General features: G+C 64.7%; 54 protein-coding genes and 1 pseudogene (1 of these 55 only partly in view). 29 read left to right on the forward strand and 26 right to left on the reverse strand.

The features are described 5' to 3' along the window. The first annotated feature begins 53 nt into the window (after nt 1–53). The gene (locus VSR68_RS28000; RefSeq protein ID WP_342942958.1) at nt 54–617 is read left to right on the forward strand and encodes an N-acetyltransferase family protein; all 564 of its coding nucleotides are present in this window, start codon (nt 54–56) and stop codon (nt 615–617) included. Nucleotides 618–669: 52 nt separating this feature from the next. Here VSR68_RS28000 and VSR68_RS28005 read toward each other — a convergent pair whose 3' ends face one another. Beyond that, nucleotides 670–1224, reverse strand: a complete 555-nt coding sequence (locus tag VSR68_RS28005) for a putative glycolipid-binding domain-containing protein (RefSeq protein ID WP_342942959.1) — start codon at nt 1222–1224, stop codon at nt 670–672. Between the two features lie 272 nt (nt 1225–1496). Between VSR68_RS28005 and VSR68_RS28010 the strand changes: the two genes are divergently transcribed. From VSR68_RS28010 to VSR68_RS28040, 7 genes are all read left to right on the forward strand, one after another. Beyond that, entirely contained in the window at nt 1497–2492 is a 996-nt protein-coding gene (locus tag VSR68_RS28010) for an urea transporter (RefSeq protein WP_342942960.1), read from the forward strand. An 82-nt stretch (nt 2493–2574) separates the two neighbouring features. Continuing rightward, nucleotides 2575–3351, forward strand: a complete 777-nt coding sequence (locus VSR68_RS28015) for a class II aldolase/adducin family protein (protein WP_342942961.1) — start codon at nt 2575–2577, stop codon at nt 3349–3351. After that, nucleotides 3332–3583, forward strand: a complete 252-nt coding sequence (locus tag VSR68_RS28020) for a 4-oxalocrotonate tautomerase (protein WP_342943009.1) — start codon at nt 3332–3334, stop codon at nt 3581–3583. Before VSR68_RS28015 ends, VSR68_RS28020 begins: the two co-directional genes overlap by 20 nt. Nucleotides 3584–3969: 386 nt before the next feature. After that, nucleotides 3970–5478: a cytochrome ubiquinol oxidase subunit I gene (locus VSR68_RS28025; RefSeq protein ID WP_342942962.1), complete on the forward strand. Its 1509-nt coding sequence runs from the start codon at nt 3970–3972 to the stop codon at nt 5476–5478. Between the two features lie 28 nt (nt 5479–5506). Continuing rightward, nucleotides 5507–6508 (forward strand): cytochrome d ubiquinol oxidase subunit II, encoded by a 1002-nt coding sequence (gene cydB / locus VSR68_RS28030; protein ID WP_342942963.1) that lies wholly within the window; start codon nt 5507–5509, stop codon nt 6506–6508. After that, nucleotides 6486–6644 (forward strand): hypothetical protein, encoded by a 159-nt coding sequence (locus tag VSR68_RS28035; RefSeq protein WP_342942964.1) that lies wholly within the window; start codon nt 6486–6488, stop codon nt 6642–6644. The genes cydB and VSR68_RS28035 overlap by 23 nt, the downstream gene beginning before the upstream one ends. 769 nt (nt 6645–7413) lie before the next feature. Then, entirely contained in the window at nt 7414–8166 is a 753-nt protein-coding gene (locus VSR68_RS28040; protein ID WP_342943010.1) for a response regulator transcription factor, read from the forward strand. A gap of 136 nt (nt 8167–8302) precedes the next feature. Here the strand turns inward: VSR68_RS28040 and VSR68_RS28045 are convergent, their stop codons facing one another. Next, the gene (locus VSR68_RS28045; RefSeq protein ID WP_342942965.1) at nt 8303–8620 is read right to left on the reverse strand and encodes a hypothetical protein; all 318 of its coding nucleotides are present in this window, start codon (nt 8618–8620) and stop codon (nt 8303–8305) included. Nucleotides 8621–9009: 389 nt separating this feature from the next. Next, nucleotides 9010–10872, reverse strand: a complete 1863-nt coding sequence (locus tag VSR68_RS28050) for a hybrid sensor histidine kinase/response regulator (protein ID WP_342942966.1) — start codon at nt 10870–10872, stop codon at nt 9010–9012. Nucleotides 10873–11262: 390 nt separating this feature from the next. Here VSR68_RS28050 and VSR68_RS28055 point away from each other — a divergent pair, with 390 nt between their 5' ends. Beyond that, a complete protein-coding gene (locus VSR68_RS28055) occupies nt 11263–12072 on the forward strand; it encodes a hypothetical protein (protein ID WP_342942967.1) in 810 nt (269 codons plus the stop codon). Nucleotides 12073–12529: 457 nt separating this feature from the next. Continuing rightward, nucleotides 12530–15928: an alpha/beta fold hydrolase gene (locus VSR68_RS28060; RefSeq protein WP_342942968.1), complete on the forward strand. Its 3399-nt coding sequence runs from the start codon at nt 12530–12532 to the stop codon at nt 15926–15928. 76 nt (nt 15929–16004) lie between these two features. On the opposite strand, the gene VSR68_RS28065 is transcribed toward VSR68_RS28060, so the two are convergent. The 5 genes from VSR68_RS28065 to VSR68_RS28085 form a co-directional block, all read right to left on the reverse strand. Beyond that, nucleotides 16005–16214 carry a hypothetical protein gene (locus tag VSR68_RS28065; protein WP_342942969.1) on the reverse strand — a complete coding sequence of 70 codons (210 nt, stop codon included), beginning with the start codon at nt 16212–16214 and terminating at the stop codon, nt 16005–16007. 37 nt (nt 16215–16251) lie between these two features. Further along, nucleotides 16252–16512 carry a hypothetical protein gene (locus VSR68_RS28070; protein WP_342942970.1) on the reverse strand — a complete coding sequence of 87 codons (261 nt, stop codon included), beginning with the start codon at nt 16510–16512 and terminating at the stop codon, nt 16252–16254. 28 nt (nt 16513–16540) lie between these two features. After that, complete coding sequence (locus tag VSR68_RS28075; RefSeq protein WP_342942971.1) at nt 16541–17326, reverse strand: hypothetical protein; 786 nt, start codon at nt 17324–17326, stop codon at nt 16541–16543. Between the two features lie 286 nt (nt 17327–17612). Beyond that, nucleotides 17613–19049, reverse strand: a complete 1437-nt coding sequence (locus tag VSR68_RS28080; protein WP_342942972.1) for an FAD-binding oxidoreductase — start codon at nt 19047–19049, stop codon at nt 17613–17615. A gap of 8 nt (nt 19050–19057) precedes the next feature. After that, nucleotides 19058–20044, reverse strand: a complete 987-nt coding sequence (locus tag VSR68_RS28085) for an isopenicillin N synthase family dioxygenase (protein WP_342942973.1) — start codon at nt 20042–20044, stop codon at nt 19058–19060. Between the two features lie 327 nt (nt 20045–20371). Here VSR68_RS28085 and VSR68_RS28090 point away from each other — a divergent pair, with 327 nt between their 5' ends. The 5 genes from VSR68_RS28090 to hutC (VSR68_RS28110) all read left to right on the forward strand — a co-directional run bounded on the left by VSR68_RS28090 (nt 20372) and on the right by hutC (VSR68_RS28110) (nt 24406). Then, complete coding sequence (locus tag VSR68_RS28090; RefSeq protein WP_342942974.1) at nt 20372–21211, forward strand: transporter substrate-binding domain-containing protein; 840 nt, start codon at nt 20372–20374, stop codon at nt 21209–21211. Nucleotides 21212–21293: 82 nt separating this feature from the next. Next, nucleotides 21294–21944 (forward strand): amino acid ABC transporter permease, encoded by a 651-nt coding sequence (locus VSR68_RS28095; RefSeq protein ID WP_342942975.1) that lies wholly within the window; start codon nt 21294–21296, stop codon nt 21942–21944. A gap of 10 nt (nt 21945–21954) precedes the next feature. Beyond that, nucleotides 21955–22617, forward strand: coding sequence for an amino acid ABC transporter permease (locus VSR68_RS28100; protein WP_342942976.1), 663 nt, complete (start codon nt 21955–21957; stop codon nt 22615–22617). Nucleotides 22618–22655: 38 nt separating this feature from the next. Next, entirely contained in the window at nt 22656–23522 is an 867-nt protein-coding gene (locus VSR68_RS28105) for an amino acid ABC transporter ATP-binding protein (protein WP_342942977.1), read from the forward strand. Between the two features lie 23 nt (nt 23523–23545). After that, nucleotides 23546–24406: a histidine utilization repressor gene (hutC, locus tag VSR68_RS28110; RefSeq protein ID WP_342942978.1), complete on the forward strand. Its 861-nt coding sequence runs from the start codon at nt 23546–23548 to the stop codon at nt 24404–24406. A 15-nt stretch (nt 24407–24421) separates the two neighbouring features. On the opposite strand, the gene hutC (VSR68_RS28115) is transcribed toward hutC (VSR68_RS28110), so the two are convergent. From hutC (VSR68_RS28115) to VSR68_RS28140, 6 genes are all read right to left on the reverse strand, one after another. Beyond that, a complete protein-coding gene (hutC, locus tag VSR68_RS28115) occupies nt 24422–25177 on the reverse strand; it encodes a histidine utilization repressor (protein WP_342942979.1) in 756 nt (251 codons plus the stop codon). A gap of 148 nt (nt 25178–25325) precedes the next feature. Then, nucleotides 25326–26951: a histidine ammonia-lyase gene (locus VSR68_RS28120; RefSeq protein ID WP_342942980.1), complete on the reverse strand. Its 1626-nt coding sequence runs from the start codon at nt 26949–26951 to the stop codon at nt 25326–25328. A gap of 82 nt (nt 26952–27033) precedes the next feature. After that, nucleotides 27034–27825, reverse strand: a complete 792-nt coding sequence (locus VSR68_RS28125) for an ABC transporter ATP-binding protein (protein WP_342942981.1) — start codon at nt 27823–27825, stop codon at nt 27034–27036. 21 nt (nt 27826–27846) lie between these two features. Then, entirely contained in the window at nt 27847–28599 is a 753-nt protein-coding gene (locus VSR68_RS28130; RefSeq protein WP_152763146.1) for an ABC transporter permease, read from the reverse strand. A 15-nt stretch (nt 28600–28614) separates the two neighbouring features. Then, nucleotides 28615–29337, reverse strand: coding sequence for an ABC transporter permease (locus VSR68_RS28135; protein WP_205975007.1), 723 nt, complete (start codon nt 29335–29337; stop codon nt 28615–28617). A 113-nt stretch (nt 29338–29450) separates the two neighbouring features. Further along, a complete protein-coding gene (locus VSR68_RS28140; RefSeq protein ID WP_342942982.1) occupies nt 29451–30320 on the reverse strand; it encodes a transporter substrate-binding domain-containing protein in 870 nt (289 codons plus the stop codon). Between the two features lie 800 nt (nt 30321–31120). On the opposite strand from VSR68_RS28140, the gene VSR68_RS28145 reads away from it, so the two are divergent. Both VSR68_RS28145 and VSR68_RS28150 read left to right on the forward strand, forming a co-directional pair. Then, a complete protein-coding gene (locus VSR68_RS28145) occupies nt 31121–31477 on the forward strand; it encodes a DUF4148 domain-containing protein (RefSeq protein ID WP_342942983.1) in 357 nt (118 codons plus the stop codon). After that, nucleotides 31474–31713, forward strand: a pseudogene (locus VSR68_RS28150) (alpha/beta hydrolase); the annotation flags it as partial. The gene VSR68_RS28145 and the pseudogene VSR68_RS28150, both read left to right, overlap by 4 nt. Nucleotides 31714–31855: 142 nt before the next feature. On the opposite strand, the gene VSR68_RS28155 reads toward VSR68_RS28150, so the two are convergent. The 6 genes from VSR68_RS28155 to VSR68_RS28180 form a co-directional block, all read right to left on the reverse strand. Continuing rightward, nucleotides 31856–32116, reverse strand: coding sequence for a hypothetical protein (locus tag VSR68_RS28155; protein ID WP_342942984.1), 261 nt, complete (start codon nt 32114–32116; stop codon nt 31856–31858). A 365-nt stretch (nt 32117–32481) separates the two neighbouring features. Next, nucleotides 32482–34203, reverse strand: a complete 1722-nt coding sequence (poxB, locus tag VSR68_RS28160; protein WP_342942985.1) for a ubiquinone-dependent pyruvate dehydrogenase — start codon at nt 34201–34203, stop codon at nt 32482–32484. A 116-nt stretch (nt 34204–34319) separates the two neighbouring features. After that, nucleotides 34320–34997 carry an isoprenylcysteine carboxylmethyltransferase family protein gene (locus VSR68_RS28165; RefSeq protein ID WP_342942986.1) on the reverse strand — a complete coding sequence of 226 codons (678 nt, stop codon included), beginning with the start codon at nt 34995–34997 and terminating at the stop codon, nt 34320–34322. 43 nt (nt 34998–35040) lie between these two features. Further along, complete coding sequence (locus VSR68_RS28170) at nt 35041–35871, reverse strand: arylamine N-acetyltransferase (RefSeq protein ID WP_342942987.1); 831 nt, start codon at nt 35869–35871, stop codon at nt 35041–35043. 251 nt (nt 35872–36122) lie between these two features. Beyond that, on the reverse strand, nt 36123–36809 hold the full coding sequence (locus tag VSR68_RS28175; RefSeq protein WP_342942988.1) for a hypothetical protein: 687 nt from the start codon (nt 36807–36809) through the stop codon (nt 36123–36125). 270 nt (nt 36810–37079) lie between these two features. Beyond that, complete coding sequence (locus VSR68_RS28180) at nt 37080–37976, reverse strand: LysR family transcriptional regulator (RefSeq protein ID WP_342942989.1); 897 nt, start codon at nt 37974–37976, stop codon at nt 37080–37082. Nucleotides 37977–38097: 121 nt separating this feature from the next. Here VSR68_RS28180 and VSR68_RS28185 point away from each other — a divergent pair, with 121 nt between their 5' ends. Then, nucleotides 38098–39033, forward strand: a complete 936-nt coding sequence (locus VSR68_RS28185; RefSeq protein WP_342942990.1) for a DMT family transporter — start codon at nt 38098–38100, stop codon at nt 39031–39033. A gap of 310 nt (nt 39034–39343) precedes the next feature. Here the strand turns inward: VSR68_RS28185 and VSR68_RS28190 are convergent, their stop codons facing one another. Then, nucleotides 39344–40648 carry an MFS transporter gene (locus tag VSR68_RS28190; protein WP_342942991.1) on the reverse strand — a complete coding sequence of 435 codons (1305 nt, stop codon included), beginning with the start codon at nt 40646–40648 and terminating at the stop codon, nt 39344–39346. Between the two features lie 173 nt (nt 40649–40821). On the opposite strand from VSR68_RS28190, the gene VSR68_RS28195 reads away from it, so the two are divergent. Genes VSR68_RS28195 through mdcH form a run of 8 tightly spaced genes read left to right on the forward strand, consistent with a single transcriptional unit; the run spans nt 40822 to nt 47955 of the window. Beyond that, nucleotides 40822–41604, forward strand: a complete 783-nt coding sequence (locus tag VSR68_RS28195; protein ID WP_342942992.1) for a GntR family transcriptional regulator — start codon at nt 40822–40824, stop codon at nt 41602–41604. 7 nt (nt 41605–41611) lie between these two features. Further along, nucleotides 41612–43303, forward strand: coding sequence for a malonate decarboxylase subunit alpha (mdcA, locus tag VSR68_RS28200; RefSeq protein ID WP_342942993.1), 1692 nt, complete (start codon nt 41612–41614; stop codon nt 43301–43303). A gap of 4 nt (nt 43304–43307) precedes the next feature. Further along, nucleotides 43308–44276 carry a triphosphoribosyl-dephospho-CoA synthase gene (locus VSR68_RS28205; protein ID WP_342942994.1) on the forward strand — a complete coding sequence of 323 codons (969 nt, stop codon included), beginning with the start codon at nt 43308–43310 and terminating at the stop codon, nt 44274–44276. A gap of 5 nt (nt 44277–44281) precedes the next feature. Next, the gene (locus VSR68_RS28210) at nt 44282–44596 is read left to right on the forward strand and encodes a malonate decarboxylase subunit delta (RefSeq protein WP_090872882.1); all 315 of its coding nucleotides are present in this window, start codon (nt 44282–44284) and stop codon (nt 44594–44596) included. Next, nucleotides 44593–45477 (forward strand): biotin-independent malonate decarboxylase subunit beta, encoded by an 885-nt coding sequence (locus VSR68_RS28215; RefSeq protein ID WP_342942995.1) that lies wholly within the window; start codon nt 44593–44595, stop codon nt 45475–45477. The genes VSR68_RS28210 and VSR68_RS28215 overlap by 4 nt, the downstream gene beginning before the upstream one ends. Next, complete coding sequence (gene mdcE, locus VSR68_RS28220) at nt 45477–46316, forward strand: biotin-independent malonate decarboxylase subunit gamma (RefSeq protein ID WP_342942996.1); 840 nt, start codon at nt 45477–45479, stop codon at nt 46314–46316. The genes VSR68_RS28215 and mdcE overlap by 1 nt, the downstream gene beginning before the upstream one ends. Beyond that, nucleotides 46316–47020, forward strand: a complete 705-nt coding sequence (locus tag VSR68_RS28225; RefSeq protein ID WP_342942997.1) for a malonate decarboxylase holo-ACP synthase — start codon at nt 46316–46318, stop codon at nt 47018–47020. Before mdcE ends, VSR68_RS28225 begins: the two co-directional genes overlap by 1 nt. Further along, nucleotides 47020–47955 carry a malonate decarboxylase subunit epsilon gene (gene mdcH / locus VSR68_RS28230; protein ID WP_342942998.1) on the forward strand — a complete coding sequence of 312 codons (936 nt, stop codon included), beginning with the start codon at nt 47020–47022 and terminating at the stop codon, nt 47953–47955. Before VSR68_RS28225 ends, mdcH begins: the two co-directional genes overlap by 1 nt. A 63-nt stretch (nt 47956–48018) precedes the next feature. Here the strand turns inward: mdcH and VSR68_RS28235 are convergent, their stop codons facing one another. After that, entirely contained in the window at nt 48019–48612 is a 594-nt protein-coding gene (locus VSR68_RS28235; protein ID WP_342942999.1) for an alpha-ketoglutarate-dependent dioxygenase AlkB family protein, read from the reverse strand. 216 nt (nt 48613–48828) lie between these two features. On the opposite strand from VSR68_RS28235, the gene VSR68_RS28240 reads away from it, so the two are divergent. Beyond that, nucleotides 48829–49413, forward strand: a complete 585-nt coding sequence (locus tag VSR68_RS28240; protein WP_342943000.1) for a malonic semialdehyde reductase — start codon at nt 48829–48831, stop codon at nt 49411–49413. A 69-nt stretch (nt 49414–49482) separates the two neighbouring features. Here the strand turns inward: VSR68_RS28240 and VSR68_RS28245 are convergent, their stop codons facing one another. After that, on the reverse strand, nt 49483–49797 hold the full coding sequence (locus VSR68_RS28245; RefSeq protein ID WP_342943001.1) for a hypothetical protein: 315 nt from the start codon (nt 49795–49797) through the stop codon (nt 49483–49485). Nucleotides 49798–50181: 384 nt separating this feature from the next. Between VSR68_RS28245 and VSR68_RS28250 the strand changes: the two genes are divergently transcribed. After that, nucleotides 50182–51342 (forward strand): metallophosphoesterase, encoded by a 1161-nt coding sequence (locus VSR68_RS28250; RefSeq protein ID WP_342943002.1) that lies wholly within the window; start codon nt 50182–50184, stop codon nt 51340–51342. A gap of 77 nt (nt 51343–51419) precedes the next feature. On the opposite strand, the gene VSR68_RS28255 is transcribed toward VSR68_RS28250, so the two are convergent. The 3 genes from VSR68_RS28255 to VSR68_RS28265 form a co-directional block, all read right to left on the reverse strand. Continuing rightward, a complete protein-coding gene (locus VSR68_RS28255) occupies nt 51420–52934 on the reverse strand; it encodes an acetyl-CoA hydrolase/transferase family protein (RefSeq protein ID WP_342943003.1) in 1515 nt (504 codons plus the stop codon). 129 nt (nt 52935–53063) lie between these two features. Further along, a complete protein-coding gene (locus VSR68_RS28260; RefSeq protein ID WP_342943004.1) occupies nt 53064–53285 on the reverse strand; it encodes a hypothetical protein in 222 nt (73 codons plus the stop codon). A 139-nt stretch (nt 53286–53424) separates the two neighbouring features. After that, the gene (locus VSR68_RS28265; RefSeq protein ID WP_342943005.1) at nt 53425–55605 is read right to left on the reverse strand and encodes an FUSC family protein; all 2181 of its coding nucleotides are present in this window, start codon (nt 55603–55605) and stop codon (nt 53425–53427) included. Nucleotides 55606–55802: 197 nt separating this feature from the next. Here VSR68_RS28265 and VSR68_RS28270 point away from each other — a divergent pair, with 197 nt between their 5' ends. Next, nucleotides 55803–55949 carry the start of a LysR family transcriptional regulator gene (locus VSR68_RS28270; protein ID WP_342943006.1) on the forward strand. It continues 852 nt past the right edge of the window, so the window shows 147 of its 999 coding nt (coding positions 1–147); it begins with the start codon at nt 55803–55805; the stop codon falls past the right edge of the window.

The following is a 55949-nucleotide window of genomic DNA, read 5'->3' on the forward strand; positions in this document are numbered from 1 at the left end:
CGCGCGCCACAGGCATAGTGAGAGGTTTCCAGCTACGACACCCATCCGACACAATGAGCGAGACATCACCCGTCGCCGCGCCCGTCGTCCGCGACGCGACGGACGCCGACTTTTCCTTTATCCAGCCCATCTACGCGCATCATGTGCTAACGGGCGTCGCGTCGTTCGAAGAAACGCCGCCGTCCGTCGACGAACTGCAAAAGCGCCGCGCCGCCGTGCTCTCCCATGGCCTGCCGTATATCGTCGCGGTGCTCGGAGGCAAGGTCGTCGGCTATGCGTATGCAACGCTGTACCGGCCGCGCGTCGCCTATCGCTACACGATCGAAGACTCGATCTACGTCAACGACGGCTGCCGGGGGCGCGGCGTCGGGCGCGCGCTGCTCGCCGCGCTGATCGAGCGATGCGAGCAAGGACCGTGGCGTCAGATGATCGCCGTCATCGCGGACGGCGGACGCGGCGGCTCGCTGTCGCTGCATCGGGACGCGGGATTCGAACTCGTCGGCACGTTGAAGGCGGTCGGCTTCAAGCACGGACGCTGGCTCGATTCGACGGTGATGCAGCGCGCGCTCGGACATGGCAGCGATGCACTGCCAGCGGACGACGATACTGCAGAGTAAGGCCCACACTCACGCGCATCGACGGACTCGCCGCCGAGCGCGAAGCGCAGCTTCACGCGAGCGGCAACGTGCGCGTGAACATCGTCGGATAGTCGATCACGAGTCCGTCTTCGTCGACCTTCAGCTCGGCCGCGAAGCCCGTATCGATGCCTTCATAGCGATACTCGATGCCCGGCTCGACGCAGGTATACGCCTGCTCGACGCGCGAGATCTGCAGATCGGGCGTCGAGATGAACGCGACGGGAATCGTCTCGCGCGCGCCCTTAGTCAGTTGCAGGCGGCGAATGGGCAGCGTGTTCGTATAGGGCGTCGCGGCAATGTCGATATCGATGCAGCCCGCCAGCGACGCCAGCACGAGGCCGTGACCGTCATGCCAGTTGCCCTCGCCGTCGCCGTGCAGATCGAGTTCGGGGCCGCCGGTTACTTTCAGCCACGCATGCACGGTACGCCACTGCAGGTCGCATTTGACGCGGTAAAAAAGGCCATACGGATGGCCGTTGCGCTCGCCGATCAGCACGCTCTCGGCATAGAAGCCGTCGGCGCGCGCGTCGAACGCGAGATGCTCGACGCCATCGCCCTCTTCCGGGGTCCATCGCACTTCACGCATGAATCCGTCTCCTTCGAACGATCGTCATCGGTGACATCGTAGCGCGAACACGCCGCGATGAACGCCGCGTTTTCCGTTCTCGCCGCGCCGGCCGCGAACCGGGCCGACGTCATACGCGTGCAGGACACGCGCCGCAAATAGCCGTTATCAATGCACGCGCATGACATTCGCCGTCCGCCTCGTTATGCTCGCGGTTCGTCTGCTTCGAATCTCGCTGGCCGCGTGAGTTCCGCCTCATGCGGCTTCGTCATGTCCGCTCTATCGATATCGCCATGCACGCCGCGCCCCATCAAGAGCCGTTCACTGCGCTGCGCACGCTGCTGCGCAGCTTCGGCCAGATCGTCCTGCAACGCGATGCGTCGACGGGCGCATGCGTGCTCGCCGCGTGGCTCGTGTGCAGTCCACGCCTCGCGTGCGCTGCATTGACAGGCGCGATCGCCGCGAACGTCGGCGCGGTGCTGCGCGGCTACGATCCGGGCGAGACGCGCGACGGGCTGCACGGCTTCAACGGCGCGCTGGCGGCGCTTGCCGCGTTCACGTTCATCGCTGACGACGCCACGGCGATGGCCATCGCGATTCTCGCCGCGACGGCCGCCGCGTGGCTCCTCGGACCGTGGGCGCGGCTGCTGCGCTCGCGCGGCCTCGGATACTATTCGAGCCCTTGCCTGCTCGTCACGTGGGCGTGGCTGCCGCTCGTGCATGGGACGTTCGCGCATGCAAGCGTCAGTGTTGGCGCCGGCTTAAGCGTCGGCTTTGGCGTCGGCTTTGGCGCCGGCTTTGGCGTCGGCGTGAACGCGAGCGACGCCGTTGCGTGGATGCCGTTCGCGCGCGCATTGCTTGCGGGCATCGCGCAGACCTCGTTTGCGTCGACCGCGTGGGCCGGTCTGCTGATTCTCGCGGGCATCGCGATGTCGTCGATGCGACGCGCCGCATTCGCTCTGGCGGGCACAGCGCTCGCGACGACGGCGCACTGGTTCATCGGCGTGGATGCAGGCTCGCTCGACGCGGGCCTGTCTGGATTCAACGGCGCGCTCACGGCGCTGGCGTTGGCCGATTGCGGCGCGTTGGCCGCGCTCGTTGGCGTGTCGATGTCGGTGACGCTGCAACAGGCTGCTGCTTTTCTTGGCGTGCCGGTTCTGACCGCGCCGTTTGTCGCGGCGACGTGGACGGTGAGCCGTTTCATGCGCGATACTCGCGACACGCACATTTCGCCCAATACAAGCCCCTTCGACGTCGCAGCCGAACGCGGCACGGACATCGGGCACTAGAAAGCACGACCCGCGCCGCCTCGCCCGAAGCGCTGAAGCGGCGAGTCACCAGCAACCCTGTTGTATGAGGACGGGAGACATCATGTCATTTGCACACACGCCCGCGGGCCGCATCGCGCAGTCGTCGCCGATGTCGGAAGCCGAACGGCGCACGCGCGTCGATCTCGCTGCCGCCTATCGGCTCGCGGCGCTCAACGGCTGGGACGATCTCGTCTATACGCACATCTCCGCGAGCGTGCCCGACGAGCCCGGCCATTTCCTCATCAATCCGTTCGGCCTGTCGTTCGATGAAGTCTGCGCGTCGAACCTGGTGAAGATCGATATCGACGGCAATATCGTCGGCGAGAGCGAGCATCCGGTTAACGCGACGGGCTTTGCGTTGCACGCCGCCGTGCACGCGGCGCGGGCCGACGCGTTCTGCGTCATGCATCTGCACAACACGGCGGGCGTTGCCGTGTCGCTGCAAAAGGACGGCCTGTTGCCCGGCTCGCAGCACGCGCTGCGCTTTCATGGCCATCTCGCGTATCACGACTACGAGGGCCTCGCGTTCACGCCCGCCGAAGGCGAGCGGCTCGTCGCCGATCTCGGCGACAAGCCCGCGATGCTGTTGCGCAACCATGGCACGCTGACGGCGGGCCGCACCGTCGCGGAGGCCTATGTGCTGATGGCGACGCTGATCAAGGCGTGCGAGATCCAGTTGCAGGCGCAGGCGGGCGGCGGGCCGCTCGTGCTGCCATCGGAAGCCGTCGCCGAGCGCACGGCCGAACAGCTTTACGACGGCGGCGCGATCGAAGGCGCAATCGAATGGCCCGCGCTGCTGCGCAAGCTCGATCGACTCGATCCGTCGTTCAGGAACTGACTTCGACACGCTTCGTTTCAACCCACTTCAAGGAACACGAGACATGCCTACATTTCATATCGAGCTTTTCGAAGGCCGCACCGTCGAGCAGAAGCGCCAGTTCGTCGAAGCGATTACGAAGGCGACGTGCGAATCGCTGAACGTCGAACCGGGTTCCGTCGACATCATCATCACGGATGTCAAACGCGAAAACTGGGCGACGGGCGGCCGTCTGTGGTCCGATCCTTCCTGACGAAAAACGACTGAACGCCTCGCACGAAACTCTCTTCTGCGACAACGGGCCGCAAGTGCACTTCCGCACTTGCGGCCTTTCTCTTTTCGACGACGCCATGAACCGTCGCGCAACCGTCACGCACACGATGCTGCGACGCGGTTGATTGACGCACTTTCCCCTTGAGCGCGCGCAACACGCACGCTGATCGACATAACAAAAACCTGATCGCGATCAAGGATTTATCTCGCCAAAGCGCCCGCGCGGACGCACCGTTCCGCGCCATATCGACGCAGCCCGCAGCGCAGCAAAGCCGTCCGCAATCCCCTACGCTTGCCTCATCTGCACGACGCAGTGCGCCCGGCATCCGCCGACGCGCACCGCGCTTTTTTTTCGGATTCGGACACATGAACACCGCAATCTCCGCCTTCGACCTCGCGCGCATTCAGTTCGCGTTCACGGTCTCGTTTCACATCGTCTTTCCTGCGCTCAGCATCGGTCTCGCGAGCTTCATCGCCGTTCTCGAATGGCGCTGGCTGCAAACAGGCAAGGCCTACTACAAGGATCTTTGTCTGTTCTGGTCGAAGATCTTCGCGGTGGCCTTCGGCATGGGCGTCGTGTCGGGTGTCGTGATGAGCTACGAGTTCGGCACCAACTGGTCGGGCTTCTCGTCCTTCGCCGGTCCCGTGACGGGCCCGCTGCTGATGTACGAAGTGATGACCGCGTTCTTCCTCGAAGCGGGCTTCCTCGGCATCATGCTGTTCGGCTGGCAGCGCGTGAGCCCGCGTGCGCACTTCGGCGCGACGCTGATGGTCGCGATCGGCACCCTGATCTCGACGTTCTGGATTCTCGCGTCCAATAGCTGGATGCAGACGCCGCAAGGCTTCGATATCGTCGACAAGCGCGTCGTACCCGTCGACTGGTTCAAGATCATCTTCAATCCGTCGTTCCCGTACCGTCTCGCGCACATGGCGATGGCCGCATTCATCGTGACGGCGCTCGTCGTCGCGGCCGTCGGCGCGTGGCATCTGCTGAAGGGCCGGCGCGACAACGCGGTGAAGAAGATGTTCTCGATGGCGCTGTGGATGCTGCTCGTTCTCGCGCCCATCCAGGCGTTCGTCGGCGACGCGCACGGACTCAACACGCGCGAATACCAGCCCGCGAAGATCGCGGCGATCGAAGGCCTGTGGGACACCGAGAAAGGCGGCACCGCGCTGAACCTGTTCGGCATCCCCGACATGCAAGCCGAGACGACGAAATACGCCGTGTCGATTCCGCATCTCGGCAGCCTGATCCTCACGCATAGCTGGGACGGCGAAATCCGCGGACTGAAGAGCTTCCCGAAAGAAGATCGCCCCGACTCGACAATCGTGTTCTGGAGCTTTCGCGTGATGGCGGGTCTCGGCATCGCGATGATCGGCTTCGCGGCGGCCGCATGGGTGCTGCGCCGGCGCGGCAAGCTGTATGACGCGAAGTGGTTCCACCGCATCGCGATCGCGATGGGCCCGACGGGCTTCATGTCGCTGCTCGCAGGCTGGATCACGACGGAAGTGGGCCGCCAGCCGTGGGTCGTGTATGGCGTGAAGCGCACGGTCGAAGCCGTGTCGCCGCTCTCCGCACAACAGGTCGGCATTTCGCTGATGGCGTTCGTCGTCATCTACTTCCTCGTGTTCGGCACGGGCATCTACTACATGCTCAAGCTGATGCGCACGGGTCCCGCGCTGCCGGGCCATACGCCGGACGGCTTGCCTGAAGTGCCTTCCGTCCCAGGCGGCACCGCGCGCCGCCCGCTCTCCGAGTCGACGGGAGTCGGCGCTTCGGCTGTCGGCCGGAGTCGGAGCTTTAGCACTTACTCCGGCCCCATGCAGAGCACTTACTCCCATGCAAAGCCCGTCGACCAGATGATCGACGCCTGACCACCCTTCGATACCCGCGAGAGAAAAAATGGATGTGACCGTAGTCTGGGCCGCGATCATCGCACTGGGCCTCTTCATGTACGTCGTGCTGGACGGCTTCGATCTGGGCATCGGCATCGTGTTTCCGTTCTTCCCCGACGAAAAGGAGCGCGACCTGATGATGAACACCGTCGCGCCCGTGTGGGACGGCAACGAGACGTGGCTCGTGCTAGGCGGCGCGGGCCTCTTCGCGGTGTTCCCCGTCGTCTATTCGACGGTGCTGTCCGCGCTCTACCTGCCTCTCGTCGGCATGCTCGTGTGCCTGATCTTTCGCGGCGTGTCGTTCGAGATTCGCGCGAAGGCGAATCGCACGAAGCATCTGTGGGATCTGGCGTTCATCGGCGGCTCGACGGGTGCGGCGTTCTTCCAGGGCATCGCGCTGGGCGCGTTCCTGCAAGGCATTCCCGTCGTCGACGGCAGCTTCGCCGGCAACGCGTTCGGCTGGCTCACGCCGTTCTCGCTGCTGACGGGCCTCGGCCTCGTCGTCACCTATGCGCTGCTCGGCTGCTGCTGGCTCGTCGCGAAGACGGAAGGCGATCTGCAACGGCGGCTGCATCGCGTCGTGTGGCCGCTGACGATCGTGCTGCTCGGCTTCATCGCCGTCGTGAGCCTGTGGACGCCGCTGCAGGAGCCCACGATCGCGCAGCGCTGGTTCGACGACGGCCTCTTCTGGCGCCTCGCGCCCGTGCCGTTGCTCGTCGCGATCTGCGTGTACTTCATGCGCCGCGCGGTGCGCGACCGGCATCACAACACGCCGTTCATGCTGGCGCTCGGCCTCGTGCTGCTCGGCTATGCCGGGCTGCTGGTGAGCCTGTGGCCGTATGCGATTCCGTCGAGCGTCACGCTCTGGGAAGCAGCCGCTCCGCGTTCGAGCCAGGTGTTCACGCTCGTCGGCGCGGCCGTCATCATTCCGATCATCATCGCGTACACGACTTTGGGTTACTGGGTCTTTCGCGGCAAGGTGCGCCATGGCGACGCCCACTACCACTAAGCCCGCCCGCTCCCGCTCGCGCCTGTCGGGCTGGTTCTGGTTCATCGCGCTGTGGTGCGGCGGCGTGGGCAGCGCGATGATCGTCGGCTACGCGTTCAAGGCGCTGATGAACGCGACGCTCTTCGCGATCGCCTGAACGGCTGGCGCGAAATGCCCGGGGCGCTTCGCGCGGTCACATGCGCCGTCACATATCACGCGCGCCTCATGTACGGAGCCCTGCTTTCAGCGCCAAGGGCTGGCGCAAAGGCGCCGAAGCATGCGCGGCACTTCGCGCAGTCGCATCCGCCCGATTTACGAAGCCGCGCCTCGGGCGACAGCGAACACCCGGGCGCCCTGCCGCGCATAGCTCGCTGCCGCCGGCCGCACCCGACAAAGCCGCCGCTTCGCCTTCAAAATCCTTCCGCCCGGCTCGTCTACGTAGCAGGCCGCGACACGGACGCACGTCCGGCCACCGATGCAGTGCCGTACGAACCAAAGGAAAACCACGCGCGCCAACCGCGTCGACCAGGCCGGACTCTCCGGCACGGCCGCAGCGGCAGCGCGAGCGAGACCAGACTGATACGCGCCGGCGCCGTCGCATTCCGGACGGCCCGCGCAAACAATGACAGGCGGACGCACGCGCATGGGCCGCAAGGCCCGCGCAGGCGACCCGCGGCGAGCATGACCACGCCGACGATCAGGCATATGATCGCGGCGTAGGAAGCAAAAAAGCTGTTGCTGCATGGACGGCCCGTCGCTGACGCGGCCGCAGGGAATGCAGCGGGTTGCGGCACGCGGCGGGCGGTTTCGCGCTCGCGCGCGGTGCAGCCTTGCGGACGGATGGCGCACTTCGGGGAGCGCGCCCTCTGCTCCCGTCCCGACCGACAACCAGGTACAACATCGGCAGGGCCGAAAGCGGAGACATGATGAAGTTTCTCGTAGCCGACGATCATGAACTGATCCGCCAGGGCGTCAAAGGTCTGTTGCGCGGACTCGATCCCGACGCCGTATTCGACGAAGCCGACACGTGGGAAACGCTGGCCGCCATCGCCAAGCCCGACGCCGACCACGACCTCGCGATCGTCGATCTGCATATGCCCGGCATGACGGGCGCCTCCTCGCTGCAAAACCTGCTGACGGCCAACCCCGCGCTGCCCGTCGTCGTGCTGTCCGCGGAGGAGTCGCCCGACGAGATGCGCGCCGTGCTCGCGGCGGGCGCGCTCGGCTTCGTGCCGAAGCGCCAGCCCGCGAGCGTGATGCTCAAGGCGATCGAACTGGTGCTTTCCGGCGGCGCCTACGTGCCGATGGAAGCGCTGAGCCTGCTCGGCAACCGCGAAGCCGCGACGGCAACGATGGAGCCGGCGTCGACGGCAAGCGCGGCAACGGCCACCGCGCAAGCGACGGCGTCCGCGACGCCGGAAGCCGCGCCCCTCGTCCGCGTCGAAGCGTTGCAGCCGCATCAGCAGCATCTGCTGGAAAACCTGTCGCCACGTCAGCAGGAGATCATGCGTCTCGTGCATCGCGGCTGGACCAACAAGATGATCGCGCGCGATCTCGGCGTCGCCGAGGGGACGATCAAGGTTCATCTCTCCGTGATTTTTCGCGCGCTCGGCGTGCACAATCGCGCGACCGCGATTGCCGTGATCAACGGCTGGCTCGAAGCGGGAAAGACGCTTTAGCGCAAGCCGCGTCGGCGGTGGGATTCAGCGTGGGCGTTGCAGAGGACGGCGGCATCGGATGCTGATCAAGCGCTGACCGGATGCCGCCTTTCGGAAGGAAGCGGCCCCGCCTGGAGCCGCGAGGGCGCGTTGCGCGTTACAGCAGTTCGGTCGCGAGCGTGACGCCGAGCGCGACGCCGCCGATCACGCCGATCGCGCGGCCAAGCAGCAGCGCGTTGAGGTCTTCGTCGAGCACGAACAGGCTGCGCCGCTCGCGCAGAACCGTGCGATGCAAAAGCGGCATGGGAAAAAGCAGCGCGCACGACAGCGCGACGGGCAGGCCGAGCCGCATCGCCATATGCGCGTGCCGGCCGGACGGAACGCCGAGATACAGCATGCCGATGACGAAAGCGCTCGTCACGAACGCGCCGAGCAGGACGCCGGCGACGAGCCGGTCGGAAGGATGTCCGTTCACTTCGAAACCTCGTTGATTCGATAGCCGCGCCAGCGCAAATCGGCTGGGCGGAGGGTTGGCGGGAAAATTCGCTGCGCGCAGCGGATGAAGCGATCGGCGCGACGCCTGCCGATCGCCTCGCGACGCCGGTGACTCGACGGCCGCCGTTATCGCGAATCGGCTTATTTCAGCAGCCAGGCTTGGGGCCGGTCGATCAGACACTTCTCAAAAAAGCTGGCGAGTGCGGGAGCGGCACGCAGCGTTCGAACGGCGAATGCGTCGTTTGGATGAAGCGGGGAAGAGCAGAACGGGCCGCCGCGAACGCGGCCCCGGAGAAATTAAGCCGGTCTGGAGGAAACGAGCGCCAAACAAACGACGGCCAGCCGGCCAGTCGAAAAAACGCCGCGCGCTCAGCTACGCGACGTCACCGGCTGTGGCGCCGCGCCTTCCGCGCTATTGGTGACGTCGGTGGCGTCGGTGGCATCGGTCGGAGTGGCATCGGCTTCGGCGTCGGCGCCCGGCTGCTGCCACAGCAGTTCCAGCGTACGGCGCAGGCGCGCCGGCGTCACGGGCTTGTGCAGCACGGGAATCCCCTGCAGCGCGAGCGCCTCCAGTTCCACCGACGCCATATCGCCCGTAATCAGCAGCGTCACGACGCGCTCGCGGCCGCGCCGCAGCAGCGCGTCACGCACGGCGCCGAGCGCCTGCGCGCCTGTCCGGTGGTTCGCGAGCTGGTAATCGCAGAGCACCGCGTCGGGCAGGAAGCCTTCGTCGATGGCGAGAAGCGCCTGACGCTCGTCGGGCACGCCGCGCACCACGCAGCCCCAGCGCCCGAGCAGGTTCTGGATGCCTTCGAGAATCGCCGGCTCGTCGTCGATGCACAGCACGTGACGGCCGAGCGCCGCCGCGCCGCTCGCGCCCGAGTCGTTGAGACCGGCGACGATCCGCGCCGGATCGCCCGCGCGCACCGCGAAGCGGAACACCGTGCCGCGCCCCGGCGCCGAGCGCAACTGCAGCTTCCCGCCGAGCATCTCGACGAGCCGCTTGACGGTCGGCAGCCCGAGGCCGTGTCCTTGCCGCGCGTCGCGGTGCGGATTGGCGACCTGATAGAACTCCTCGAAGATGCGCTCCTGCTCGGCCTTCGGAATGCCGATGCCCGAATCGCGCACTTCGATATAGCCGCCGTCGAGCCGTCCCGCGCGCCGGTAGCCCATCCAGATCGCGCCGCCCTCCGTGTAGCGCACCGCGTTCGACAGCAGGTTGCTCAGGATGCGCTCGAGCAGCACGGGGTCGTCGTGGATGACGGCGTCCGTCGGCGCAATGCGCAGCGCGAGGCCCTTCGCGGCCGCCTGCGGCCAGTACTGGCTGCCGACGCGGTCGAACAGTTCCGAGAGCCGGAAATGCAGCTTGATCACCTGCGTGACGCCGCTCTCCAGCCGCGCGAGATCGAGCACCTGGTTGAACAGCTGGTTGAGCGCCTCGACGTTGTTGGCGATGTTGCTGGCCGTCTTCGCATGCTGCACGGACGTCGCCGCCGGATCGTTCAGCGATGCCGCAAGCAGCCCGATTGCGTGCAGCGGCTGGCGCAGGTCGTGGCTCGCGGCCGCGAAGAAGCGCGTCTTCGCGAGACTCGCCTCTTCGGCGACGAGCTTTTGCGCGGCAAGCGATTCGGCGAGCGCCTGCTGATCGACGCGCGCCTGCACGACGCGCTGGAACAGCTTGCGGTAGCTGAGCGCGTAGACGTTGATCGCGCAGAAGAAGAACGCGAGGACGATCGCGAGAATCGTGCGGTCGAACGTGTGCGTGCCGAAGTGCAGCACGATCGCGGGCAACAGCAGGAAAGGAATGGCCGTCGCGAAGTTGGCGACGTCGAAGCCGTTCGACATGAACACGCCCGCCGCCAGCGTGACGAGCATCACCGTGTGCAGGATCGGGAGATCGGTGTGCGGGCTCTGGAACGCGAACCAGATCGCGAGCCCCGGCGCGCTATAGAGCAGCGCGCCGCGCGCAGCGTGCAGGTTGATCCACGTGCGCGGCGAGACGGCGCCGGGCCAGCGGCGGTTGCACATCCACAGCGCGAGGCTTGCGCAGTTGGCAAAGCCGTAGAAGATGAAGCACGCGGCAAAAAGATGCGGATGAGGGATGTCATTCCAGTAGATCGCCACCAGCACCGCGATCGAAAACCAGTGCGTGAAGAAGGCAATCGGGTCTTGCGCGTACAGCACGCGCACGAGATCTTCGTCGATCGCACGCTGGATTGGATCGGCCCGCATCGTGCGGTTCTCCTCACGCATGGTTGCTGTCGAGTCCGGCCACGCCGGCCCCCGCTGTTCGATGGTGTTTCCGCTTTTCGTCGAAGCGCCGCCGCTTGCTTTGGATTTGGAATAAAACCCGGGCGACGCACGTCTTACACCGGCACCGGTACGGCAGTCTTAAGACAGTTTACCCGTCTTGCCGGCGGTTTACCCTTCAGCTATGACTTAATCCATATAGGCGGAGCCGCGTGCAAAAAGCATACTGGTTTCAACGATTCAACAATCAAGCGCGGCCAACAGCCTCTGAAGGTTCAGCTACACGACCTGTTTTACGCCTGTTTGTCGAGGCTCCATCGGCGGGACCACCCGCCCCTACCGCGCACCTTGCCACTTCCGATGGAGGCCTTCATGGGCGCAGTTCCGAGCCAGGTTTTCGCACGCACTCTCGACGACGCCGTACTTCCCGACCTTTGGCGCCGCCGCACGCAGCTGACCGATAACGAAATGATGTCGATGTACGACCTCGTGAAGCGCGCGCTGCGCACCTATCATCCGCTCGAACTGCACGCGCTCGGCGAAGACAAGGAAGAGCTGGTGCACCAGTTCATCTATACGAAGGTGCTGCGCCTCGCGCCCGGACACGTCGAATCGAAGGCGGCGCCCGAAAGCGCGCCGTCCAACAGCTACGCAATCTGCGCTTACTTCCGCCGTTATCTGATCGATTGCCTGCGCAGCGCGAGCCATCAGCGCAACGTGTCGATGGAGCACGAAGGCATGATGCAGGAGATCGATCTGCGCGCGCATGCACTCGAAGACCCCGTCGAAAGCGTGCTGATGCAATACGGCCTGAGCGAGCGCCGCGTGCGCGAAGCGGCGCGCGAGTTCATCGCGTCGCTCGATTCGCCGGAGCGCATCGTGCTGGCGGGCAGCCTCGGCTGGTGCTCGGAAGCGAAAGGCGGTCTGTCCGCGGTGGCCGCGCAGCATCGTGTGCCCTCCTATCACTATCGCGCTGTGAAGCTCGGCGTCACGATGAAGAAGACGGACGACGCCAGCCAGTTTTCCAACACGAAGATCGGCCAGTGGCTGCGCGACGTGCTCGGCATTGAAATCCACGCTGAAAACCGCGACGCGATCCTCGTCGTGTTCAACCTGCTGGCGACGGAAGCGACGGAAGCCGCCACCGCCCCGGACGACGAAATGATCGAAGTGGCTGCGTGAGGGGTGGGCGTTTCGCAATCGACGTTCGGTCGGCCGGCCCGCACGGCGGGTCGACCGGCGGCGATGGGGATGGGGATGCAAATGGCGATGTCGATGCAGATGGCTGGAAGCCTTGATGCCTTGATGCCTTGATGCCTTGATGCCTTGACGCCTTGATGCCTTGATGCCGCACCGGGTTTGCAGCCGCGTTTCCTCCAGTACGCCGCTCCCGCACACGTTCCCAGGCGCATTCCCGCGCCCCGTTCCCGCAACCGTTGCCCGCCATCGCCTATTCGCGCCGAACGCATCACGCACCCGAAAGCACTTAAAAAACACGCCTGATTTTCAATTGCGCACCCGACTGCGCGTTTTCCCCTTGCATTTCGATGCACGCCGTCCAGGATAAATAAGCTACCAGCGCGAGCCGTCTTCATCGGGGCTCCCCCGCCCTGCTGCACACTCAAAAAGAGGTGGTCGAATGAACCGCTTGTCCAGCGCCCTTTCGGCGATGAAGGATCATTACGAGGTGGTGGTCGTGGGTTCGGGCTATGGCGGCGCGATCGCCGCGAGCCGCATGGCGCGCGCGAAACGCAGCGTGTGCCTGCTCGAGCGCGGCCGCGAATTCATGGCCGGCGACTTTCCCGCGACGCCATTCCAGGGCGCCGAGCAGATCCAGTACAACACCAGCCTCGCGCAGATCGGCTCGCCGCTCGCGCTGCTCGAAATGCACGTGAATCCGGACGTGAATGTCGTGGTCGGTTGCGGGCTGGGCGGCACGTCGCTGATCAACGCCAACGTCGCGCTCAAGCCCGACGCGCGCCTGTGGGACGATCCGCGCTGGCCCGCCGCGGTGCGCGCCGACCAGGCGAACCTCGACGTCTGCTACGAGCGCGCAACGACGATGCTCGGCGCGACGCCCGTGCCCCACGACTATCCCGATCTGCCGAAGCTCGACGCGCTCGCGCTGTCGGCGAAAAAGCTCGGGATGAGCGAGCGCTTCTACCGGCCGCCCATCACGGTGACGTTCAAGGACGGCAAGAATGCGGCGGGCGTCGACCAGCAGCGCTGCACCGGCTGCGGCGACTGCAACTCGGGCTGCAATCACGGCGCGAAGAACTCGACGCACATGAACTATCTGCCCGACGCCGTCGCGCACGGCGCGCAGATCTTCACGGGCGCGGCCGTGCATTCCGTCGTGCGTGACGAAGCGCGCGGCGTCTGGTGCGTCCGCTATCAGCCCGCCGACCTGAAGCGCGAACTCTACGACGCGCCCGAACTGTTCGTGACGGCCGACGTCGTGATCCTGTCGGCGGGCACGCTCGGCTCGACGGCGATCCTGTTGCGCTCGCAGCAGGCGGGCTTGAGCGTGTCGAAACAGCTCGGCCGGCACTTCACCGGCAACGGCGACGTGCTCGCGTTCGCGTTCAACACCGACAAGGTGATCAACGGCGTCGGCTGGGGCACGCATCCCGCCGGCGACATTCCGCCCGTCGGCCCGTGCATCACGGGCATCATCGACCATCGCGACACGGCGAACGTAAAAGACGGCTTCGTAATCGAGGAAGGGTCGATCGCCGCGCCCATCGGCGCCGCGCTGATGGGCGTGCTCGGCGTCGCGGCGCCTGTCGAAGGTGTCGAGATGCCCGATCCGGAAGGCGAGCCGCCCCTCGCCGACGAAGCGCGCATCGCCGAAAGCATTCTGCGCGGTCCGTATCACGGCGCGATGCGCAACACGCAAACCTGGCTCGTGATGGCCCACGACGAAGAAAGCGGACAGATCACAGTGGAAGATGGCCGTCCGCGCGTCAGTTGGCCGAACGCCGGCAAGCAGCCCATCTACGAGACGGTGGAAAAGGCGCTGATCGACGCGACGAGCGCGCTCGGCGGCGCCTACGTGCGCAACCCGATTTCCACCGAGGCGTTCCAGAACCGCATCGTCACCGTGCATCCGCTGGGCGGCTGCGCGATGGCCGACGATGCGACCTATGGCGTCGTCGATCAGGCGGGCCTCGTGTATTCGGATACGCAAGGCCATGCGGTGCACGAAGGGCTGTATGTGATGGACGGCTCGGTGATGCCGCTTTCGCTCGGCGTGAATCCGCTGCTGACGATCTCCGCGCTTGCCGAGCGCAACTGCGCGCAGCTTGCGGCGTCGCGCGGGTGGCAGATCGACTACGACGCGCCGGGCAACGCGGCCCCGCCGCCCGCGCCGAAAATCGGCCTGCGCTTCACCGAGACGATGATCGGCACGTACTTCGTCGGCGATGTGAAGCCTGAGGGACAAGCCGACGATCCCGCCGAAGGCACACACATCAGCTTCACGGTGACGGTCGCATCCGACGACCTCGAAGACATGCTCGCGAATCCGCAGCACGAAGCGCACATGGTCGGCACGCTCACGTGCAACGCGCTGTCGGCGCAGCCGATGACTGTCAGCGACGGCGTCTTCAATCTGTTCGTCGTCGACGAAACGAATGTCGAGCGGCGCAACATGAAATACCGGATGACGCTCGAAACCGTCGACGGCAAGCGCTTCTATCTGACGGCCGAGAAGATCATCACGCACACGTCGCTGCTCGAACTGTGGACGCAGACGAATACCGCGTATGCGAAAGTGCGCGAATTGGAAGCCGACGACGCGCCCGTCATCGGTCACGCGACGCTCATCATCACGCCGGAAAACTTCCTCAAGCAACAGCGCACGATCGAAGTGACGAATGCACCCGATATCGAAACGCGGCTCGCGTGGACGCTGAAATTCGGCCGCTTTTTCGCGGACGTGCTCTACACGGAATACGGCGGCGTCGCCGCGCCGTTGCAGTACTTCAATCCCGAAGCGGCGCCGCGCCTGCGCCGCGCGCTGCGCGCGCCGGCGCCGCACATCACGTACTTCGACACCGAGGACGGCAAGACGCTGCGACTCGCGCGCTATCACGCCGGCGACAAAGGCCCCGTGCTGCTGATTCACGGCTCGGGCGTATCGAGCCGGATCTTCTCGACGGACCTGATCGGCACGAACCTCGTCGAGTTTCTGTGCGCCGCGCGCTACGACGTGTGGCTCGTCGATCTGCGCGTGAGCATCGAACTGCCGAGCGCGACCGTGCGCACGACCGCCGACGAAATCGCGCGCTACGACATACCCGCCGCCGTCGCGAAGGTGCGCGAACTGGCGGGCGTCGACGATATCCAGGTGTTCGGCCATTGCCTCGGCGCGCTGGCCTTCACGATGTCGCTGATGTCGGGGCTAAAGGGCGTGCGTTCGGCCGTGCTGTCGCAGGTGTCGGCGCATCCCGTGCCGGGACTCTTGCAGCGGATCAAGGCGGGCCTGCATACGCCGCAGATTCTTCTGCATCTGGGCATCAAGGATATGACGGCTTACACGCAGCATGAAAAGTGGCCGCACAACCTGCTCGACGAAGCGCTGAAGTTCTTCCCCATCGAGCACGACGAAACCTGCAACAGCCCCGTGTGCCATCGCGCGACTTTCCTGTATGGCCTGCTGTACGAACACGCGCAACTCGACGAGCAACTGCACGCGAATCTGCAGGAGCTATTCGGCATTCACGACGTCGAACTGTTCAATCAGCTCGCGGCGATGGTGCGCGCGGGACATCTGGTCGATGCGAACGGCGACGACGTGTATATGCCGAACGTCGAAGGAATGAAGCTGCCGATCGCGTTCATTCATGGCTCGGAGAATCTTTGCTATCTGCCGACCAGCACGCAGATGACGTTCGACATGCTGGTCGAGCGGTTCGGGCCCGAACACTACGAACGGCATGTTATCGACGGCTACGGGCATATCGACTGCGTGTTCGGCAAACGCGCGGCGCTCGATGTGTTTCCGACGATCGTCAGGCATCTGGATGCGCATTGAGGGTGCTTGGGGAGTCCCGCTCCGGATAAGGCCGACCTCATTCGGGGCGGCCTTTTATCCTTCATCTCGCCTACCGTCAATCTTCAGGGAGTGCGGGTATATCCAGCTTGGCCGTTATCATCGGCTTCAGCATAGGGTGGTAGATCGCAAAAACGTTGAGTGCCGTAATGCCCAGGCGGCGAGCTGTATCTTCGCCCAACTCAAGGACGATACTGGATAACGGCCAATCCGCTCCCACAGTTCCGGCCTTAAACCGTTCGATATCGGAATCCTTTATCGCAAACACTTCGAACTTCTGATCGTCATCGTCAAACGAAACGTGTTTAGCCGTCGGAATCCTCGGGGCGATCGAGTGCGTCTGGATGTGGCGTTACGCTAATGTACGACTTTAGCTCTGGTTGGTGAGCGGCTAACAAGTTGAAGACCAAGCCGCCGATTTTGCGGGCGAATTCATCATCGAGCTTGAAATCTTCATCTGCAAGGGGCCACGGCATCACCAAAGCAGACTCAATACGCCGGGCGATCGGTTCGCGGTGTATCGTGCAAACTTGCAGCGCTTGATCGTGTTCGTCATAGGCGATCACTACACATCGCGGTAGACGTTTGTGTGAGTCAGTCAATTGATCTTCCCCTTAGACAATTTGCGTATCGTTGCATCGCACGCTCGCGACACGTGCCCCATGATGAAGGCTTTGCCGCATACCAAGCGGAACACTCATCCATGTCCGCGTTAAGTTGAATTTCACATTCTGCTTCCTCTGCCGGAGTGAGAAATACGCCAGCTTCCTGATCGGCATCGCCGACAGACATATCTTCGCTGTATTCGAACGACTCCGCATCACCGAGCGGCGTTGAGACGGGATCGTCGGGTGCATCCCATACATCAAAGTCGCTTTCTCCGGAAGACCAGGACCGCGTATCTCGCGGAACACGCGACACACGTTGCAGGTGTAACTGCGACGGTGTAGTCGCGTTCGATGGCTGCTGCGTGGGCTGGGTCAATGCAGGGGCGGCGCGAGCGTGCGCGCGGCGCTGCCGTTCGTTCCGTACTTGCCGAATATATTCCTCCAGCCGTTCCCGGGGCGGCGCGAAGATCAGGTTGCCCAAGCGTACTTCGTGATGAACGGCATGCACGACCCATTCATCGTCCCACATGTTCGGAGCATTGCATCCGGCGTCTTGCAGCAGCCCACGCAAGCGCGGCATGATCTCCCGATTCGCCATCCATGAGCGGGGGTGCGACCATTGCAAAAAATCTGTGCGCACCAGTTCCAGCGCTGCCTTAACCTCGTCATATTGCTCGCGCGATGGCTCAATACCGAACTCGAAGTAAAGAAAATGCATCTTCACGCGGAACGACCACCGAGGCTCCAGATATTCAGGTTTTAGCCAGAACACGACTGACCTCCACCTGTGAAAGCCGCTGCCCGTCGAGACTGCTTAACTTGGCCTGCGCCATGCCAGCTCCGTGAGTTGAACAAGACCCATCGTAGCCATCGGCATTGTGCAGAGTGTAAAGATCGGTCAATGCGCGCGCTAAGGATTCGCGCAGATGCAACGCAGCTGTAAATGACCGTTGCAAAGCCTCGTGACGCGGCCGCGATATCTCGCCAGCACCCGATAGGGTGCAACCAATTTTGTAAAGCGACCGTCGCCACTCCGCATGATTGCGCGCACTGACAAACTAGAACAGCTTGCCCGGATTCAAAATACCGTTCGGATCGAGCGCATGCTTGATCGCTTTCATCGCGGCCAGTTCTTCCGCCGAGCGCGAGACGGGCAGGAACTCGCGCTTGAGCAACCCGATGCCATGCTCCGCCGACACCGAGCCGCGCAACGGCGCGAGCATGTCATACACGAGCGCATACACATCGTGATGATCGACGCCGGGCACCGAGCACCCGTCGACGGTGACATGCAGATTCGAATCGCCGATATGGCCGAAGAAATACGATTCGTTGCCCGGCCACGCGCGATCGAGCGCTACGCGACAACGATCGACGAACGCACCGATCTCGCCGATCGGCAGGCTCACGTCGAAGTTGATCGGGTCCAGCTTGACGGGAAATTCCGCCGTGCATTCGCGGATCGCCCACAGCGCGCGCGTGTCCGCAACCGACTGCGCGATCACGGCATCGCGGATCGCTGATTCGTCGAGTGCATCGGTCAACGCGTTCGAAAAGCGTGCACCGTCGTCATCGGCATCGAAGCTCGCGTGCTCGATCAACGCATACAACGGATGCGGTCCCGCGAACGGCGAGCGCGTGCCCGTCAGCTTCACGCCGAAATCGAAGAAGTCCGGCCACATGATTTCGAATGCGCCGATGTCGTTGCCAAAGCGCGTCGAAAGCCTGCGCAGCAGAGCGACCGCCTGCTCGTAGCCGTTCAACGCAACGAGCGCCGTATGCCGCGACGCGCGCTGCGGCTGCAGCTTCAGCACCGCGCGCGTGATCACGCCGAGCGTGCCCTCGGAGCCGACGAACCAGTGCTTCAGGTCATAGCCCGTATTGTTCTTCACCATCTTGTTCAACGAACTGAGCACGGCGCCGTTCGCGAGCACGACTTCGAGCCCGAGCACCTGGTCGCGCGCCGTGCCCGATTGAATCACGCGATTGCCGCCCGCATTGGTCGCGAGATTGCCGCCGATCTGACACGAGCCGCGCGCGCCGAGATCGAGCGCCAGTTCGAAGCCCGCTTGCGCCGCTGCCTCCTGCGCCGTCTGCAACGTCGTGCCCGCGCGCACCGTGATCGTCGCGGACGCGCTGTCGATTTCCTCGACGCCCGCGAGACGATCGAGCGACAACGCAATGTCGCCGATGCGTGGAATCGAGCCGCCCGCGAGACCCGTCATGCCGCCTTGCGGCACCACGGGCTGACGCGCGTCGTTGCAGATCATCAATGCGCGCGCAACCTGCTCCGTCGTGCGCGGCAACAGCAGCGCGGCGGGCCGCATCGGTTCGTGACGCGTCCAGTCCGTCATCGGGCGCTCGCCGATCGCATCGCCGACGTGCACCGCGTCGTCGCCCAATGCGTCACGTAACGCTGCCAAAGTCGCTGCCAAAGTCGCTGCCAAAGTCGCGGCGAATGTCGATTCGGGCGCTGCCGTTTCTTTCCCTGTCATGCGGTTCCTCAACCTGTTGTGCCTTGCGTCGCCGCGAGCTTCTTCCGGTAGCCCATCGAACTGTTGATGCGGCCCAGGATGTAATCGCCTGCCGCGACGGGCTCGTATTTGCTGTCCGCCGATGCCGTGCCCAGATTGCGCGGATCGACGCTCGACGTATAGGTCGGATCGTAGAACGTCGCGATCGAATAGCGCTCGCGGCCCGATGCGTTGATCACGCGATGCAGCGTCGAACGAAAGCGGTCGTTGGTCCAGCGCGCCAGCAGATCGCCGACGTTCACGACGAAGCTGCCTTCGATGGGCGGCGCATCGATCCACGTTTCGTTCGCGATCTCGCGCACCTGCAATCCGCCGACGCGATCCTGCCACAGCAACGTGATGCAGCCATAGTCGGTATGCGGCGCGACGCCGAACTGGTCTTCATCGGATTGCGGCGGCTGCGGCGGATAGTAGACCATCTGCGTGCGCTGCATCCGCTTCGTATAGCGCGATGCGAAGAAGTGCTCGCCAACGCCGAGACCCACGGCCACTGCGCGCAGCAGATCGGCGCCGCATGCGCCCACTTCCTCGTAATACCCGTACAGCAGCGGCTGCAATTCGGGCATGAAGTCCGGCCAGTTGTTCGGCCCGCGCAACGCCTGCCCCGCGAGCACATCGGGATCGTCCTCGGGCAACTCCAGACCGATGCTGAAGAACTCCTTGTAGTCGGGACGCTTCGCCTGATACATCGTCGCGTCGCCGAGCGCATTGAAGCCGCGATGCCGATGATTCACCGCCGCGCGCCGCTTCGTCTCGACGGGGAACGCAAAGAACGTGCGCGCGGCCTGCTCCGCGCGATCGATCACCGCTTGCGGCACGCCATGATTGACGATGTAGAAGAAGCCGATCGTCGTGCACGCGTCGCGTATCTCGCGGCCCGCTCGCGCGAGCGCGTCTCGGTCGCCGGCACGCACGCCGGCCAGATCGACGATCGGAATGCGAGTGACTGGCTGCATCGCGAGGCTCCTTCATCACATGGATTGAACGGACGATTCGACATGCCGCCCGCAGCACACGAATCGGCACACAGATCGACGCACGAACCGGCTCGCGGATCAGCCCTCGAATCAGCGAGCGATTTCACGTTGTATATACCGCCAAAAGCGCAATCGCAAGTCGCGCTGCACGCGCGGTCATTCATCTGTAGAAGGAACAGCCGCTGCATTAGGGTTTGACAGCATGCGAATATTTTTTTCGCGCAAAAGCCGCGGTATATACTGCCCCGCATGACTCGCGCCCTATCGCTTTCGAGCGCGACACCGCTTTGCCAACGGGAGAATCTCATGGGTATCTTTGCAGGCTGGAAGTGTCGTCTCGCGATGGTGGCGTTCTGCGCCGCCGCGTCCGTGGCCAGCGTGAGCGCGCACGCGGAAGACCAACTAGCGAAGGTCAAGAAAGCGGGCGAACTGGTCGTCGGCACGGAGATGCAGTTCGCGCCGTTCGACTTCCTCGAAAACGGCCAGCAGGCGGGCTTCAACAAAGACCTGTTCGCCGAAGTCGGCAAAGAACTCGGCGTGAAGGTGCGCTTCATCGATCTGCCGTGGCCGAGCGTGCTGCCCGGACTCGAAGCGGGCAAGTTCGACATGGTCGGCGGACCGCTCACCGTGACGAAGGCGCGCATGGAGCGCTACACGTATACGCTGCCCGTCGCCGATGCCACCGACGCACTGCTCAAGCGCGCGAACGATACGTCGCTCAAGCAGTCGTCGGATATCGTCGGCAAGACGGTGGGCGCAGGCAAAGGCTCCGCGCAGCTCGATCAGTTGAAGGCCTACATCGCGACATTGCCGAAGCAGCCCGAAGTGCGCGAATACGTCGACAACAACCAGGCCTATGCGGATCTCGCAGCGGGCCGCATCGCCGCCGTCGCGAACTCGATGACGAATATCGCGTACGTCGCGAAGCAGCGGCCCGAAACGTTCGCTGTCGTCACGCCGCCGTTCGGCGCAAAAGTGTACTTCGCGTACTGCTTGCGCAAGGACGCAGACAGCAAGGCGCTCGCCGACGCGTTCAACGCCGCGCTGGTCAAGATGCACAATGACGGCCGCCTCGCGTCGCTGCAAAAGAAGTGGTTCGGCGTGACGATGGACGCGCCCACGACAATGCCCTCGCCCAACTATTGACGCCCTGAGTCGCGCGGCGCGCCGGCGGCGAATCACGCACGCGACGCGCCGCCCACATGTCCTTTGTTGCAGGTATCAGGCCATGTTCAGCGCCCACGTTTTCGCTCAAGGTTTTCCGCTGCTGTTGCAAGCCGCGCTCGCGACCATCGGCATTTCGCTGACGGGTCTCGCAATCGGCTTCTTCGTCGCGATCGGCGTGTGCTCGGCGCGGCTGTCGTCGAATGCGTTCGCGCAACGCTTCGGCGGCGCGTATGTGTTCTTCTTTCGCGGCGTGCCGATGCTCGTGCAACTGCTGCTCGTCTATTACCTGCTGCCCTTCGTCGGCATCAACGTATCGCCGATCGTCGCCGCGATCAGCGCCGTGTCGCTGTGCTCCGCGTCGTATATCGCGGAGATATTGCGCGGCGGCTTCATGAGCATTCCGCCGGGACAGATCGAAGCGGCGCGCATGCTCGGTCTTTCGCCCATCCATATGCTCCGGCGCATTCAGGTCCCGCAAGCATTCCGGATGACGCTGCCTTCGCTCGTCAACGAAATGGTGCTGCTGATCAAGGCGTCGTCGCTGATCTCCGTCGTCGGCGTGGCCGAGCTGACGCGCACCGCGCAGAACATCGCGGCAAGCACGTACCGGCCGCTCGAAGCGTATCTCGCCGCGGGGCTCATCTACTTCGTGATCTGCGGCGCGCTGGCGCTCGTCGCGCACGCCGCCGAGCAACGACTCGCGCAGACCTGAGGGCCGAACGATGCAGCAATTCGATCCCACCGTCATCACGCACAATCTGCAACCGATCGCCGCCGGACTCGCGACGACGCTCGGCACGTGGCTCGCCGGCGTCGCCATCGGCATCGTGCTCGGCTTTCTGATCGCCGTGCTGCAACTCTTTTGCGGCCGCTGGGTGCGCGGCATCCTGCGCGTGTATATCGAACTCTTTCGCGGCACGCCGTTTCTCGTGCAACTCTTTTTGCTGTACTACGGCGGCCCGTCCATCGGGCTGACGCTCGAACCGTTGACGGCCGGCGTGCTCGGCCTCGGCCTTTACGGCAGCGCCTATTTCGCGGAAGCGTTCCGCTCCGGCTTTCAGTCGATACCGCGTGGCCATCTCGAAGCCGCGTCGTGTCTCGGCCTCACGCGCTGGCAAGCGGTGCTGCGCATCCAGGTGCCGCAAATGCTCGTGCTGATCGTGCCCGCGCTGACCAACCTGATCATCGTGCTCAGCAAGGAAACGGCCGTGCTGTCGATCGTCACCGTGCCCGAGCTCACGTTCGTGCTGACGGGCATCGGCTCGGCGACGTTCGCGTTCGTCGAAACGCTGCTCGTGTTGTGCGTGTGCTATCTCGCGCTCGTCGAGCTGACGTCGCGCGCGGGCATGTGGGCCGAGGCGCGCATCGCCCGCTTCATGGCCTGAACGTCAATCGCAAGCGTGAACGGAAATCAAGGTTCATCATGAATGCACTCGTCGACATGCCTGCTTCCTCCAATCTCGGTTCGATGCGATCGGGCAATGCGCCGCTGATCGAAGTGCGCGATCTGCGCAAGCGCTTCGGCGACGTCGAAGTGCTGCGCGGCGTCGATCTCGACATCAACCGCTCGGAGGTGGTCTGCATCATCGGACCGTCGGGCTCGGGCAAGAGCACGCTGCTGCGCTGCCTCGCCGCGCTGGAGACTTACGACCACGGCGATGTGCGCATCGAAGGCGAACTGCTCGGCTATGCCGAACGCAACGGCAAGCGCGTGCGCGCTTCGCAAGGCGAGATCAATCGCGTGCGCCGCAACGTCGGCATGGTGTTTCAGCAATTCAATCTGTGGCCGCATATGACGGCGCTCGGCAACGTGATGGAAGCGCTGCTGCGCGTGCGCCATCTGTCGCACGACGCCGCGAAGCAGCGCGCGAACGCGATGCTCGAAACCGTCGGCCTTGCGCACAAGGGCGATGCCTATCCGGCGAAGCTGTCGGGTGGCCAGCAGCAGCGCGTGGCGATTGCACGCGCGCTTGCGATGGAGCCGCACATCATGCTGTTCGACGAGCCGACGTCCGCGCTCGATCCCGAACTCGTCGGCGAAGTGCTGCAAGTGATGAAGCAGCTTGCGCGCGACGGGATGACGATGGCCGTCGTCACGCACGAAATGGGCTTTGCGGCGCAAGTCGCGGACAAGGTCGTCTTTATCGATCAGGGGCGCATCGCCGTGCAAGGCAAGCCGCACGACGTCTTTCACGACGCGAACCAGCCACGCCTTCGACAGTTCCTGCAAAACTATTTCGACCGCAATGCATTCTGGTCGCGCGGCGGCGATAGCGCCGAACCCGTATGAACACGTTTTGACGAGGCACCGCGATGCCCGCCCCTGCCGTCCGCGACAAACTCCGCGCACGCGCGCTTGCGAAGACGCGCAAGCCTCGCGGGCCGAATGCGCGTGCTGCGAATGCAGCAGCCGAGATTGCGACGGCTTTCGCACCCGATGCGAAGAATGCGCAACCCGCCGCGCGATACGAGCAGGTCAAGCAATACATCCGCCATACGATCCAATCGGGCGAACGCCGCGCGGGCGACCGCATTCCATCGGAACTGGATCTCGTCGCCTCGCTCGGCGTATCGCGAATGACGGTGAACCGCGCGCTGCGCGAACTCACGGATGAAGGACTGTTGACGCGCGTATCGGGCGTCGGCACATTCGTCGCGGAAACGAAGCCGCAATCGACGCTGCTGATGATCGCGCACATCGGCGACGAGATCCGCTCGCGCGGTCACGAATACAGCTATCAGACGGTGCTCACGCAGCGCGAGGTGGCGCCCGTCAATGTGTCGAATGCGTTGGGCCTGCCGCCCGGCGCTTCAGTGTTTCATGTGATCTGCGTGCATCGCGAGAACGGTTTGCCCGTGCAACTCGAAGACCGTTACGTGAACCCCGCCATCGCGCCGGATTTCATCGAACAGGATTTTTCGGTGACGCGTCCTTCCGAATATCTGCTCAGCGTCGTGCCCGCGCACGATGTCGAGCACATCGTCGATGCCGGCCTGCCGACCCGCTCCGAAGCCGAGCTGCTGCAGATCGCGACAGAAGAGCCGTGCCTCACGCTGATGCGCCGCACGTGGACGAGCGGTGTCGCGGTGACCTTCGCGCGCTTCGTGCATCCGGGCTCGCGGTATCGGCTGGGCTGCCGCTTTGCGCCCGATACGTCGCAGCGGCAGGGCTAGCCCGGAGAAAAAAACTCAGACGTTCCCGGCCAGATGAAAGCGCGACGCCGGATGCCACAGCTGCACCGAAGTCGCGACATGCTCGCCGACCCACGTTCTGCGCCACAGCATCAGACAAGGCTCGCCGATCTCCATCATCAGATGGCGGCGCACATGCGCATCCGGCTTCTGCGCATAGATGCGAAACTCCGCGCGCTGGATCGGCGCAAGACGCACCATGTAGTGATTCGGCGTTTCGGCCGTGAAGTCCTGATCCAGATACTCGGGAAACACGCGCGGATTCACGTAGCGGTCTTCGTATTGAATCGGCTCGGCCTCTTCGTAATGCACGATGCGCGAATGAAAGATGGGGCCTTTCGCGAGCCCGAGCGCATCGACGGCCAACGGATCGTCGCTCGATTCGAGCGTGAGCACGCGCGCCGAATGCCGGTGCCCGCGCGCGGCAATTTCATCGGCGATGTTGCGAATTTCGAGCACCGTCGATTCGTAGCGCTGCGGCGCGACGTAGGTGCCCGAACCCTGCACGCGCGTCAGCACGCGTTCCGTCGTGAGCTCACGCAGCGCACGCGAAACCGTCATCCGCGCGACGCCGAATTCCTTCACCAGTTCCGCTTCCGAAGGAATCAATCCGCCCGGCTTCCATACGCCCTCTTCGATCTGCGCAATCACGTAGCGCTTGATCTGCTCATACGCAGGCAATGCTTTGGCTGGCGTCGTGCGCATAACGGCCGATCTACTGTCCTCTGTCTCCAGGTGCCCGTTTATCGTCATGTTCTCATCACCTCGTGGGTTGAACTCGCGAGCTTGATGCATTAGTTCAATGCATCAGTTCGATGCGGCAGCCGCGTCTCGTTGCGGCAACACCGATAAGCGCGCCGCCGAATCCTCCATGTGCGCCGTCGCACGCTCATCCGCAAATTCATGCGGCTGACTGCGGCGCCTGTTGCGCAATCGCCGTCGGATCGTTCGCGGCACGCGCGACAAAGCCGCCGTGATCGTCGAGCGCAGCGCGATTGCCTTGCGTCGCCGTCGAATGCAGATCGCCCGAGCTCGGCGGCAGCGGCGGCGCTGCTTCGCCGATCATCCGGAACGCTGCCGCCATGTCGTCGGCGAGCGGGCGATCGTCGCGATACGTCGGCACGATCGCGCGCACGCGGCGCCACAACGCGTCGGTGTGCGGCGCGCGCGGCGCATCGACGGATTGCAGATCGTAGGCTTGCGCCGCCGCCAGCAATTCGATTGCGACGATGCGGCCCGTGTTGTCGACGATCTCCAATGCCTTCAGCGCGGCAGGCGTCGCGTGACACAAATGGTCCTCCTGCAAGCCCGACGTGATGCCGCCATCCAGGCTCGCGGGCGCGGCCAGCCGCCGGTTCTGCGCGACAAGCGACGCGGCCGTGTACTGCGCGATCATGAAGCCCGAGCACGTGCCGCCCGGTTCCGCGAGAAATGCGGGCAAGCCGCTGACGAGCGGATTCACGAGCCGGTCGAGGCGCCGCTCGGCCATCGCCGCGACTTGAGCGATTGCCGTCGCAAGGCTGTCCATCGCGAGCGCGATCGATGCGCCCACGGCATGCGCCTGCGAATACACACGCGGCGCATCCGGCGTGCCCGCAACGATCGGGTTGTCGGTGATCGACGCCAGTTCGCGATTCACGACATCGGACGTCGCGTCGAGCACGTCGCGCGCCGCGCCGTGAACGTGTGGAATCGTGCGCATCGACAGCGGATCTTGCGTGCGCTGCCCGACCACGGAAGCAAGAATGCCGCTATCGGCGAGCGCATTGCGCATGCGTTCGCCGACGAGATTCAAACCCGGCGACACGCGCAACGCGAGCGAATCGGCATCGAACGCGGCGAGTTGTCCGCGCAGATTTTCGAAGCTCATCGCGGCGATCGCGTCGGTCCAGTCGAGCACGCGTTCGGCGCGCGCCAGCGCGAGCGCTGCGAGGCCCGTCACGCACGGCGTGCCGTTGACGAGACTCAGCCCTTCCTTCGCTTCGAGCACGAGCGGCTCGCGCTTCAGACGCCTGAGCGCCTCGCTTCCCGTGATCCGTTCATTGCCGCAACGCACATGTCCTTCGCCGATGCACACCAGCGCGATATGGGCCATATGGCTCAGATAGCCGACCGAGCCGAACGCGGGCACTTCGGGGATATAGCCGGCATCCAGCAGCGCGACGAGCTGTTCGGCGACTTCGAGTCGAACACCCGAGTGCCCGTGCGCGAAGTTGTTGACGGCGGCCGCGATGATCGCGCGCGTTTCCGCGACGCCAAGCGGCGCGCCGACACCGACAGCATGGCTCATCAGAATGTTGCGCGACAGCGTGCGCTGTTCCGACGGCGACACGATCACATCGCACAACGCGCCCACGCCCGTATTCACGCCATACGCTCGAATGCCGCGCTCGACGATCTGCTCGACGAGCACGCGCGCCGCCGCGATGCGTTCGCGCGCCGAATTGGAAAGCACGAGCGGCTCACCGGCCGCAACCGCGGCCAGTTCGCGCCAGTTCAAGGGACGGTCGGTACGGGTGATAGCCATGATGTTGCCTTTTTCGTGCGAGTACGCGTGTATGCGTTTGCTCTTGTTTTTATATGTCTCAGGTTCCGGCGCGGCGCTCGTCCTAGTTAGTCGTGCGCGAATGATGGCTCGACACGAATTGCCGGAAACGCTCGGACTTCAACTCGCCGAACACTTCGTCGGGCGTGCCGTCGCATTCCGTCTGCCCTTGATGCAGGAACATCACGCGATTCGACACGTGCCGCGCGAAGCCCATTTCGTGCGTGACGACAAGCATCGTGCGCCCTTCTTCCGCGAGCGAGCGCATCACGCGCAACACTTCGCCGACCAGTTCGGGATCGAGCGCGGAAGTCGGCTCGTCGAACAGCATGACCTTCGGATGCATCGCGAGCGCGCGCGCAATCGCGACGCGCTGCTGCTGCCCACCCGACAGATGCGCCGGATAGTGCCCGCGCTTTTCGGCAAGACCGACCTTCGCGAGCAGCGCTTCAGCCTCTTCGACGGCTTCCGCGCGGCTGCGCTTCTGCACGCGCATCGGACCTTCGATCAGGTTTTCGAGCACCGTCATGTGCGACCACAGATTGAAGTTCTGAAACACCATGCCGAGTTGCGAGCGGATGCGATCGACCTGCTTGCGGTCGTCGGGATGCATCTTGCCGTCCTTGCGGCGCTTCATTTTCAGCGTTTCGCCGGCGAGCGCGACGCTGCCGTCGTCGGGCGTTTCGAGCAGGTTCAGGCAGCGCAGAAACGTGCTCTTGCCCGAGCCGCTCGCGCCGAGAATCGAAATGACATCGCCTTCGTGCGCATCCAGCGAAATGCCCTTCAATACGTGATGGTCGCCGAACGACTTGTGGATGTTCTTGACCGACAATGCAACGGGTGCCGTAGCGTTCATGTGATTCTCCGGAATGGGCCGTCAGGGTGCGGCACGACGTGCTTCGGTAGCGGGCGGCATCGCGCGCGGCGCTGCGTTCACGGGCATCGCGCGCAGATGGCGCGACAGACGCCGTTCGAGCAAGCCGAGCAGACGCACGACGACGAAGTTCAGGAACAGATAGATCAGCGCGGCGCAGATGAACACTTCCGTTGTGCGGTACGTCTGCTGGATGATCTGCTGCGCGACGCCCGTTACTTCCCACACGGTGACGAGACTCGCGAGCGCCGTCGACTTGACGAGCAGCACGGCCTCCGTCGAATACGCAGGCAGGCACTGGCGCAATGCAATCGGACCGATGATCCGGCGCAGAAGCGCAAAGCCCGACAGGCCGATCGAATAGCCCGCTTCGATCTGTCCGACGGGCACGGCCATCAGGCCGCCGCGAATGATCTCCGCCGTATAGCCCGCCGTGCACAGCGCGAGAGACAGCACCGCGCACACATACGGCTCGCGCAACACGGGCCACAGGAAGCTCTCGCGGATCACGCCGAACTGGCCGAGCCCGTAGTAGACGAGAAACATCTGGATCAGCAGAGGCGAGCCGCGAAACACGAGAATGTACGCGCGCGCGAAGCGGTTCGGCAGCCAGTGCGGCGACACGCGCATCGTGACGATCACGAGCGAGAGCAAACCGCCCAGCACCAGCGATGAAAAGAACAGGCCCAGCGTGGTCGGCACGGCGGCGAGCAACTGGCGCAGCGTGTCGAACAGAAAGTCGAAATCGAAAGACATGTTGGCGCTCCGTCGTCAGTTGCGCGCGAAGTTGCGCCGGAAGGATCGGCCCACGCGTGCCTCCGCGTGATTGAAGACGCGGTTCGAGATGCCCGTCATCACCAGATACAGCGCGCCGCCCACGACAAAGAACAGGAAGTACTGATGCGTCGAGCCGGCTGCGATCTGGCTCGCGCGCAGCAGTTCGGCGAGACCCGTCACCGAGATCAGCGCGGAGTCTTTCAGGCTCAGTTGCCACACGTTGCCGATGCCCGGCAACGCGAAGCGCAGCACTTGAGGAATGAGGATGCGGCGCGCCATCGTCATCGTCGGCATGCCGATCGAGCGTGCCGCTTCGAGCTCGCCTTTCGATACCGCGAGCACGGCCGAGCGATACACCTCGGCCTGATACGCGCCCGAGATCATGCCGACGGCCAGCGCGCCGATCACGAACGGCGGCACGCCGACGAAGCCTTCGGCGCCGAACCATTGGCCGACCGTCGTCACGAGCGTCGAGCCGCCGAAGTAGAACAGATAGATGACGAGCAGTTCGGGCACGCCGCGAAACACCGTCGTGTACAGATCGCCCAGCACGCGCGCGGTGCGAAAGCGCGACAGCTTCGCGGCCGCGACGATCGCGCCGAATACCGCGCCGACCGCGAGCGCCGCGAGCGTCAGCGCGACGGTCATCAATGCCGCGAGCAGCAGTACGCCACCCCAGCCTTCCTGCCCGAAGCCGAGCGTCTCGATCAGAGCCATGCTCTACTCCTCATCCGTGCTTTCGTTGACAGATCCGCTTCGCCATATCGACGAAGCGGATCGCTCCAGCAAGTGCGCGCGCCGCTCGCGCAGCGACGCGCGGCCGTCGTCGATCAAGGCGTGACGTCGGTCTTGAACCACTTGGCCGAGAGCTTCTTCACGGTGCCGTCGGCGAGCGCCGCTGCAATGGCCGTGTCGAACTTCGCCCGCAGATCGGCGTCCTGCTTGCGGAACGCGAGGCCTTCGCCCGGACCCCAGATCGGACCGCCGATCTTCGGACCCGCCATCGCGATCTGCGCGGATTCCTTCTTGTCGGCGTTCGCGGCGTAATAGGTGACGTCGTCGAACGATGCGTCGATGCGGCCGTTCGCGAGGTCGAGATCACGTTCCGGCGAGGTCTTGTACACGCGGATCGTCGCGATGTCCTTGAAGCCCTCGTTGATGAACTTCGTGTAGACGGTGCCCGACTGGATGCCGATCGTCTTGCCCTTCAACTGCTTGCGCAATGCGTCGACGGTCGGCTGGTCGGTCTTCGCGTCGCCCGTCAGCTTGACGACGGGTGCCGACGGCGACGCCTTCGGCAAGACCTTCGTATCGGAGACAGCGAACGTGGCAGGCGTCGCCGCATACGGACGCGAGAAGGCAATGATCTTTTCGCGCTCGGGCGTGATCGAGATCGCGTCCATCAGCACGTCGAACTTGCCAGCCTGCAGACCCGGAATCATGCCGTCCCAATCTTGTGCAACCAGGTTGCACTGCAGCTTGATGCGCTCGCACAGATTCGCGACCAGCTCGGGCTCGAAGCCGCCCAGCTTGCCACCCGGCAACGTGAGATTCCACGGCGCGTAGCCGCCTTCCAGCGCGATCGTCACGGACTTCCATTCCTTCGCCTGAGCAGGCGCGCCGATCAATGCCGCAGCGCTCAGAACCGCGCCCAACACTGCCTTCGACAACGTAGTGCGGTTTGACTTCTTCACCTTCACGTCGAATCTCCTTTTCGTTTGAGCGGGTGCAGTCGCTTCCCGCGTGCCGGACATGTATAGACAAGTCTGCATGAGGTCAAAAATCATCGCAACTGGATTCGCTGAAAATAATTGAATTATTCGGGTAAGCCCCTAGAAACAGGGCTTCGCAGGGGCACACGCGTATCGGCACGTGCGTGAAGGGTTCGCGTCAGGCTGGTGCAGCTGACTAGACAGGTTAGCGATTTGCGCAGTGCAGGCGCGCACCGCGAGCGTGCGCCGCAAGCCCGCGCCGAGAGCGTGTGCTGAATTCGAGCCGCTGTGCCTCGCGCGCGACACGAACGATCGGTTCATACCTTCGAATGACGGCGCCGTACCTTGCGCCTGGCCCGCTCATCTCCAGGGCGCTGATTCATCACGCCCGCGCATTGTCGGCGCGCGTGCGTCATCCGGACGTTCAGCACACACACCGATAGTGGGTCTCCCGTCGGGCATTCGTAGGCCCCGAGCGGCGGCCGTCGCCTCACTACATTGCATGCACTCGCGATCGGTCGTGTCCGCGAGACAAAAAAATTTCCGCGTGCCGGGAATGAAATTCGAAGCCGCCGTGTTTGTGTCGATGTAGCAAGCAGATTCGAACCACAACTCATCGCAGGACAAAGACCAGACAGCCGTACCCAACAGTTGATTCAACAGTCGATTCAATTGTTGAAGTCGCGTTTTTGTAGCCGGACGTTAGCCTGATCCAAGCGGTTCATACCGAACCTTATTACTTCGGATACCGAATTTAACTTCGACCCGTTCATTCAAGGAGTCTCATCATGAAGAAGATCTTCGTTTGTCTCGCAGTCGCAGCCGGCGCAATGGCCGCTCCCGCTCTGAGCTTCGCGCAGTCGAACGGTCCCGTCACACGCGCAGAGGTTCGCGCCGATCTCGTCCGCGTCGAACAGGCGGGCTATCAGCCGGGCCGTGGTGACGACATCGACTACCCCGCCGACATCCAGGCCGCCGAAGCGAAAATCGCCGCGCAGGACAGCGCGAAATCGGGCAACGACGCCGTCGGCGGCGTCGCGCAGACGCGCACCTCGTCGGGCAAGCCGGCGCGCACCGCGATGGGCAACGGCGACAGCAACTGCGTCGGCCCGGTGAGCTACTGCAACGTTTTCTTCGGCAGCTAAATTGCGCGCAAGTATTCTCCATACCGCTGACAGCCGCCGCATGGAAGACGAAACCGGGCTGGGGCATCGTCGTCGCCGACGACAAGTTCACCGGCCCCGACGTCGAGCGCCGGTACTACGCGCGTGCGCATAGCCCCACGTCCGTGATTGCGGGCGCGCGCCATTCGGTATACGAGTCGTGTCCGCAGAAGGCGGCGGCCGTCATCGAAGATGCGGCGAAATACGCGCAGCGGTAATCGAGGGGATCGAAGCAATCGCAGCCGGCGCTTCACGCACGTCATGCAACATCGCGCGCCGGCCTGCGCATTGCCCGGATGAAAATCAGCGAGGCAGCGGGTGATCGCCTCACTTGCAGCTCAGTCGCAGCTCAATCGCCGCTCAGTTGCCAAAGTAGACGTCGCATTGCGCGCCCGTCGAGCACTTGCGCGAATGCGGCAACGCCTTGCCCGACGACGTCATGCCCGTATCCACCGAGCCGCCATATGACATATCCGTCGTCGCCTGCGCCGACGCATTCGCGTTGTTCTGCATCGTCGCTTTCGATGCGTCGCTGCTCTGCGCCACTTCATCCGCCATTGTCGCGACAGGCACGGCCAGCAACAGCGCGCCCGCCATCGGTAACGCCATCAGGATCTTCATGTCGAACTCCTTCCATGCAGACGGAACGCGACAGTCGACCATCGCGATCCGCCGGACGCTCATGCACCGCTCGCGTGACAGGCATCGTTTCGATCGTTTCGCGCGAGCGCGAAACCGCGCGCAGCAGCCATCCGCGCCGCAGCGTGCCATGTGTTGTGTACGCGATTGATGGACAGCCCCCGAGTCTGTCGGGCGGCGCAGCACGGCGCGAAGAGGCCGGGATGGAGTGGTTCGAATGCCGGCTGCGCAGAGAAGATCCGCGCTGCTGCTTCTGTTATAGACCTTCGCCGCGAGACTGCAATGGTGTGTCGTTGCGTTGCAATGCGACGCGCATCGGCAAGCGCTGCGCGCCGCGTCTGTGCGTTTTATCGCAGGTTAGTCTTCGCCAACTCGACGATTTCATCGCCGCGTCCGTTGAGAATCGCGCGCAGCATGTAGAGGCTGAAGCCCTTGGCCTGCGAAAGCTCGATGGTCGGCGGCATCGCGAGTTCGTGCTTGTCGGTGACGACATCGACGAGCGCCGGCCCCTGATGCGCGAACGCCTGTTGCAGCGCGCCTTCGAGTTCTTCCGAATCCTCGACGCGAACCGAGAAAATGCCCGCACCTTTCGCGATTTGCGCAAAATCGGTCTTGCTCAGATCGACGTTCGTGTCGAGATAGCCGCCCGCTTTCAGTTCCATCGACACGAAGCCGAGCAGACTGTTGTTGTACACAACGACCTTGATGGGCAGGTCGAGCTGGCGCGCGGTCAGCAGATCGCCGAGCAGCATCGACAGGCCGCCGTCGCCCGACAGCGATATCACCTGCCGCCCCGGATGCGCCGCCTGCGCACCGAGCGCCTGCGGCATCGCATTCGCCATCGACCCGTGATTGAACGAGCCGTGCAGTTGCCGCTTGCCGTTCATCGTCAGATAGCGCGCCGCCCAAAGCGTCGGCGTGCCGACATCGGCGGTGAAGATCGCGTCGTCGCCGGCGGCTTCGTCGATCATCCGCGTCAGATACTGCGGATGAATCGGGCGGCCCGGGTCGGAAGGCGTCGCCAGTTCGTCGAGGTCGCGGCGCGCTTCCTGGTAGTGCGCGGTCGCCATGTCGACGAACGTGCGGTCGTCCTTGCGCTTCAGTTTGGGCAACAGCGCGGCGACTGTCTCCTTCACCGTGCCGACGAGCCCCATCGCGAGCGGCGCGCGCCGCCCGAGCTGCGAGCCCTTCCAGTCGATCTGCACGACCTTCGCATCGGGCGGATAGAACGGCCGGTACGGAAAATCGCAGCCGAGCAGCAGCAGCACGTCGCACGACATCATCGCGTGATAGCCGGAGCTGAAGCCGAGCAGCCCTGTCATGCCGACGTCGAACGGATTGTCGTATTCGATGAACTGCTTGCCGCGCATCGCATGGACGATGGGCGCGCCCAATGTGTCCGCGAGCTTCACCACTTCGTCGTGCGCGCCCGCGACGCCGCTGCCGCACATGATCGTCACCGCTTCGCAGTCATTAAGCATCGTCGCGAGTCGCGCGAGTTCGCTGTCGGGCGGAAGGATCGCGGACGGCGCGGTCGCATTCCACACGGGCGCCTGCGATGGCCCTTCGCTCAACGCGATATCGCCCGGCAGCACGATCACGGCGACGCCGCGTTGCTCGATCGCCGTGCGCATCGCGCGTTCGAGCACGCGCGGAAACTGCGATGCGTTCACCACCAGTTCGGCGAAGTGGCTGCATTCCTTGAAGACCTCCGTCGGATGTGTTTCCTGAAAGTACCCGAGGCCGATTTCCGTCGACGGAATGTGCGCGGCAATCGCGAGCACCGGCTGGTGGCTGCGATGGCAGTCGTAGAGTCCGTTGATCAGATGCAGGTTGCCGGGGCCGCAACTGCCCGCGCACACGGCAAGCTGGCCGTTCGACGCCGCTTCCGCGCCCGCGGCGAAGGCGGCCGCTTCTTCGTGACGGGTGTGCATCCAGCGAATGGAGCCGACCTGATCGAGACTGAACGCCAAACCGTTGAGACTGTCGCCCGTCACGCCCCAGATGCGTTTGACGCCCGCTGCGGCGAGCGTCTTTGCAAGGTAATCCGCAATCGTGTTCCTGGCCATGAACGTTCCTCGTTTGCGATGAGTTTGCAATGGCTGTGCTGCTTCGGTTCACCCTGTCTTTCGGCGGCACGCGAGCGGAACTGGCAACGGCCTGACAAGGATGATCACAAGCGCGATCACCAGACGTGCGGCAAGAATCGATAGCGCACGCGTGCCGCGTATTGCGCATAGCCTTCGAGCTGTGCGCACAGCATGCGTTCTTCGAGCACCGCGCGATACGCGAGCGCCGCGACGAGCAGCGGCACGGATGCGAGGCCCCACCACGAGCCGAGCATCAGCGGCGTGCCGGCGAGAAACAGAATGGCCCACGCATACATCGGATGACGCACGTATGCATATGGCCCGCTGTCGCTGACCTTGTGACCGCGCTCAGCCTGGATCTTCACGACGGGCGCCGCAAAACTGTTCGCTCGAAACACGGCGCGCATCGCGACCATGCTGACCAGAATAGCAAGCGCACCGACGGCCTGCAGCCAAGGGCCCATCGACGACCAATGAAGGCGCCGCGCGTCGAGTCCCATCAGCACGAGCCACGCGCACCATCCGATCGCGACGCACACGAGAAAGATCTTGTCCCACGCGCTCTGGCCGCGCTGCGAGAACGAGCCGAGCCGCTCGGCGAGCAGCGCCGGGTCGTAACCCGCGAGCCACACGCCGATCCACAAACCGAGGCCGCCGAGCTCGATCAGATAGCACCACGCGGCCGGCCACGCGAGCGTATTCGCCGCGCCGAACAGCAGCACGCCCATGAAGGCGATCCACAGCACGTTCTGGATGACGAGACGCGCGATCATCGCTGGTGGCCCGCTCGAATGTCAGACGGGTGTCAGCCGGATGTCAGGCGGGCTGGGCCGCCGTCGACACGCGCCTGTAGATGTCCGCGACGTCGATATCGCCGAGCTCGATCAGGAACGTGTCGCGCAGGCACGTTTCGAGTTCGTGCGCGCTCTCGATGTGACGCTCGATCGCTTCGCCGTCTTTCGAGCGCGCGGTGAGCCGGTCGTTGAACAGCGTGAGCCGCCCTTCCGGCGTCACGCGGCACACGACGAGACTCGTCGTGAAGAACGACGCAGGATGCGTCGACGTGTACCAGTTCGACACTTCGTAATCGATCCACTCCGCGCGCTGCAGATCGAAGCGATAGGTCTTGAGCCACGTCTCGCCCGATTGCACTTCGAGATCGAACGCGCCTTGCGACGCATCGGCGAGACGGAACGGCTCGTGCGTCGTCTGCTGCGCGACGCCTGTTTGAAGACGCAACGGCGCTGTCAGCGTGACGGCGCCGAAGCCGACGTCGGCGATCCACGGCTGATCGTCGACGCTCACGCGCAACACCATATGCGTGCGCGGCGTGATCGCGTCGGGCTCGCGATTCCACAGCACGCGCGCGATCATCGGCGTCACGTCGAAGCCGAGCTGCATCAGCACACGCGCGAACAGGCCGTTCTGCTCGAAGCAATAGCCGCCGCGCCGACGTTCGATCAGCTTGTCGACGATCGCGGGCAGTGCAAGATCGACGCGCCGGCCCGTCAACGGGTCGAGGTTTTCGAACGGAATCGACAGCGGATGCAGACGCTGCAGATCGCGCAACACATCGAGCGTCGCGGCCTGCGGACCCGTATAGCCGATGCGCCTGAAATAGCGGTCAAGATCGAGTGTGCTGGACATCGGGTTCTCCTTGTTCGAGTTGGCGCGTTAGCGGTCGTGTCGTGCTGTTGTCGTCTGTCGCGTTGTCCATCGTGAGCATGCTGCGTAAAGCGCATGCCTCACGCAGCGCGATGCGTCTTGCGTCATCGAATCGAAAGCGTACCTTCATTGCTGCGTGCGATGCGAAAAGTCCCTATACGTCTACGCCCATTCGCACCCGATCGGTCATCGCGCGGTGCATCCACTCGCGACAACTCCACACGTCGCAAACCTCAAAAGCCCTTGAGCGCCGAAGTCGCAATAGACGGCACGCTGATACCGTGGCTCGTCGCGTACTGCACGGCCGCGCTCAGCGTCGATGCAAGCGACTGCAACTGCCCCGGCGCCGACTGCGCGATATACGACGCCGCCTGCGCCGACTGCGGATTCATGCCCGATTGCAGCAGCGACGAGGGGCTCATCTGCCCGATGCTGCCGAGGCTCGACTGCAAGCTCGAATACTGGCTCACGCCCTGCCCGAGCGACGCGAGGCCATTGGAGAACGCCTGCTTGTCGACGGGCGTCGACGATCCCGATGACGACTGGCTCGCGAATGCCTGCGTGAGCGTCTGTGACAGCGACTGCTGCGTGCTGCCGACCTGCGACAGCTGGCTCACGGAAGGCGTGCCGCCGCTCAACAGGCCCGACGCCTGCTGCGCCTGGCTCGCCGCGCTCGACAGTCCCATCGCCGATGCGAGGCTCGACTGGCCGCTCAGCACCTGCTGGTTCGCGCCGACGTAGTTCTGCAGAAGCTGTGAAATGCCGCCCGACGAAGCAGCCGCTCCCGCGTTGCCGCCTCCATTGCCCGACGAGTTGCCGCCGCCGATGCCGAACTGTTGCAGGTTCAGCTGCGCAAAAGCGCCGCTGCTCACGAACAGCCCCGTCGCGAGTAGCGCTGCGGAAAGAATGCGTGTCTTCATGGTGGCCCTCCTGTCATGTGATCGATGCGTGACGTTCGTCGCGCAAGCGTGTCGAGTCCGTCCCGACGAGTTGACGGGTTCGTCGATTGTGTCGCTTCGACACGCGGACCCGGCTCGCGTTCGCGTTTTCGTCAGACCCAAGGCAGCGTGGCAAATCGCGGGCCTGCTCCTGGAAAGCCTCACCCGATGCGAGCGGCAACATCCGTGACACGCGTACGGCGTAAGCGCAGCGTGCAATCGCGGATAGCGACACACAACGCGAATAGCGCTTCACGCCCTGACACGCGCCTCTCGCGGCTCGCGGACCGGTGCGCGCACCGACAGGTCCTGCACCATCTGCGCGGCGAGATAGTCGCAGGTCGGCCGGTCCGACTTCGCGCTGCGCGCGACGACGATGTCGAGCGGCTCGATCGTCGGCAAGCCCTGCTCGGCGCCGAGGATCGCGAGCCGCGACGGCACGCTGCAACGCGCGAGCGCGATTACCGAGAGGCCCGCATCGACCGTCGCGACGAGGCCGCTCAGGCTCGCGCTGCTGTACGCGGCGCGATAGCGGACGCGGGCGCGGTCGAGCGCCGCCAGCGTATTCGCGCGCGCGACGCAGCCGGGCTCGTAAAGGCCCACGGGCAACGGCGAGACGTTGAGCACGGGCGTATCGGCGGATGCGCCCACCCATACCATCGGCTCGCTGCGCACGAATTCGCCGCGCAGCTTGCGGTCGCGCGTGACGAACGCGAGATCGATCTTGTTGTCCGCGAGCATCGGCGCGAGCGCCGTGCTCTGCGCGCAGACGATCTCGATCTCCACATGCGGATACAGGTTCGAAAAGCGCCGCAACACCGGCGACAACAATGACGACACGTAATCGTCCGGCGCGCCGAGCACCACGCGCCCCGTCACTTCGGGCCGCACGATCGCCGACCATGCCTCCTCGTGCAGATCGATCACGCGCCGCGCGTATTCGAGCAGCGTGTTGCCCGGACGCGTGAGCGAAAGATTGCGCGTGTCGCGGGCAAAAAGCGTCGTGCCGAGCATGCGCTCCAGCCGCTTGATCTGCATGCTGACGGCCGCCTGCGAGCGATGCACGGAGACAGCCGCCTTCGTGAAGCTGCCCGCCTCGACGACGGCGACGAAGGTGCGCAACAGATCGACGTCGAACTCGGGATGCATGATTCATCAATCCGGCTTATGGAATTTCTCAATTTTATTCGTTTGTCACGCGAAGGCAAACGCACCGATACTCAAACGCATTCGACCACTCAAAGCAGTTGATAGAAAGGAGCCGTTCGCCATGCCGTCCCTGTCGCCGCTATCGCTCAGCCGAAGCCAGCAAGGCGCGCTCACGCTCGCGAGCGGCGGCCTGTTGATGGGCACGATCGGCGTGTTCGTCGAGGAAGCGCGGCTCGGCGCGCTGACGCTCGTGTTCTTCCGCTGTCTGTTCGGCTTCATTTCGCTCGCCGCGTACTGCGCGTGGCAAGGCTATTTCGCACGCCGCCATTTCACGCGGCGCACCGTGCTGCTCGCGATACTGTCCGGCGTGCTGATGGTCACGCAATGGGTCTGGTTCTTCGACGCGATCCATCGCACGAGCATCGCCGTCGCGACCGTCGTGTTCCATGTGCAGCCGTTCTGGGTCGTGCTGATCGGCGCGGCGCTGTTCAACGAGCGGCTCGGCATCGACCGGCTCGGCTGGATCGCGACGGCGTTCGTCGGGCTCGTGCTCGCGTCGGGGGTCGCGGCAACGGGTGCGCTGCAAGGGCATGCGAGCTACCTGATCGGCATCGGCGAGGCGCTCGCGGGATCGGTGCTGTATGCGAGCGTCACGCTGATCGCGAAGAGTCTCGGCGAACTGCGCCCGCATCTGCTGACGCTCGCGCAATGCGCCGTCGGCGTCGTGTGCCTGCCGTTCATCGCGCCGCTGGGCGCCGAGCATATCGCGCCGACGCAATGGTTCTGGCTGATCGGCATGGGCGTGCTGCATACGGGGCTCTCGTACGTGCTGATCTACAGCGCGCTGCCGAAGCTCACGACGCCCGTGATCGCCGTGCTTCTGTTCGTCTATCCGCTGACGGCGATCGCCGTCGATGCGATCGTCTACGGCCGCGCGCTCAGCCTGCCGCAGATGGGCGGCATGGCGCTGATCGTGGTCGCGAGCCTGGGCGTCAATCTCGGCTGGCCGCTGCTGTCGGCGTTGCGCATCCAGAAGCCGGGGCACGCGCGGCGCTGAGCGTCGCGAGCGAAAGCGGAAAAGCAAAACGCGGCGCATGCGAGCGCCGCGTTTTGCATGGAGAAAGCGACCGATTAAAGAAAGCCCGCTACTGCGGCAGATCCTCTCCCTTCGTTTCCGGCGCAGTTCGCACGGAGAGGCCGATTGGAAGTAGAGAACCCGTTACTGCGGCAACTCTTCACCCTTCGTTTCCGGCGCGGTTCGCATGGACAAACCGACCGAAGGAAGAGAAGCCGTTACTGCGGCGGCCCTCCGCCCTTCGTTTCCGGCGCAGTTGACACGGACAGACCGACCGGAAGAAGAGAAGCCGTTACTGCGGCAACTCTTCGCCCTTCGTTTCCGGCGCCAGCGGAATGATGAACAGGCCGACGATGAACGCAACCGCCGTCAGCGCGACGGGCACGCCAAGCGTGTGCATGTTCAGCACGGCCGCGCCGAGCAGGAAGTTCACGCCCGCGCCGACGAAGCGGCCGAACGACGTGCAGAACGCGAACGCCGTCGCGCGCACACGGGTCTCGAACTGCTCCGGCAGCCACAGGCTGAAGAGCGCGAAGTTGCCGCCGAAAAAGCCGAGCACGAAAAGCCACGCGATGAACGGCGCGAGCCCGTTCGGCAGATAGAACGCCCAGCCGAAGCTGCCGATGATCGACACGGCCATGCCCGCGAAATAGACGGCGAGCGTCTTCTTGCGGCCGATGCGTTCGGCGAGCGGCGGCAGCGCGAGACAGCCGAGAATCGTGCCGATCGACAGCAGGCCCGTCGCCATCGACGCCATCTTCATCGCTTCCGGCTTCGACATGCCGGCGCGCGCCGCAAGCTGGATCACGGCCGACGGCTCATACACGGCGCCCGCCCACAAGCCGATGATCGCAATGGTCAGCAGCGCGCAAGCGACCCACGTCCGGCGGCGATAGGTCCGCCCGAAGATCTCGCGCATCGGCTTCACATGCACCACGTCGCGCGCTTCCGCCTTCTGCCATTTGTCCGACTCCTTCACGCGCGTGAGGATCATGATCGCGACGAACACGGGCACGGCGCCCGTCAGGAACATCGCGCGCCAGCCGAAATGCACGCCGACCGTGTAGTTGAGCGCGGCGGCGAGAAAGAATCCCGCGTAATAGCCCGTCTGCAGGTAGCCCGCGCCCATCTTGCGCCGGTCCTCGGGCCACGACTCCGCGACGTAGGTGCCCGCCAGCGCCCACTCGCCTCCGATGCCGACACCCGCGATGAAGCGGAAGATGCCCAGTTCCCACACGTTGTGCGCCGTCGCCGAAAGCCCGGTGAAGATCGCGAACGTGAAGATCGTGCCCGCAAGCACTTTCGTGCGGCCGAAGCGGTCCGCGAGCGGACCCCAGATGAACGACAGCCCCCACCCGACAAGAAAGAGCGCAAACAGGATCGAACCGGCGAGACCGACGTTCGCAGGCGTTGCCGCATAGCCCGAGCGCGGCAGCAACTCGGTGAGCGCCGGCGTCAGCACCAGCGCATAGATGAACGAGTCCATTCCGTCCAGCGTCCAGCCGGCCCAGGCGCCCCAGAATCCGGCAATCTGCGACCGGTTGAGCGGTGTACGCTGCCGGATGGTTCCTGCCCGGTCCGATATCGATGAATTCATGCTCCTGCTCCTCCAAGTGCTACGGTTGGATTGCGTGACCGTCACGACGCAGCGGCTCCCCTGCATGCGGGAAGCCGCATGCACGAGTGGAAGCGCGTCAGCGCCGTGCCTTCTGAAAACCCCGGGTTTGTCCCGCTGGAAATTGTTCATTTTTATATATAATATTTGATGTCATGAACGACGCAACCGATGGTTTTCCCCTGGAGAGCGCTCCGCGCGCTCCTCTTCTGCCGACGGCGCACACGCCGCGGGCCAGCACGCCGCGCGTGATCGCGGAAGCGCTGCGCGCGGCGATCATCGACGGCACGCTCGCGCCCGGCGCGCCGCTGCGCCAGGACGCGATCGCGCGCCACTTCTCGGTCAGCGCGATTCCTGTGCGCGAGGCCTTGCGTCAGCTGGAAAGCGAAGGCTGGGTCAAGGTCGAGATGAACAAGGGCGCGACCGTCGCGCGTCTGACGCCCGACGAAGCGCGCGAGATCTACGAGATCCGCTCGGCGCTCGAAAGCCTCGCGATCGCGCTTGCGATTCCGAATCACACGGCCGCGACGCTGGCCGAAGCGGCGGCGCTGTGCAGCGCGGCCGAGAGCGAGCCGGACCCTGCCCTTTACGTCACGCGCAACGAGGCGTTCCACACCTGCCTGTATGCGCCCGCGAACCGCCCGCAACTGGCCGAGATGATCTCGTCGCTGCACCGGCGCGGCGAACGCTATCTGCGGCTCAAGTTCGGCCTGCCCGAGTACAAGGGCGCGTCCGATGCCGAGCACGCGGAGATCCTCGCGGCCGTCGAGCGCAAGGACGTCGCGGCCGCTCAAGCGCTCGTGTCGGCGCACCTGCTGGGCACGGGCGAGTTTGTCTATCGTTTCTTGACGGAGCGCGCGCAAGCCGAAGCCGCCGAGGCAGCCCCGCGCCGACGGCGCGGACGGCCCGCGCGCACTCCATCCACTATCGGGAGTTGAAGCGCCGATGAATCAACGAGTCGAGTCAGCCAAGCTCGAATTGGCACAGGCAACGGGAGCGCCCGCCGCGCGCTCATGGACCACCAGGCGCGACGAGAAAAGACGCAGGCTCGCCGCGATCGAGCCCTGGCTCGAAGACGGGATTCTTCCCGCCGCGCGCATCGTCGATGCGCTCGAAACGCTGATCCGCCCCGGCGATCGCGTCGCGCTCGAAGGCGACAACCAGAAGCAGGCCGACTTCCTGTCGCGCTCGCTCGCGAAAGTCGATCCGCAGAAGGTGCACGACGTGCATCTGCTGATTTCGAGCATCAGCCGGCCCGAGCATCTGACGCTCTTCGAGAAGAACATCGCGCACAAGGTCGATTTCTCGTTCGCCGGTCCGCAGAGCCTGCGCGTCGCGCAACTGCTCGAAGACGGCCAGCTCGAAATCGGCGCGATCTATACGTACGTCGAACTGTATGCGCGCATGTTCGTCGACCTCACGCCGCACGTCGCGCTGCTGTGCGCGGAAAAGGCCGACCGTCACGGCAATCTCTACACCGGCCCGAATACGGAAGACACGCCGACCATCGCCGAAGCCGCTGCGTTCCGGCATGGCATCGTGATCGTGCAGGTCAACGAGATCGTCGATGAATTGCCGCGCGTCGATATTCCCGCGTCGTGGGTCGACGTGGTCGTGCAGGCGGACCGCCCGTTCGCCGTCGAGCCGCTCTTCACGCGCGATCCGCGCCATATCGGCGACTTGCAGGTGCTCACCGCGATGATGGTCATCAAGGGCATCTACGAGCCGTATGGGATTTCGTCGCTGAATCATGGCATCGGCTTCGACACGGCCGCGATCGAACTGCTGCTGCCCACTTATGGCGAATCGCTCGGCCTCAAGGGCAAAATCTGCCGCAACTGGACGCTCAATCCGCACCCCACGTTGATTCCCGCGATCGAGTCGGGCTGGGTCGACAGCGTGCATTGCTTCGGCAGCGAAGTCGGCATGGAGGCGTATATCGAAGCGCGCCCCGATGTGTTCTTCACGGGCAACGACGGCACGCTGCGCTCGAATCGCGTGCTGTGCCAGCTCGCGGGGCAATACGGCGTGGATCTCTTCATCGGCTCGACGTTGCAGATCGACGGCGACGCGAATTCGTCGACGGTCACGCGCGGGCGTCTCGCGGGCTTCGGCGGCGCGCCGAACATGGGACACGATCCGCGCGGCCGGCGTCATTCGAGCGAAGCGTGGCTCAAGCTGCTGAAGGACGAGGGCCCCGTGTCGCGAGGCAAGAAGCTCGTCGTGCAACTAGCCGAAACGTACAAGAAAGGCGGCGAGCCAACCTTCGTCGACGAACTCGACGCCGTCGCGGTCGGTGCGAAAAGCGGCATGCCCGTCGCGCCCGTAATGATCTACGGCGACGACGTGAGCCACGTCGTCACGGAAGAAGGCATCGCGCATCTGCACAAGGCGGAGGGCATCGACGAGCGCCGCGCGGCCGTTGCCGCCGTCGCGGGCGTGACGCCCATCGGCTTGCGCGCGAAGCCGGAAAAGACAGCGGAGCTGCGCCGGCGCGGCATCGTCGCGTATCCGGAAGATCTCGGCATCCGGCGCGGCGAAGCGAAGCGCTCGCTGCTCGCGGCGCGCAGCATCGACGATCTCGTTACGTGGTCCGGCGGACTCTATGCGCCGCCGGCGCGCTTCCGTAGCTGGTGACGCGATGGGCTCGCTTTCCATCTTGCGTTCGGATGCGGATGCGGTTCGCCGCGCGCGCGTCGAAGAGTTCGGCGGCCAATGCCGCGCGTTGTCGGACACGACGCTCGCTGACCTTGCCGTCGCATCGCTGATCGAAGAAGCGCAACTGACACCGAAGCCCGCGCTCGTCGATACGCGCGGCAGCGGCGCGCATCGCGATCTCGACTTGCCGCTGATGCTGCGCTCGGCCCGCGCGCTCGAACCGACGTTCGCGGCGCTCGCGCGCGCATCGCGTGGCCGCATGCCGTCCGCGACGCTGCGCGCGGAACTCGCGCAACTCGGACGCGCAGGCGAACAGGACATGATGCGCGCGACCAACGGCAGCAATGCGCATCGCGGCGCGATATGGATCGTCGGCCTGCTGGTTGCGGGCGCGGCCATCGTGTTCGACGAAGACGCGCCGCTTGCTTCGCCGGCGCTGCCGTTGCACGCATCCGCACATGCGCATTCGCATGCCGCGCGCGTCTGCGAACTCGCCGCGCAGATCGCCTGCTTTCCCGATCGCTTCGCCGCGCCCGCCGACAGCCACGGCGAGCGCGCGCGTCGGCGATATCGCGTCGGCGGCGCGCGCCAGGAAGCGCAGGACGGCTTTCCGCATGTGATCGGCGTCGGCCTGCCTGCGTTGCGCGCGGCGCGCGCGAAGGGCATCCGCGAAAACGACGCGCGTCTTGACGCGCTGCTCGCGATCATGGCGTCGCTCGACGATACCTGCCTGCTGCATCGCGCGGGCCTCGCCGGCCTGCGCACGGGACAACGCGGCGCGCGCGCGGTGCTCGCAGCGGGCGGCGCATCGACGGCAGCGGGACGCGCGGCGCTCGATGCGCTCGACGCCGAATTGCTGTCGCTCAACGCTTCTCCCGGCGGCGCGGCCGATCTGCTCGCCGCCACCCTATTCATCGACAGGCTGGCCCATCGCGCGGCCAGCGGGAGCTGAAACTGATGGAACAGATGACATTCGACTATCCGGCGCAACGCGCGATCACGACACGCGCGCATGTGGGCGTCGTCGGCTCGGGGGATCTCGAAGTGCTGCTGTCGCCCGCCGATGCAATGAAGGCGTCGGTGACGGTGCGCACCAGCGTCGACGGTTACGGGCATATCTGGAAGAGCGTGCTCGACCGCTTCTTCACGCGCTATGACGGCGCCGCGCAGATCGAGATCAACGATTTCGGCGCGACGCCGGGCGTCGTCGCGCTGCGTCTTGCAGAAGCAGTCGAAGCGGCCGAAGCGAACGGCCAGGGAGCAAGCGCATGAGCACGATGACGACACCCGCCTCGCCTGCGCTGACGCTGCGCGACAGCTTCATCGAACTGCCCGCGCGCGAGCGGGCGCGCGCGCTGCTCGACGAAGGCACGTTCCGCGAACTGCTCGGTCCGTTCGATCGCATCGAATCGCCGTGGCTGCCGTTGCAGGGCATCGTCTGCCAGGCCGACGACGGTGCGGTGATCGCGCGCGGCACGATCGACGGCGAGCCCGCCGTAATCGCCGCGATCGAATCCGCGTTCCAGGGCGGCAGCATCGGCGAAGTATCGGGCAGCAAGATCGCGGCCGCGCTCGAACTCGCGCTGCGCGACTGCGAGCGCGGCAAGATCGTGCGGCCTGTCGTGCTGTTCGAAACGGGCGGCGTGCGTTTGCAGGAAGCGAATCTCGGGCTCGCCGTGATCGCAGAGATCCAGGCGGCGATCGTCGCGCTGCGGCGTCATGTGCCTGTCGTCGGCGTGATCGCGGGGATGGTCGGCTGCTTCGGCGGCATGTCACTCGCGGCCGGGCTGTGCTCGTATCTGATCGTGACGAAACAGGGGCGGCTCGGCATGAACGGTCCCGAAGTGATCGAGCAGGAAGCGGGCATCGAAGAACTCGATGCGAGCGACCGGCGCGGCGTGTGGCAGATGATCGGCGGCGAGCAGCGCGTGGCGACGGGACTCGCCGATGCGCTCGTCGACGACGATGCGCACGCGATCCGCGCGGCGATTCGCAATGCGTTCGCGCGCGGCGTGCCTGCCGCGCATCGCAGCGAACAGGTGTCGGTGTATCTGGAGCGGCTTGCGCGGATCGATCCCGCGAACGTATCGCCGGAAACGATGCGTGACGTGTTCGAACCAGACGCAGCGGCCACGCCGCGCAAGGAGCAATGATGAGCGCAACGAACAACAACGCGACCCTGACGCGCGGCATGCGCTGGTTCAAGGCGCTCGCGGGAGACACAGCCGTCGCCGCGCCCGTCTGGTCCGGCGACGGCGCGCTCGGTAGTGCTCCCGGCACCGAGACTGCGCGCTTCATCGCCGTCGTGCCCGATCCGCACAACCGCTTTCCGCGCGCGACCGACAACGTCGTCGGCCTCGAACAGGGCTGGCGGCTCGCGCAAGCAGTGCGCGAAGCAATCGCACGCGATGCGTCGTCGGAACGCAAGCGCCCCATCGTCGCGATCGTCGATGTGAAGAGCCAGGCGTATGGCTATCGCGAAGAGACGCTCGGCATTCATCTCGCGTGCGCATCGGCCGTCGATGCGTATGCGAGCGCGCGCGATGCCGGGCATCCCGTCGTCGCGTTGATCGTCGGGCCGGCGATGTCGGGCGCGTTCCTCGCGCACGGCTATCAGGCGAACCGGATCGTCGCGCTCGACGCGCCGGGCACGATGGTGCACGCGATGGGCAAGGAAGCGGCCGCGCGCGTCACGCGGCGCACCGTCGAAGAGCTGGACAAGCTCGGCGAAACGATCACGCCGATGTCGTACACGATGGCGTCGTTCGCGAAGCTCGGGCTGCTCGACACGCTGATCGAAGGCATCGATGCCGATGCGCCGACCGATGCGCAGATCGAGCGCGTGCGCGGCGTGCTGGCTAAATCGGTGCAAAGCGCGCGGTCCGATGAACGCGGACTCTCGCGGCGGCTGCAATCGGACACGGCGAAGCAGACGCGTGCCGCGTCGATCGAAGTGCGGCGGCGGCTCGCCGAGCAGTGGGATGCCGCGTGATGCGCGTGTGCGCAGTTGCTCCATTTGCGCCCGACGATGCGGCCGCTCCAGACGATCCGCGTTGGCAGGCGCATGACATTCTGCGTTTGCATCGGCTCGAAGCATTCGACAACGAACCGGCGTGGGTCCGCGATGCGTTCGCGCGCGCGCCGTTTGTCGTCGTGAGACGGGCGCAAGTGGCGCCGGGTTTTGTCGCGGTGGGCGTGCGCGGCGCGGCGCGCAACGAGCGGTATGGAACGTGGGCGCGTTGCGACGATATCGAGGCGGTGGTGAAGCCGGAAGCGTTGCCGTCGGCTTCGACGCTTTCTGCGGATCGTCGCGCATTGCCCGCGCTCGTCGCGCTGGATGCGATGCGCCGCGAACCGCCTTCGACGCTCGCTACATTTGCATGGGGACCGACAGGAAGCGTCGGCTTCGAACTCGCGACCTTCACGCCGACCGTCACTTCGACGAGCGATCTCGATCTGTTGATACGGATGCCGAATCATTTTTCACGCGACGAAGCGCGGTGGCTGCAAGCCGCGCTCGACGCGCATGCGATGCGCGCCGGCATCCGCATCGACGCTCAACTCGAAACGCCGGCGGGCGGCGTCGCGCTCGTCGAATTCGCGTCCGGGAAAGCGCGTGTGATGGCGCGGCATGCAAGCGGCCCACGGCTCATCGCCGATCCGTGGACATGCGTTCATGCGCAGGCGGGTCTCTGATGCTCGCGTTTTTCTTTCCCGGCCAGGGCGCGCAATCCGAAGGCTTTTTGCATCGTCTCGGCGACCATGCCGCGATTCGATCGACACTCGATGAGGCATCGCAAGCGCTCGGCGTCGATGTGCTCACGCTCGATACGCCGACGGCGCTCGAATCGACCGTCGCCGTGCAGACCGGCTTGCTGATCGCAGGCGTCGCGATGCAGCGCGCGCTCGACGCCGAAGGACTCGCGCCGGAGATCAGCGCGGGCTTGTCGGTGGGCGCGTATGCGGCGGCTGTGAGCTGCGGCTCGGTTGCGTTCGCCGATGCGCTGCTGATGGTCCGCAAGCGCGCCGAACTGATGGAAACCGCCTACCCCAGCGGCTACGGACTCGCGGCGATTGCGGGGATGACCGAGCACGAAGTCGAACGGCTCGCCGATTCGCAAGCGCGTGACTCGAATGAGCGCGTGTACGTCGGCAACGTGAATGCGCCGCGCCAGATCGTCGTCGCGGGATCGGACCGTGCGCTGGATGCGTTCATCGAGCACGCGCTCGCGGCCGGCGCGCGCAAGGCGACGCGGCTTGTCGTCAGCGTGCCGTCGCATTGCGAACTGCTCGCCGCAGCCGCCGACGCGCTCGCCGACTATGCGCGCAGCGTGCCGTTTCGCGCGCCTTCGAGTCTCTACGTCGGCAATCGCGGCGGCCGCGCGCTGCATACGGCCGACGCCATCCGCGACGATCTGGCGACCAACATGCGCTACACGGTCCGCTGGTTCGACGCGTTGACGGTGATGGTGGAAATGGGCGCGACGGTATTCGTCGAAGCGCCGCCGGGACAGGTGCTGACCGATATCGTCCGCGAGCAGTATCCGGATGTGGCCGCCATCGCGGCGAGCACGTTGCCGTTCGACCGGCTCGCGCCGATCATTCATCGCCGCATCGAATCCGCCGGCTGAAACCGGTTCCTTATGCGCATAAATTCTTTTAATTTTTAATGCGCGTGTAGCAATCCGACGGGGCTATTTCCCAGGCGTGACGAAGCGGAACGTCAGGTTCACGCGCTCGCCCTGCACCTTCGGCTCTTTCGGCACGCGATGCCGCCATTCGGCCTGCGTCCTTCCGCGCATCACGAGCAGGCTGCCGCCCTTCAACTGATATGACTGCACGACGCCCGTCCTGTTGTGCTGCAGATCGAACCGGCGCACCGTGCCGAGACTCACCGACGCGATCACGGGCTCCTTGCCGAGTTCCGGCTCGCGGTCCGCGTGCCAGCCCATGCTGTCCGCGCCGCTGCGATAGCGGTTGAGCAGCACGCTGTTGAACGGCGCATCGCAGGTTGCCTCGACGGCCGATCTCAGATCCGCGACGGCGGGCGTCCACGGCTGCGGCACGTTGCGAATGCCCGAGTACACGTAGACGGCATCCCGCTCGCCTTGCCACGCGGTCAGGCGCGGCAACGGCACGCGGCCCGCGGGCGTGAACATCGAATCCTGCTGCCAGGCCACTTCCGCGACGATGCGCGCGAGCAACTGCGCGGCGGCATCGGGCGCGAGCCAGTCGGGTAGCCACATGACATCGGGCATCGGCAAATCGTCGAACAAATCGGCGGACATCGTATTGCGATCGCGAGCCAGCGCTCGCGAAGCCTCTCTTTCAAGGGAACAGGGTTATTATCCGACGTGCCGCTGAGACGCGTCAGGTGTCGGCCGGAGTTAGTGCTTTAGCACTTACTCCGGGCCCATGCAGAGCACTTACTCCCGTCCCATGCAACATGGTTGCCGTCCAGCTTGCGCTTTCATCCGCATTCAGAAACCGTACTGCTCATCATCATGACTCTTTCCGACGACGCACTCGATCAACTGTTCCGCACCGCCCGCACGCACAACGGCTGGCAGCCGCGGCCCGTCGACGATTCTCTGCTCCAGCAACTGGTCGAGCTCGTGCTGCTCGGCCCGACGTCCGCTAATTCGAGCCCGGCACGCTTCGTGTTCGTGAAGACGCCCGAAGGCAAGGCGCGGTTGCGTCCCGCGTTGTCAGAAGGCAATCTCGAGAAGACGATGTCCGCGCCCGTCACGGCCATCGTCGGCATGGACATGGCGTTCTACGATCATCTGCCGAAGCTCTTTCCGCACGCCGACGCGCGCAGCTGGTTCGCGGGCAACGAAGCCGCGATCGCCGACACCGCGTTTCGCAACTCGACGCTGCAAGGCGGCTATCTGATCATGGCCGCGCGTGCGCTCGGCCTCGATACGGGCGCGATGTCGGGCTTCGACAAGGCGAAGGTGGATGCGGAGTTTTTCGCCGGCACGACGATCAAGTCGAACTTTCTGATCAATCTCGGCTACGGCGACCACTCGAAACTTTTCCCGCGCAGCCCGCGCCTTTCGTTCGACGAATCGGCGCGGATCGTTTGATCGCTAGCGGTGCGAATCGAGGTTCGCCGATCGCGGCGCGTTGATATGCGTCGCGAGCGAAAGGCGGCGTCAACTGGTCAGCATCGCGACGTAGAACACGATCGCGCCGACGAGTGCGCCGACAAAGCAGAAGCCCTCTTCGGCCTCGTCGCCTCGCGAGCGCAGCCACGCAGCGGCGACGCCGAACAGCCCCGCCACGCCGAGCGCGACGAACACCATCACGACATAGAACAGCGCAGTGCGGCCCAGCTCGGAAAAATCGATGCTGCGCACGCCGTAGTAGACGCCGAGCGCCATCAGCGACAGCACGACCATTGGCAGCATCACGTGGCTGCCTTCGTGGCCGATGTGATGCTCGCGATGCATGATCTTTGTCGTTTTCATGTTTGCCCCCCACCTCGATCCGATATGGCGATCAAGCGCGCGGCTGTCGCTCGCAGGGCATCTATCGCGTTCGTTAATGCCGGGAACGGAACGCGGTGACTGCGGGCGGACGACAGTGCGCTCAATTTCAGAATAGTCCGTTCGTGCCCGCAATTCAATACCCATTTAATAGGCATGACGAAGAACTTGTCGCGTCCATCTTGCTGCATCGCAGCGCGTGGACAGCGCCTGATACCGCCTGTGCCGCAACATGGCGCCGGGCCTTCGGCAAGTGCGCGAAACTGCTTGTAGAATGACTGGCCGCCTTCCGTCTGCCGCTCTCCGGCGGTCGGCGTGCTTCCTGCGACTCGTGTCCCGCGCTGCGCCAGCGCCCTGCTCCGACCTATGCGCCGCCTATCGTTTCTTGTCCGGATCATCGCCATCGGCATTCTGCTGCATGTGTACGTCGGCATTCGGATCATTCCCGAACTGCCCGTCGATAACGCCGTGAAGTGGCTGTGTGCGCTGTGGCTCGTGCTGTCGGTGCTGCTGATTCCGCTCGGCATGATCGCGCGCACGATCGAACGGCAACCGCTCGGCGACCGGCTCGCGTGGGCGGGCCTGCTCCCGCTCGGCTTCTTTTCGTCGCTGCTCGTGCTGACGTTCGCACGCGAGCTGATGCTGCTCGTCGTGCTGATCGTCGGGGCGCTCGCGCCGCAAGCGATTCACGTCGCGCAATGGGAGGTCGATAGCGCGGCTGCGGTGCCGCTGCTCGCGCTGCTGTCGACGGCTGTCGGCTTCGTCAATGCACGGCGCCGCGCGCGCGTCGTGACAATCGACGTGCCGATCGACGATCTGCCGCGCGCGCTCGATGGCTTCACGATCGTGCAGATCAGCGATATTCACGTCGGCCCGACCATCAAGCGCGGTTATGTCGACGCGATCGTCGATGCGGTGAATCGACTCCAGCCCGATCTGATCGCGGTGACGGGCGATGTCGTCGATGGCAGCGTCGAGCGGCTGTCCGAGCACACGCGTCCGTTGTCGCGCCTGAGCGCGCGTCATGGCGCGTATCTGGTGACGGGGAATCACGAATACTATTCGGGCGCCGATGCGTGGATCGCCGAGTTTCAGCGTCTGGGCCTGCGCGTGCTGCTCAACGAGCACGTCGTCGTCGAGCACGACGGCGCGCAGGCGGTGATCGCGGGCGTCACCGACTTTACGGCGGGCCATTTCGATCCAACACATCGGAGCGACCCGGCCGCGGCGCTCGAAGGCGCGCCCGGCGACGTGCTGATCCGCGTGCTGCTCGCGCATCAGCCGCGCTCGGCGGAAGCCGCCGCCGACGCGGGCTTCACGCTGCAACTGTCCGGCCACACGCACGGCGGCCAGTTCTTTCCGTGGAATTTCGCTGTGCGGCTGCAACAGCCGTTCGTCGCCGGGCTTTCGCGGCTCGATAACCTGTGGGTCTACACGAGCCGCGGCACCGGGTATTGGGGACCGCCCAAGCGTCTGGGCGCGCCGTCGGAAATCACGCGATTGCGTCTGGTCGGCAGCGGCGCCTGAGCTTCGACTGAGCTTCTACCGATGCATCAACCAAGCTTCGACTGAACTTCAGCCGGGACGCTTCGATCCCGTTTCTATCACGCCGTGATCTTTTGCTCTGGCAGCATCGATCCCGTTTCCTGAAACCGCGCGTGCCATGCAAACGCTTCGCGCAACACGTGCGGCGTCTGTCCGCCGAAACGCAGCGCGTCGCGATAGTAGTCGCGCAGCAGATCGCGATAGAGGGGATGCACGCACTTGTCGATGATCAGCGACGCGCGCTCGCGCGGCGCAAGTCCGCGCAGATCGGCGAGACCGACTTCCGTCACGACGATATCGACGTCGTGTTCGTTGTGATCGACGTGGGGGACCATCGGCACGACGCTCGAAATCGCGCCGTCCTTCGCAATCGACTTCGTCGCGAAGATCGCGCACGACGCGTTGCGCGCGAAGTCGCCCGAGCCGCCGATGCCGTTCATCATGTGCGTGCCGCCGACATGCGTCGAATTCACGTTGCCGTAGATGTCGAACTCGAGCGCCGTGTTCAGCGCAATCAGGCCGAGCCGGCGAATCACTTCCGGATGGTTGCTGACCTCTTGCGGACGGAGAACGAGACGGTCGCGATAGCGCGCGAGATCGCCGAACACCTGCGCCTGGCGCTTCTCGGACAACGTGATCGACGCGCCCGATGCGAACGTGACCTTGCCCGCATCCATCAGATCGAAGGTCGAATCCTGCAGAACTTCCGAGTAGATCGTGAACGGCTCGAACGGCGACTCGACGAAGCCGGCCAGCACCGCGTTTGCGATCGTGCCGATGCCAGCCTGCAGCGGCGGCAGCGGAGAGGGCATGCGTCCGAGCGACACCTCGTGCTGGAGAAATTCGATCAGATGACCGGCGATCCGCGCGGTGTCTTCGTCGGCGGGCAGCACGGTCGACGGGCTGTCGGGCTTGTCGGTGATGACGATCGCGGCGATCTTCTCGGGCGGAATCTCGATCGCGGTCGTGCCGACGCGATCGCTCGGACGCACGATGGGCAGCGGCTCGCGATGCGGTCGGCGGCCCGGAATCCAGATGTCGTGCAAGCCCTCGAATGCGAGCGGCTGCGCGAGATTGATTTCGACGATGACCTTGTCCGCGAGAATCGCGAAGCTCGCCGAGTTGCCGACGGAAGTGGTCGGCACGATGCCGCCCGTCTCCGTGATCGCAGCGGCTTCGATGATCGCGACGTCCAGCTTGCCGAGCTGGCCGGCGCGCAGCATTTCGACGGTCTCGGACAGATGCTGGTCGACGAACATCACGTCGCCGCGATTGATCGCGCGGCGCAACGTGTTGTCCACCTGAAACGGCAAACGGCGTGCGAGCACGCCGGCATCCGTCAACAGGCTGTCGACGCCGTGACCGAGCGAGGCGCCCGTCATCAGCGTGATGCGCAGCGGCTTGCCTTCGTTACGCGCGCGTTCGGCCAGCGCGACGGGCACGGCCTTCGCGTCGCCCGCGCGCGTAAAGCCGCTCGCGCCGACGCGCATGCCATCGTGAATCAGCAGCGCTGCCTGCGCCGCCGACGTGATCTTGCCGCGCAACGCGGCACAACGAATCCGGTCTTCGTACATGAATGAAAGTCTCTCCGATGTCACGCTCGCGGCAACCGAAGTGCACGTCTTGTTGTGGGTGTGCGTCGTCCCGTTGCCGCCTGATGCCAGTTGATGCCGTATTGCAGGTGCTGCGCCGTGCCGCCCGGGTTAGCTGCCGAAGTACATCACGCAGTAGCTCACGGGACCGACACAGTCATTGGCCTTCTTTGCCGGTGCCGTGGCGGGACGCTGCGCCTCGGGTTGCGTGACGCGTGTTGCGCTCGCCTGGGCAACCTGTTGCGCGCCTTCGTCCGCCGGCGCCGTCTGCGCATGCGCAAGGGCAGCAGCAGACAACGAACAGGCAATCAGGACCAACTTCAGCGCTTTCATTTCAATTTCTCCATTTGATTCAGTGACTGCGGGAGCAGTGGTTCCAACTATAGGGCCGGGGTCCGCGCAGATTAAGAGGGCCAAACGGAAGGCATTCTTCCAGGTTGCGGCAAGATCGCGGCGCGCCGGGTCGAACCGGCTAAAGCGCATCGAATGGCGCGTCCTTGTCGAGCAGCGTCGTGCGGATGAAGTGCAGGCAACTGAGAATGCGCTGCTGGCCGTGGCGCTTCTCGCGATCCGCATGGACGGCATCGAGCACCTGCTGCACGACACGCATCGCGGCGCGCACGGCGATTTGCGCACGTTGTGCATTCGCCTTGTCGGGCCGTTCGAAAAGCCGCGCAAGGTCGCGCGTGACGCGATCGAGCGAGGGCTTCCAGCGCGTATGCAGTTGCGTTGCATAGGCCGCGCGCTCGGCATCGCCGCGCAGATCGATGACGGCATGGCCGACTTCGAGCGTCACCAGCATCCACCTGAGCGCGTAGCGGTGGCGTCGCGAGCGCTTGGGCAACAGCATGCGCAGCTGGTGCATCAGGTCGTGCGTGCTCGACTGGAAGCGCTGCGCGAGACCCGCGAGCGGCGCCGCGCAGGCAAGCGTGATCTGACTGCGAAGGTCGCCTTCGATGCGCGCGATCAGCCACGGCATCTGCACGGGGAAAACGATCGCAGCGCCGAGCGCGGTTGCGAGCATCGACACAACGATTGCGATGCCATTGTTGATCAGCAGATCGGGCGCGTACGCGACGACGTTATCGGGCGCGGCGAGCAGGCAGAAGAACACCGTGAAGCCGACGCCATAGCCCGAAGTTTTCGCGCGCGACGCGAGAAACGTCCCCGCCGCGAGCACGGGCGCAAGCATCGCGCACAACAGCGGGAAGCCGTCGATGGCGGGATACACGTAGCACGTGACGAGATAGCCGGCGATCGTCGCGCACGCCGCGCCGACGGACATCTGCAGCGCGAGCTTGACGGGGTTCGGCGCGGACGACGTCAGCGCGCAAGTCAGGGCCGCGCCGATCACGGCCATGCCGCCGCTCGGCCAGTTCGTCGCGATCCAGAACCAGCTGACGGCGCCGACGACAACCGCCGTGCGCGCGAACGTACACGCGACGACGAACCCGTTGGTCCGGCTCACGTAACGCACGGGCGGCCGCTCGCGCGCCGGGTTGTGATTGGTCTCGAGCGACGCGTAGGTGTCGATGTATCGAATGAACTCGCCGACGAAGCGATACAGCAACTCTCCCGCTGTGTCGAAGTCCGGCAGGCATTGCGGCTCGCTCGATTCCAGCGAACGCCGCGTCGCGCGCATTCTTGCCGGCAGCGTCGCCTGGAAGCGCTTTAGTCTGATGGCGATGCGGGCGGCATCGGACGAATCGAAGCGTCGCTCCGTGCGTGCGCCGAGCAATTGCGACAGCTCGCGAAAATACGGCGCAGTCGATTGCACGACGAGAATCGACTGGTTGTCGCGCAGACGCTTCCTCAGCTGATGCAATGCATGCAGACGCGCGCAGACGTCCATGAACTCGTGATTCAGCCTTGCAAGCACCTGACTGCGCGAGCGCATGCCGGGGTCCTCGAAGGCAGCGAACGCGCGGGTCGCTTCGAAGCCCACCACTTCGTCGACGAGATCCGCGAAATAGCGCTCCGACGTGCCCCGCTCGACCGCTCCATCCAGCACCTTCACGGCGAAGGCAGTAAAATCGAGATGCCTCAGTTGCAGCGCGTTTTGGAGCGCCAGACTCGACCGGCGCGGCACGATCAGCGCGCTCACCGCGGCCGAGCAGACGATGCCGATCGCCACTTCCGCGGCGCGCGTCAACGCGGCGAGGAACAGGCCGTTCGGCTGCATGACGGTCGGAATGCCGATCAGCGCCGCGGTATAACCCGCCAGCACGAAGCCGTACCACCGAAAATGCCTATATCGGACCGCCGCTGCCACACAGGCGCCTACCCAGGCCGTGATGCCGAGCATGTAAAGCTCGGGCTGTTGCGCGAACAGCGCGCCGAGCAGCAGCGCGGCGAGCATCCCGACGAACGTCCCGACGATCCGATAGAAGCTCTTCGCGAGCACCATCCCGCTGAACGGCTGCATCAGGACGAACACGGTCGTCATCGCCGTGCGCGGCTGCTGCAATTCGAGCAGCATCGCGATACCCAGCGCGAGCAGCGCCGCCGTCACCGTTTTGAAGAGATGAAGCCAGACGAGGCCGTCGGTGGTCGCCCACTCTGCGCTCGCATCAGCGATCGCCCGCAACATGCCGGCTCGCCATCCGGGAGTGGTACCGGACGACACTTGCTTCATCGCATGCTGGGGCTTCATTCGTTGAGACTGCGCCTGGCTGTTGTCGGAGGAGCGCGGCATCGGACATGCACACTCCCGCCCTGAAGGCGCCGATTGTAGGAGCCCACGTTGTGCGAATTAATGCGAGGCGTCGGGAACATCCATTGCAGAACACTCAACAATGGTGGCATGCAATAGGCGGACAATAACGGTTTGATGTCAGTCAAGAAGAATTGATGGATACGTTACAAAACATGCGGGTGTTCGTGCGCGTCGTTGAGGCGGGCAGTTTCACGGCTGCGGCTCAATCGCTCAATACGACGACGGGCGCGATGTCCCGCGCAGTTTCAGAACTCGAGGCGCATCTGCGGACGCGTCTGCTG

This window comes from Paraburkholderia phymatum, from assembly GCF_038900715.1.
GTDB lineage: Bacteria > Pseudomonadota > Gammaproteobacteria > Burkholderiales > Burkholderiaceae > Paraburkholderia > Paraburkholderia phymatum_A.

What these genes read in the sequence shown, in the direction of transcription:
- VSR68_RS28130 (WP_152763146.1), bottom strand. Translation starts at nt 28,599, where the DNA reads ATGTCTTTCGATTTCGACTTTCTGTTCGACACGCTGCGCCAGTTGCTC.
- VSR68_RS28050 (WP_342942966.1), bottom strand. Translation starts at nt 10,872, where the DNA reads ATGCGGGCCGATCCAATCCAGCGTGCGATCGACGAAGATCTCGTGCGC.
- VSR68_RS28205 (WP_342942994.1), top strand. Translation starts at nt 43,308, where the DNA reads ATGGGCTCGCTTTCCATCTTGCGTTCGGATGCGGATGCGGTTCGCCGC.
- VSR68_RS28025 (WP_342942962.1), top strand. Translation starts at nt 3,970, where the DNA reads ATGAACACCGCAATCTCCGCCTTCGACCTCGCGCGCATTCAGTTCGCG.
- VSR68_RS28085 (WP_342942973.1), bottom strand. Translation starts at nt 20,044, where the DNA reads ATGCAGCCAGTCACTCGCATTCCGATCGTCGATCTGGCCGGCGTGCGT.
- VSR68_RS28095 (WP_342942975.1), top strand. Translation starts at nt 21,294, where the DNA reads ATGTTCAGCGCCCACGTTTTCGCTCAAGGTTTTCCGCTGCTGTTGCAA.
- poxB (WP_342942985.1), bottom strand. Translation starts at nt 34,203, where the DNA reads ATGGCCAGGAACACGATTGCGGATTACCTTGCAAAGACGCTCGCCGCA.
- VSR68_RS28180 (WP_342942989.1), bottom strand. Translation starts at nt 37,976, where the DNA reads ATGCATCCCGAGTTCGACGTCGATCTGTTGCGCACCTTCGTCGCCGTC.
- VSR68_RS28250 (WP_342943002.1), top strand. Translation starts at nt 50,182, where the DNA reads ATGCGCCGCCTATCGTTTCTTGTCCGGATCATCGCCATCGGCATTCTG.
- VSR68_RS28240 (WP_342943000.1), top strand. Translation starts at nt 48,829, where the DNA reads ATGACTCTTTCCGACGACGCACTCGATCAACTGTTCCGCACCGCCCGC.
- VSR68_RS28195 (WP_342942992.1), top strand. Translation starts at nt 40,822, where the DNA reads ATGAACGACGCAACCGATGGTTTTCCCCTGGAGAGCGCTCCGCGCGCT.
- VSR68_RS28105 (WP_342942977.1), top strand. Translation starts at nt 22,656, where the DNA reads ATGAATGCACTCGTCGACATGCCTGCTTCCTCCAATCTCGGTTCGATG.
- mdcA (WP_342942993.1), top strand. Translation starts at nt 41,612, where the DNA reads ATGAATCAACGAGTCGAGTCAGCCAAGCTCGAATTGGCACAGGCAACG.
- cydB (WP_342942963.1), top strand. Translation starts at nt 5,507, where the DNA reads ATGGATGTGACCGTAGTCTGGGCCGCGATCATCGCACTGGGCCTCTTC.
- VSR68_RS28215 (WP_342942995.1), top strand. Translation starts at nt 44,593, where the DNA reads ATGAGCACGATGACGACACCCGCCTCGCCTGCGCTGACGCTGCGCGAC.
- mdcH (WP_342942998.1), top strand. Translation starts at nt 47,020, where the DNA reads ATGCTCGCGTTTTTCTTTCCCGGCCAGGGCGCGCAATCCGAAGGCTTT.
- VSR68_RS28100 (WP_342942976.1), top strand. Translation starts at nt 21,955, where the DNA reads ATGCAGCAATTCGATCCCACCGTCATCACGCACAATCTGCAACCGATC.
- VSR68_RS28260 (WP_342943004.1), bottom strand. Translation starts at nt 53,285, where the DNA reads ATGAAAGCGCTGAAGTTGGTCCTGATTGCCTGTTCGTTGTCTGCTGCT.
- VSR68_RS28170 (WP_342942987.1), bottom strand. Translation starts at nt 35,871, where the DNA reads ATGTCCAGCACACTCGATCTTGACCGCTATTTCAGGCGCATCGGCTAT.
- mdcE (WP_342942996.1), top strand. Translation starts at nt 45,477, where the DNA reads ATGAGCGCAACGAACAACAACGCGACCCTGACGCGCGGCATGCGCTGG.
- VSR68_RS28055 (WP_342942967.1), top strand. Translation starts at nt 11,263, where the DNA reads ATGGGCGCAGTTCCGAGCCAGGTTTTCGCACGCACTCTCGACGACGCC.
- VSR68_RS28090 (WP_342942974.1), top strand. Translation starts at nt 20,372, where the DNA reads ATGGGTATCTTTGCAGGCTGGAAGTGTCGTCTCGCGATGGTGGCGTTC.
- VSR68_RS28255 (WP_342943003.1), bottom strand. Translation starts at nt 52,934, where the DNA reads ATGTACGAAGACCGGATTCGTTGTGCCGCGTTGCGCGGCAAGATCACG.
- VSR68_RS28225 (WP_342942997.1), top strand. Translation starts at nt 46,316, where the DNA reads ATGCGCGTGTGCGCAGTTGCTCCATTTGCGCCCGACGATGCGGCCGCT.
- VSR68_RS28135 (WP_205975007.1), bottom strand. Translation starts at nt 29,337, where the DNA reads ATGGCTCTGATCGAGACGCTCGGCTTCGGGCAGGAAGGCTGGGGTGGC.
- VSR68_RS28060 (WP_342942968.1), top strand. Translation starts at nt 12,530, where the DNA reads ATGAACCGCTTGTCCAGCGCCCTTTCGGCGATGAAGGATCATTACGAG.
- VSR68_RS28190 (WP_342942991.1), bottom strand. Translation starts at nt 40,648, where the DNA reads ATGAATTCATCGATATCGGACCGGGCAGGAACCATCCGGCAGCGTACA.
- VSR68_RS28210 (WP_090872882.1), top strand. Translation starts at nt 44,282, where the DNA reads ATGGAACAGATGACATTCGACTATCCGGCGCAACGCGCGATCACGACA.
- VSR68_RS28040 (WP_342943010.1), top strand. Translation starts at nt 7,414, where the DNA reads ATGAAGTTTCTCGTAGCCGACGATCATGAACTGATCCGCCAGGGCGTC.
- VSR68_RS28175 (WP_342942988.1), bottom strand. Translation starts at nt 36,809, where the DNA reads ATGAAGACACGCATTCTTTCCGCAGCGCTACTCGCGACGGGGCTGTTC.
- VSR68_RS28155 (WP_342942984.1), bottom strand. Translation starts at nt 32,116, where the DNA reads ATGAAGATCCTGATGGCGTTACCGATGGCGGGCGCGCTGTTGCTGGCC.
- VSR68_RS28010 (WP_342942960.1), top strand. Translation starts at nt 1,497, where the DNA reads ATGCACGCCGCGCCCCATCAAGAGCCGTTCACTGCGCTGCGCACGCTG.
- VSR68_RS28035 (WP_342942964.1), top strand. Translation starts at nt 6,486, where the DNA reads ATGGCGACGCCCACTACCACTAAGCCCGCCCGCTCCCGCTCGCGCCTG.
- VSR68_RS28145 (WP_342942983.1), top strand. Translation starts at nt 31,121, where the DNA reads ATGAAGAAGATCTTCGTTTGTCTCGCAGTCGCAGCCGGCGCAATGGCC.
- VSR68_RS28005 (WP_342942959.1), bottom strand. Translation starts at nt 1,224, where the DNA reads ATGCGTGAAGTGCGATGGACCCCGGAAGAGGGCGATGGCGTCGAGCAT.
- hutC (WP_342942978.1), top strand. Translation starts at nt 23,546, where the DNA reads ATGCCCGCCCCTGCCGTCCGCGACAAACTCCGCGCACGCGCGCTTGCG.
- VSR68_RS28265 (WP_342943005.1), bottom strand. Translation starts at nt 55,605, where the DNA reads ATGAAGCCCCAGCATGCGATGAAGCAAGTGTCGTCCGGTACCACTCCC.
- VSR68_RS28015 (WP_342942961.1), top strand. Translation starts at nt 2,575, where the DNA reads ATGTCATTTGCACACACGCCCGCGGGCCGCATCGCGCAGTCGTCGCCG.
- VSR68_RS28080 (WP_342942972.1), bottom strand. Translation starts at nt 19,049, where the DNA reads ATGACAGGGAAAGAAACGGCAGCGCCCGAATCGACATTCGCCGCGACT.
- VSR68_RS28125 (WP_342942981.1), bottom strand. Translation starts at nt 27,825, where the DNA reads ATGAACGCTACGGCACCCGTTGCATTGTCGGTCAAGAACATCCACAAG.
- hutC (WP_342942979.1), bottom strand. Translation starts at nt 25,177, where the DNA reads ATGACGATAAACGGGCACCTGGAGACAGAGGACAGTAGATCGGCCGTT.
- VSR68_RS28000 (WP_342942958.1), top strand. Translation starts at nt 54, where the DNA reads ATGAGCGAGACATCACCCGTCGCCGCGCCCGTCGTCCGCGACGCGACG.
- VSR68_RS28245 (WP_342943001.1), bottom strand. Translation starts at nt 49,797, where the DNA reads ATGAAAACGACAAAGATCATGCATCGCGAGCATCACATCGGCCACGAA.
- VSR68_RS28235 (WP_342942999.1), bottom strand. Translation starts at nt 48,612, where the DNA reads ATGTCCGCCGATTTGTTCGACGATTTGCCGATGCCCGATGTCATGTGG.
- VSR68_RS28120 (WP_342942980.1), bottom strand. Translation starts at nt 26,951, where the DNA reads ATGGCTATCACCCGTACCGACCGTCCCTTGAACTGGCGCGAACTGGCC.
- VSR68_RS28165 (WP_342942986.1), bottom strand. Translation starts at nt 34,997, where the DNA reads ATGATCGCGCGTCTCGTCATCCAGAACGTGCTGTGGATCGCCTTCATG.
- VSR68_RS28185 (WP_342942990.1), top strand. Translation starts at nt 38,098, where the DNA reads ATGCCGTCCCTGTCGCCGCTATCGCTCAGCCGAAGCCAGCAAGGCGCG.